This is a genomic window from Mesorhizobium sp. M00.F.Ca.ET.216.01.1.1, from assembly GCF_004010325.2.
Classification (GTDB): domain Bacteria; phylum Pseudomonadota; class Alphaproteobacteria; order Rhizobiales; family Rhizobiaceae; genus Mesorhizobium.
In genome coordinates this window covers 145,227-192,223 of record NZ_SADR02000014.1, presented here as the reverse complement: position 1 = coordinate 192,223, position 46,997 = coordinate 145,227, and the positions used below count along the sequence as shown (strand labels likewise).

41 protein-coding genes and 3 pseudogenes are annotated in these 46,997 nt (G+C 60.0%); 30 read left to right on the top strand and 14 right to left on the bottom strand.

Annotated elements, in window-relative coordinates:
- On the top strand, positions 1 to 233 hold a 233-nt coding region (locus EN859_RS19530; protein WP_145971997.1), incomplete at its 5' end, for a transposase.
- Positions 234 to 536: 303 nt separating this feature from the next.
- On the opposite strand, the gene EN859_RS19520 is transcribed toward EN859_RS19530, so the two are convergent.
- On the bottom strand, positions 537 to 1,145 hold the full coding sequence (locus EN859_RS19520; protein ID WP_127855681.1) for a cysteine hydrolase: 609 nt from the start codon (positions 1,143 to 1,145) through the stop codon (positions 537 to 539).
- A gap of 191 nt (positions 1,146 to 1,336) precedes the next feature.
- On the opposite strand from EN859_RS19520, the gene EN859_RS19515 reads away from it, so the two are divergent.
- Entirely contained in the window at positions 1,337 to 1,747 is a 411-nt protein-coding gene (locus EN859_RS19515) for an HD domain-containing protein (protein ID WP_127855686.1), read from the top strand.
- 40 nt (positions 1,748 to 1,787) lie between these two features.
- Here the strand turns inward: EN859_RS19515 and EN859_RS19510 are convergent, their stop codons facing one another.
- Positions 1,788 to 2,198: a DUF427 domain-containing protein gene (locus tag EN859_RS19510; protein WP_127855680.1), complete on the bottom strand. Its 411-nt coding sequence runs from the start codon at positions 2,196 to 2,198 to the stop codon at positions 1,788 to 1,790.
- 160 nt (positions 2,199 to 2,358) lie between these two features.
- On the opposite strand from EN859_RS19510, the gene EN859_RS40495 reads away from it, so the two are divergent.
- From EN859_RS40495 to EN859_RS19490, 6 genes and pseudogenes are all read left to right on the top strand, one after another.
- The gene (locus EN859_RS40495; RefSeq protein WP_348632931.1) at positions 2,359 to 2,565 is read left to right on the top strand and encodes a DUF6766 family protein; all 207 of its coding nucleotides are present in this window, start codon (positions 2,359 to 2,361) and stop codon (positions 2,563 to 2,565) included.
- A gap of 43 nt (positions 2,566 to 2,608) precedes the next feature.
- Positions 2,609 to 2,677, top strand: a pseudogene (locus tag EN859_RS40490) (hypothetical protein); the annotation flags it as partial.
- Positions 2,653 to 3,111: a DUF6766 family protein gene (locus tag EN859_RS19505; RefSeq protein WP_348632932.1), complete on the top strand. Its 459-nt coding sequence runs from the start codon at positions 2,653 to 2,655 to the stop codon at positions 3,109 to 3,111. The pseudogene EN859_RS40490 and the gene EN859_RS19505, both read left to right, overlap by 25 nt.
- A gap of 253 nt (positions 3,112 to 3,364) precedes the next feature.
- A complete protein-coding gene (locus tag EN859_RS19500; protein WP_127855679.1) occupies positions 3,365 to 4,336 on the top strand; it encodes an SDR family oxidoreductase in 972 nt (323 codons plus the stop codon).
- A gap of 125 nt (positions 4,337 to 4,461) precedes the next feature.
- Positions 4,462 to 6,174, top strand: coding sequence for an HAD family hydrolase (locus tag EN859_RS19495; RefSeq protein WP_127855678.1), 1,713 nt, complete (start codon positions 4,462 to 4,464; stop codon positions 6,172 to 6,174).
- Positions 6,171 to 6,614, top strand: a complete 444-nt coding sequence (locus tag EN859_RS19490; protein WP_127855677.1) for a PPC domain-containing DNA-binding protein — start codon at positions 6,171 to 6,173, stop codon at positions 6,612 to 6,614. Before EN859_RS19495 ends, EN859_RS19490 begins: the two co-directional genes overlap by 4 nt.
- A 136-nt stretch (positions 6,615 to 6,750) precedes the next feature.
- Here the strand turns inward: EN859_RS19490 and EN859_RS19485 are convergent, their stop codons facing one another.
- Entirely contained in the window at positions 6,751 to 7,362 is a 612-nt protein-coding gene (locus tag EN859_RS19485) for an alpha-ketoglutarate-dependent dioxygenase AlkB (RefSeq protein ID WP_127855685.1), read from the bottom strand.
- Between the two features lie 141 nt (positions 7,363 to 7,503).
- Here EN859_RS19485 and EN859_RS19480 point away from each other — a divergent pair, with 141 nt between their 5' ends.
- From EN859_RS19480 to ligD, 3 genes are all read left to right on the top strand, one after another.
- Complete coding sequence (locus EN859_RS19480) at positions 7,504 to 7,719, top strand: KTSC domain-containing protein (RefSeq protein WP_127855676.1); 216 nt, start codon at positions 7,504 to 7,506, stop codon at positions 7,717 to 7,719.
- A 518-nt stretch (positions 7,720 to 8,237) separates the two neighbouring features.
- Positions 8,238 to 9,107 carry a Ku protein gene (locus EN859_RS19470; protein WP_127855675.1) on the top strand — a complete coding sequence of 290 codons (870 nt, stop codon included), beginning with the start codon at positions 8,238 to 8,240 and terminating at the stop codon, positions 9,105 to 9,107.
- Between the two features lie 3 nt (positions 9,108 to 9,110).
- On the top strand, positions 9,111 to 11,660 hold the full coding sequence (gene ligD / locus EN859_RS19465; RefSeq protein ID WP_127855674.1) for a DNA ligase D: 2,550 nt from the start codon (positions 9,111 to 9,113) through the stop codon (positions 11,658 to 11,660).
- A 27-nt stretch (positions 11,661 to 11,687) separates the two neighbouring features.
- Here the strand turns inward: ligD and EN859_RS19460 are convergent.
- The 4 genes and pseudogenes from EN859_RS19460 to EN859_RS19450 all read right to left on the bottom strand — a co-directional run bounded on the left by EN859_RS19460 (position 11,688) and on the right by EN859_RS19450 (position 14,795).
- Positions 11,688 to 12,684 (bottom strand): annotated as a pseudogene (locus tag EN859_RS19460) (ATP-dependent DNA ligase).
- Positions 12,681 to 13,220 carry a cytochrome P450 gene (locus EN859_RS19455; protein WP_127855673.1) on the bottom strand — a complete coding sequence of 180 codons (540 nt, stop codon included), beginning with the start codon at positions 13,218 to 13,220 and terminating at the stop codon, positions 12,681 to 12,683. Before EN859_RS19455 ends, EN859_RS19460 begins: the two are co-directional and overlap by 4 nt.
- Positions 13,175 to 13,951, bottom strand: coding sequence for a hypothetical protein (locus EN859_RS38670; protein WP_127855672.1), 777 nt, complete (start codon positions 13,949 to 13,951; stop codon positions 13,175 to 13,177). Before EN859_RS38670 ends, EN859_RS19455 begins: the two co-directional genes overlap by 46 nt.
- A gap of 40 nt (positions 13,952 to 13,991) precedes the next feature.
- Complete coding sequence (locus EN859_RS19450; protein WP_127855671.1) at positions 13,992 to 14,795, bottom strand: Ku protein; 804 nt, start codon at positions 14,793 to 14,795, stop codon at positions 13,992 to 13,994.
- 463 nt (positions 14,796 to 15,258) lie between these two features.
- Between EN859_RS19450 and EN859_RS19445 the strand changes: the two genes are divergently transcribed.
- From EN859_RS19445 to EN859_RS19425, 5 genes are all read left to right on the top strand, one after another.
- On the top strand, positions 15,259 to 15,447 hold the full coding sequence (locus tag EN859_RS19445) for a DUF3008 family protein (protein WP_127855670.1): 189 nt from the start codon (positions 15,259 to 15,261) through the stop codon (positions 15,445 to 15,447).
- Positions 15,448 to 16,360: 913 nt separating this feature from the next.
- Positions 16,361 to 16,624 carry a hypothetical protein gene (locus tag EN859_RS19440; RefSeq protein WP_127855669.1) on the top strand — a complete coding sequence of 88 codons (264 nt, stop codon included), beginning with the start codon at positions 16,361 to 16,363 and terminating at the stop codon, positions 16,622 to 16,624.
- Between the two features lie 262 nt (positions 16,625 to 16,886).
- Positions 16,887 to 18,101 (top strand): glycosyltransferase family protein, encoded by a 1,215-nt coding sequence (locus EN859_RS19435; RefSeq protein WP_127855668.1) that lies wholly within the window; start codon positions 16,887 to 16,889, stop codon positions 18,099 to 18,101.
- 1 nt (position 18,102) lies between these two features.
- The gene (locus EN859_RS19430; protein WP_127855667.1) at positions 18,103 to 19,347 is read left to right on the top strand and encodes a glycosyltransferase; all 1,245 of its coding nucleotides are present in this window, start codon (positions 18,103 to 18,105) and stop codon (positions 19,345 to 19,347) included.
- Entirely contained in the window at positions 19,344 to 20,540 is a 1,197-nt protein-coding gene (locus tag EN859_RS19425) for a glycosyltransferase family protein (RefSeq protein ID WP_127855666.1), read from the top strand. The genes EN859_RS19430 and EN859_RS19425 overlap by 4 nt, the downstream gene beginning before the upstream one ends.
- Before the next feature lie 196 nt (positions 20,541 to 20,736).
- On the opposite strand, the gene EN859_RS19420 is transcribed toward EN859_RS19425, so the two are convergent.
- Both EN859_RS19420 and EN859_RS38165 read right to left on the bottom strand, forming a co-directional pair.
- A complete protein-coding gene (locus EN859_RS19420; protein WP_127855684.1) occupies positions 20,737 to 21,408 on the bottom strand; it encodes a class I SAM-dependent methyltransferase in 672 nt (223 codons plus the stop codon).
- A complete protein-coding gene (locus tag EN859_RS38165) occupies positions 21,408 to 21,845 on the bottom strand; it encodes a hypothetical protein (protein WP_189502091.1) in 438 nt (145 codons plus the stop codon). The genes EN859_RS19420 and EN859_RS38165 overlap by 1 nt, the downstream gene beginning before the upstream one ends.
- A gap of 29 nt (positions 21,846 to 21,874) precedes the next feature.
- On the opposite strand from EN859_RS38165, the gene EN859_RS19410 reads away from it, so the two are divergent.
- From EN859_RS19410 to EN859_RS19400, 3 genes are all read left to right on the top strand, one after another.
- Positions 21,875 to 24,589 carry an ABC transporter ATP-binding protein gene (locus tag EN859_RS19410; protein ID WP_127855664.1) on the top strand — a complete coding sequence of 905 codons (2,715 nt, stop codon included), beginning with the start codon at positions 21,875 to 21,877 and terminating at the stop codon, positions 24,587 to 24,589.
- A 40-nt stretch (positions 24,590 to 24,629) separates the two neighbouring features.
- Positions 24,630 to 25,079, top strand: a complete 450-nt coding sequence (locus tag EN859_RS19405; RefSeq protein ID WP_127855663.1) for a cyclic nucleotide-binding domain-containing protein — start codon at positions 24,630 to 24,632, stop codon at positions 25,077 to 25,079.
- 131 nt (positions 25,080 to 25,210) lie between these two features.
- Positions 25,211 to 26,065, top strand: coding sequence for an MBL fold metallo-hydrolase (locus EN859_RS19400; RefSeq protein WP_127855662.1), 855 nt, complete (start codon positions 25,211 to 25,213; stop codon positions 26,063 to 26,065).
- Between the two features lies 1 nt (position 26,066).
- Here the strand turns inward: EN859_RS19400 and EN859_RS19395 are convergent, their stop codons facing one another.
- Both EN859_RS19395 and EN859_RS19390 read right to left on the bottom strand, forming a co-directional pair.
- The gene (locus EN859_RS19395; RefSeq protein WP_127855661.1) at positions 26,067 to 26,831 is read right to left on the bottom strand and encodes a polysaccharide deacetylase family protein; all 765 of its coding nucleotides are present in this window, start codon (positions 26,829 to 26,831) and stop codon (positions 26,067 to 26,069) included.
- A complete protein-coding gene (locus EN859_RS19390; RefSeq protein WP_127855660.1) occupies positions 26,828 to 27,916 on the bottom strand; it encodes a glycosyltransferase family 4 protein in 1,089 nt (362 codons plus the stop codon). The genes EN859_RS19395 and EN859_RS19390 overlap by 4 nt, the downstream gene beginning before the upstream one ends.
- A 92-nt stretch (positions 27,917 to 28,008) precedes the next feature.
- On the opposite strand from EN859_RS19390, the gene EN859_RS19385 reads away from it, so the two are divergent.
- The 8 genes from EN859_RS19385 (at position 28,009) to EN859_RS19350 (ending at position 39,004) form a co-directional block, all read left to right on the top strand.
- Positions 28,009 to 29,169, top strand: coding sequence for a DUF3095 domain-containing protein (locus tag EN859_RS19385; protein ID WP_127855683.1), 1,161 nt, complete (start codon positions 28,009 to 28,011; stop codon positions 29,167 to 29,169).
- A 114-nt stretch (positions 29,170 to 29,283) separates the two neighbouring features.
- Positions 29,284 to 30,627: a nucleotide sugar dehydrogenase gene (locus EN859_RS19380; RefSeq protein WP_127855659.1), complete on the top strand. Its 1,344-nt coding sequence runs from the start codon at positions 29,284 to 29,286 to the stop codon at positions 30,625 to 30,627.
- 245 nt (positions 30,628 to 30,872) lie between these two features.
- Positions 30,873 to 32,213, top strand: coding sequence for an adenylate/guanylate cyclase domain-containing protein (locus EN859_RS19375; protein ID WP_127855658.1), 1,341 nt, complete (start codon positions 30,873 to 30,875; stop codon positions 32,211 to 32,213).
- A gap of 144 nt (positions 32,214 to 32,357) precedes the next feature.
- Complete coding sequence (locus EN859_RS19370; protein WP_127855657.1) at positions 32,358 to 34,253, top strand: ABC transporter ATP-binding protein; 1,896 nt, start codon at positions 32,358 to 32,360, stop codon at positions 34,251 to 34,253.
- Positions 34,250 to 36,148 carry an ABC transporter substrate-binding protein gene (locus EN859_RS19365; RefSeq protein WP_127855656.1) on the top strand — a complete coding sequence of 633 codons (1,899 nt, stop codon included), beginning with the start codon at positions 34,250 to 34,252 and terminating at the stop codon, positions 36,146 to 36,148. Before EN859_RS19370 ends, EN859_RS19365 begins: the two co-directional genes overlap by 4 nt.
- Before the next feature lie 2 nt (positions 36,149 to 36,150).
- Positions 36,151 to 37,149: an ABC transporter permease gene (locus EN859_RS19360; RefSeq protein ID WP_127855655.1), complete on the top strand. Its 999-nt coding sequence runs from the start codon at positions 36,151 to 36,153 to the stop codon at positions 37,147 to 37,149.
- Positions 37,146 to 38,327 carry an ABC transporter permease gene (locus EN859_RS19355; protein WP_127855654.1) on the top strand — a complete coding sequence of 394 codons (1,182 nt, stop codon included), beginning with the start codon at positions 37,146 to 37,148 and terminating at the stop codon, positions 38,325 to 38,327. The genes EN859_RS19360 and EN859_RS19355 overlap by 4 nt, the downstream gene beginning before the upstream one ends.
- A gap of 197 nt (positions 38,328 to 38,524) precedes the next feature.
- Entirely contained in the window at positions 38,525 to 39,004 is a 480-nt protein-coding gene (locus tag EN859_RS19350; protein ID WP_127855653.1) for a class I SAM-dependent methyltransferase, read from the top strand.
- Positions 39,005 to 39,041: 37 nt separating this feature from the next.
- Here the strand turns inward: EN859_RS19350 and EN859_RS19345 are convergent, their stop codons facing one another.
- Positions 39,042 to 40,457, bottom strand: a complete 1,416-nt coding sequence (locus EN859_RS19345) for an adenylate/guanylate cyclase domain-containing protein (RefSeq protein ID WP_127855652.1) — start codon at positions 40,455 to 40,457, stop codon at positions 39,042 to 39,044.
- Between the two features lie 206 nt (positions 40,458 to 40,663).
- Between EN859_RS19345 and EN859_RS19340 the strand changes: the two genes are divergently transcribed.
- The 3 genes from EN859_RS19340 (at position 40,664) to EN859_RS19330 (ending at position 43,673) form a co-directional block, all read left to right on the top strand.
- Positions 40,664 to 41,488 (top strand): hypothetical protein, encoded by an 825-nt coding sequence (locus EN859_RS19340; protein ID WP_127855651.1) that lies wholly within the window; start codon positions 40,664 to 40,666, stop codon positions 41,486 to 41,488.
- 74 nt (positions 41,489 to 41,562) lie between these two features.
- The gene (locus EN859_RS19335) at positions 41,563 to 42,087 is read left to right on the top strand and encodes a GNAT family N-acetyltransferase (RefSeq protein ID WP_127855650.1); all 525 of its coding nucleotides are present in this window, start codon (positions 41,563 to 41,565) and stop codon (positions 42,085 to 42,087) included.
- A 200-nt stretch (positions 42,088 to 42,287) separates the two neighbouring features.
- Positions 42,288 to 43,673, top strand: coding sequence for a hypothetical protein (locus EN859_RS19330; RefSeq protein ID WP_127855649.1), 1,386 nt, complete (start codon positions 42,288 to 42,290; stop codon positions 43,671 to 43,673).
- 648 nt (positions 43,674 to 44,321) lie between these two features.
- On the opposite strand, the gene EN859_RS19325 is transcribed toward EN859_RS19330, so the two are convergent.
- Positions 44,322 to 46,790, bottom strand: a complete 2,469-nt coding sequence (locus tag EN859_RS19325) for an adenylate/guanylate cyclase domain-containing protein (RefSeq protein WP_127855682.1) — start codon at positions 46,788 to 46,790, stop codon at positions 44,322 to 44,324.
- 81 nt (positions 46,791 to 46,871) lie between these two features.
- Positions 46,872 to 46,997, bottom strand: a pseudogene (locus EN859_RS40485) (branched-chain amino acid ABC transporter substrate-binding protein); the annotation flags it as partial.

Here is a 46,997-nt window from a genome sequence, read left to right as displayed (position 1 = left end):
AGCTCATGGACAAAGCCGCCTATCTCGACTTCGTGGTCGAGATCATCCGTCGATCCGACGACCAGAAGGGCTTCCAGATCCTGCCCCGCCGCTGGGTCGTCGAGCGGACCTTCGGCTGGATGACAAGGTGGCGCCGCCTCGTGCGCGACTACGAGCAGCGCATCGACGTCTCGCAAGCCATGATCCTTGTCGCAATGGGCGGCAATCTCATCCGCCGAAACGCTCACCCGTGAATTTCAAAACGGACTCTAACGGCTCCTGACGGCCGCACGAGGCGACCACGACATCAAACCCGGGGTGCTTTCCGACATGGGAAAGGCGATGACTGGCCGCACCTGCGCAAGAAGATCGTCGCATCCGACATCTTCGTACTTGGACCGCCTATCTGGATGGGTCAGCCCTACAGCGTCGCCAAGCCCGTAATGGAGCGGATAGACGCCCTTCTCTCCGAGACCGATGAAAAGGGGCGCATGCCCGCGGCCAGCAAGGTCGCGCTTGTGGCGATCACCGGCAATGAGGACGGAGCCTATCGTGAACTAGGTCCACTCCGACAGAACCGTCTCCATCTCCACCGTCTCGACCTGCTGTGCGAACCGTTGGCGATAAACCGTCAAAAGCGCATCATGCGTAGCGTCGGACGAACTGCACAGTGCATCGGTCACCAGCACGACGCGATAGCCGAAATCGATAGCGCCCAGCACCGTGGCCAGCACGCACACGTCGGTCTCGCCACCGGTGATCACCAAGGTGTCGACCCGACGCTCTGATAGAAGGTTCCTTAGCCCCCCTTCGAACCAGGGCGAATAGATGCGCTTGTCGATGACAATTGCGGGAGGACTATGCTGCGCCAGCGACGGCAAGAGGCCGACCATCCCTGGGTCGAGCCTACCCAGCGTCATTGATGCCCAGCGCTCATAATAGCGCTTCCAAGTGCCCGCGCCCTGCCCCGGTTTTTGTGCTGGCAGGAAGCGGGTGAAGACTGTCTCCGCAGCGCGCCTTTCAACCAGACTTTCGATCAGCGGCAGGACACGGGTTATCCAAGGCGTTGCCCAGGGCGACGGTTCCACAAACAAGCGCTGCATGTCGACGCAAAGATGTACGCACCTGTCGCCCAGTGGACCATAGGTCAATCCCTGCGCCGACATCAGGCCATCGCCGCTTCAGCGTCGCCTGGCAACCAAGGCCAGGAAAGAGAGAAGTGTCTTTGGCGCATTTTGTTCGCTCTCGCGAAAGCAAACGTTAGCCGCCATGCTTCGTTCCTCGACGCTCACAGATGCGATTGGAACATGGCGCCGAATACATCGTTTGGTTAGGAACAAAGACGCAGGATCAGCGGATGAGCGTGCTTTATCGTGCGGCAAAGATCGCCGAAGAGGCCCATGCCGGGCAGACTGACAAGACGGGGCAGCCTTACATCGAGCATTGCCGCCGCGTCGCCGACGGTGTCGAAACACTTGACCAGAAAGCTGTTGCCTACCTGCACGACGTTCTTGAGAAGGGCGAGGGCTGGAGCCGCGATCGCCTCGAAGCTGCCGGGTTCGGGTCGTCCATCGTATCGGCGGTCGATGCGCTCACGCGAAGACCGGACGAGGATGATCTGGCTTTCGTGCGTAGGGCAGCCTCCAACCCATTGGCACTGCCGGTGAAGCGCGCGGATCTTGCCGACAATCTCTGGCAGGCACGGCAGACCGGAACCCCAACATCAAAGTTTGAGGATAGCTTGCGCGTCCTCGACGATGAATTCTGAAGCCTCTGCCGGGATCGATCTCGCGGGTGATCGAGCGTTCCTAGTCGATGACGTGCGGGGTGTGCCGCTGGTCCTCGGTGGGATCCGCTTCGATGCGCGCCTTTTCGGGGTCGAATGCGCCATGACGGGCGATGGCCAAAGCGGCCGTTTCCGGCGTTTCATACGCCCACATGAAGTCGTCGGCTGATCCACCGACGGCATGCACGCGCCAGTAGCTCGCCGTACCCTTCGATGGCGAGATTGTCGTGGTGTTCGTTTTCTCGAAGAGCTCGAAATAGATATCTTCGAACGGGATGTAGAAGACCGGATCACATCCGTCTTCATAGAGTACTTTTGCCCGCTCGCTTGATGCAACGATCGCGTCTGAGAACTTGACTGCCACCGTTCCGTCAAAAGGCACGATGCTGAGCGTGCCGGGACGGCGGGCTGGCTTTGCGACTAAGGGTTGCATCCGACTTCTCCGTAACTGCACTTTCTCCGAAACGTCGCCCAGCCATCAGGGTTCCCGGCTGCACCGCATCATTTGCAGAACGAGGTTGGGGGTCGGATGTGACGACGAGATGGCTGCAACGCCTTCGCTGTATCGGGCTTGGAGGGTCGAAATAGGAACAATGTCGGATGAAGGTCGTTTCGAACTGCAGACACATGAACGATCATTGCCGGACACTTCCGGCATCAACCTTGGCGAGAGCATGCGATCATTCCTGAAGAACAATGGTCTCGTGCTCGTGACGTTGGCGATCTTTTTGATCTGTCTGATTGGCCAAGCGCTGACCGGCTGGACGGCACACAACCAAGACCGAATTCGCACATGGTGATCCACGCCAAAAGCCTTTTGATGTTCCTGGCTCAGGATCCTTTCTTTCGGCTGTTTTCGAAAATTGGGAGAGCGAATCTTTAGAAAAGTGGGCCTTTGTCATGCTGACCGCGTTTTTGATCCAGCGCGGCTCTGCGGAATCGAAGGATCCGGACAAGCCTTCTCCACAGGACCTGATCCCGTATTGGACCGAAACAAACCCGACGCACCATGGCCCGTGCGGAAGGGTGACTGGACGCGAGCGTTGTACTCACACTCGCAGGGGCTGGCGCTGTTGGCGCTTTTCAACGCGACCTTCATGCTGCATGTCTGGAATAGCATCCGTCGTGCTGCGCAAGAAGCGCTTTGGCACGGCCATCAACCTGAAACGATGTGGCACGATTTGGTTTCTGGCCAGTTCTGGTTCGAAAGTTTCCAGAACTGGCAAAGCGAGTTTCTATCGACGGCCCTGCTGATATTGCTGGCCGTCTTCCTACGCGAGCGGGGATCACCAGAAAGCAAGCCGGTTTCAGACCGCATGACAAGACAGGCCATTGATCGGGCTTAGTGGCAGGGAGGGCTCCCCCGGACGGGCCGAAGGAATGCAATTTCACCGGGTGTTGCGCGCGAGCTCGCAGCCCTTATGCGATCAGTGTCAACCCGAACAGGATCGCCAGCCATAGTCCGGCGGCGGCGACTGCCATCTACCGCTGCTGCAACGGCCGTTTCTCGAGCGCGTCGCCAGACTGAAGGAATGACGCCAACGCGTAAACTTTTTCATCCGACATGCGTTGTTCGTGTTCAAGGCCAAGGAGATCGCCATGCGGATGAAATCGGAAATCGCCAGCGAAGCCGCCAAGCAACGCCACATCCAGCGCGGCATCGACGCCAAGGACAAATCGAAGGGCAATGGCAAGCAAAAAGGTGCCATGCAGGCCGGAGCACGCAAGTATCCCGAGCCGCCTTTTCCGGAGCAGCACCAACCAAAGCCCGGGCACGAATGGGCGATCGAGCCGGCGCCTCTTTACGATGCGCCGTTCTATATCGGATCGAAGAAACTCGACGGCAAAGTGGCAATGATTACCGGAGGCGATTCAGGCATTGGCCGCGCAGTGGCCGTGCTCTATGCGCGGGAAGGCGCCGACGTCGCTGTCATCTATCTGGCCGAGGACAAGGATGCCGAAGAGACAAAGACGGCAGTCGAAGCCGAAGGCCGGCGCTGCATTCTAATCAAGGCCGATGTCAGCGAACGCGACCACTGCCACAATGCGGTTGCTGAGATCGTGAAGGAATTCGGGCGGATCGACGTCCTGGTCAACAACGCCGCTTTTCAAATTCATTCCAGTGAGTTCGGCGATCTGACCGAAGAGCACTTCGATACGACGCTGAAGACCAATCTCTATGGTTACTTCCACATGGCGCAGGAGGCGGTGCCGCATATGAAACCCGGCTCGGCGATCATCAACACCGGCTCAGTGACCGGCATCGAGGGCTCGAAGCAACTGGTCGATTATTCGATGACCAAGGGCGGCATTCATGCCTTTACGCGCGCGCTTTCAGGCAACCTCATCAGCAAGGGAATAAGGGTGAACGCAGTGGCGCCTGGTCCGGTGTGGACACCGCTCAATCCGTCGGACAAGGAGGCCGCTGACGTTTCGCAATTTGGCGCAGACACGCCGATGAAACGGCCGGCACAGCCGGAGGAGATCGCGCCCGCTTATGTGTTCCTCGGCTCGCCACACTGCTCAAGCTATATCACCGGCGAGATATTGCCGATTATCGGCGGCTACTGAAGTGGGACCTGCCCCATCGCCTGCAACACTTGTCGCTCGCTCAGCCCGGTGAACGGCGTATTTTGTCGGTCGAGCTCTCGCGCGCGAAGGTGAAGCGGCGATGCCAGATATGAAATGGTCGACAGATGTATTTCATCGCCTTGGCAACAGACTATGACGGCACGCTGGCGCACGATGGGATCGTCGCTGAAAAGACGCTTACAGCTCTCGAACGGTTCAAGAAAAGTGGCCGCAAGCTCATCCTCGTCACGGGGCGCGAACTTCCAGATCTCAAGCGCGTTTTTCCCGAGGTCGGCCTGTTCGACAAGGTCGTCGCCGAAAATGGGGCCGTGATCTACACGCCTGCCAGCGAGGAAGAACGTACGATTTCATCATCGCCGGCGCCCAAGCTTGTCGCCAAGCTGAAGAAACTTGGCGTCAAACCGCTGTCCGTCGGACGGTCCATCGTTGCGACCTGGGAACCGCACCAAGCCACGGTTCTTGAGGTCATCAAAAAACTGGGACTGGAGTTGGAAATCATCTTCAACAAGGGCGCAGTGATGATCCTGCCCAGCGGCGTCAACAAGGCAACCGGGCTGGCCGCAGCACTTGAGGACCTGCGGCTGTCGCCACACAATGTGGTCGCTGTTGGCGATGCTGAAAACGATCATGCGTTCCTGCAGGCCTGCGGCTGTAGCGTCGCCGTCGACAACGCGCTGCCGGCTGTCAAAGATACGGCAGACCTCGTGACGCGCGGGGCGCGTGGAAAAGGTGTCGAAGAACTGATCGACAAACTGATGGAGCGCGATGATGAACTTGTCCGGGGCCGCCATGACGGCATTCTGCTCGGTTCCGATAGTCACGACGAGGTATATCTGTGGCCAACCGACACAGTCCTGATCGCCGGAAGCTCGGGCATCGGCAAATCCACATTGGCCACGGCGCTGACGGAACATTTCGTCGAGAACGAGTTTCAGTTCTGCATTTTCGACCCGGAAGGCGACTATGACGGGCTCGAAGGTGCCGTCCGGCTGGGCGATGGCTCCAGTGCACCGACAAAGGCACAAGTGCTGGACCTGCTCGATAAGCCGGAAACCAATGTGGTCGTCAACGGGCTGGCAATGCGGGTCAATGAGCGACCTGACTTCTTTGCCGAGCTGTTGCCGGGTCTTGGCAACTTGCGCTTCCGTACAGCGAGGCCACATTGGCTGGTCATCGATGAAGCTCACCATCTCCTCCCCAAGAGGCGCGACGACACACGTGCCGTCCTATCGTTGGAGTTGCCGGGCACCATTCTGATCACCGTTCACCCGGAAGCGATCTCGACCGATGCCTTGCGTCTGGTCACGGCCGTCATTGCCCTCGGTCCCAAGGCGAAGAACGTCATCAAGGCCTTTTGTCATGAGACGGGTACCAAGCCGCCAACGGACATTCGGCCGCCAAAAGGAGAGCGCGTGTTGTTCTGGCGACCGCAAACCCGCAAGAAAATAGCCATGGTCAAGGCGACCGAACCACGGCAGTCACTGAAGCGTCACAGCCGCAAATATGCCGAAGGCCAACTCGACGAGGCCGGCAGCTTCTATTTCAAAGGCGCCGACAAGGCGATGAATCTCCGCGCCCACAATCTGATGATTTTCGTTCAGATCGCCGAAGGTATCGACGACAAAACCTGGGAACATCATCTGCGTGCCGGCGACTATTCTGAGTGGTTTCGCCATCAGATCAGGGACAAAGATTTGGCGCGCGAAACCATCGAGGCAGAAAAGGACGAAACGCTCTCAGCGCAAGAAAGCCGCAAGCGTGTTCTGGATGCGGTACGCCGCCGTTACACGGCTCCCGCCACTGGAGCAAAATCATGAAATCACAGCGTGTTGCCGAAAGTGCCGGACAAAGAACATTCGTGGTGGTGCTTGATCCTGGCGAGGAAGCGCTCGCGGCGCTTACTTCTTTTGCGATCGACCAGGAGATTGGCGGCGCCTCGCTGACCGCGATCGGCGCCTTCGAGACAGCAACTGTCGGCTGGTTTGATTTCAAGGAAAAAACCTACCGGAAAATCCCCGTCCTGGAACAGTGCGAAGTGCTCAGCGCCATAGGCGACGTTGCGATGGGCGACGGCGGCAAGCCCAGTCTTCACGTCCATGTCGTGCTCGGATTGAGCGACGGTACCACGAGGGGCGGACATCTGCTGGAAGGTCTTGTTCGGCCGACACTCGAAGTCGCGTTGGTCGAAGCGCCTGGCCACCTGCGCCGCAGGAAGCGCCCGGAACTCGGCATCGCCTTGATCGATCTGGAGACCTGAGGCGGACCAAGCCAAGTCCGCCCCGATCGCAATCAGCGCCCTATGGACGGGCGGACTTCAGGACGCCGATTGTCCCGTCACAGACCTTCAGTGGCATGAGAGCCGGTCCCGATCGTCATCGAACCACCGCTTGTGATCAAGGTGACGGTTGCGGCCGCAGGGTACGCAAGGTGATTGAATAGCGGTGCTCAGCAAGCGGCGGGATGCTGTGCTCCCATTCGGTGCGCGCGGGACCCGTCATGAGGTAAGCCGACCTCGGCTCGACGATGATTGTCTCGCGATCCCATCTCGTACCGTTCTTCCGGCGCAGCCGAAAACTGCACGGAGCAAGAAGAGAAACGCCGGCTACGGCATCGAAATGCGGCTTATCGCGATGCCAGCCGATACCTGCGCCTGGTCGGTACTCGTTGATCAAAACCTGCACGAAAGCATCGGCAGGTAGCTGTGCAAACGCCGCCACCTTCCCCTTCAGCGGCATCAGAAAATCGGGGATCACCGGCGCCTCGATGACCTTGCGCTGGTCGTAGTCGTAGCGCAGCCCAAAACCGACCACGCGCCGGTTTGCGAGATGGCCGTGAAAGTCGAAGGGCTGGAAGGTGAGACTTTCGAGCTGGTGGACCAGCTCAGCCTCCTCCTTTGCCGTAATCAGCTCTGGCTGATAGCGAAATCCTTCCGGCAGATCGTCGGGCGCGCGAAACAGATCACCTTGGCCAACGAGTTCCGGTTGCTTGTTTTTGAGCGATGGCATGAACGCTAGGTGGTGAAGCCGATCCTCGGCGGCAAGGCCTTCGGGGCACCGATCTGGCGGGATCATCGTTCCATATCTGACGCAAGACGGAACCTGGCTTGCAGGGGCGGGTTTGCCTGGACCGGGTGGAGTATTCGGAAAATGCCTTCAACTGCTGTCCGAAGCATGAATTACGATCCTGCGACGAGGATCCTTTCCGTATGGTTTGTCCCAAGCGGAAAACGTTACGATTACGACGACGTGCCGCCGCAAACCTACGCTGCATTCCGCAAAGCCTCGTCAAAAGGCCGGTTTTTCAACGAGTTCATTCGAGACCGGTACCAATACCATTTAGTCGAGCAGAGCCAGTCGGAGTGAGATTTAGGCGCTCTGGTTGCGCATACGGGAAATGGAAAGCTGCTTTGCACATGCCGGTCGGCCGGCCGAGCCTTCATTGCGCCGGCGGCGTGCCGGGCTGTTCCCCACCCGTTGTCGTGCTGGGCGTAGGGTTTCTATCCACCTTCGAATTTTGGTCGACGGTGTTGGTATTGCTCTGAGTCGGTTCAGAGGTGCTGGTATTATTGCCCTGTGTCGGCTCAGTGTTGTCGCTACGCCAAAGCCAGAGCCGCCACCAGCAAAAATGATAGTCTGTTCATTGCCAAGCGCTCCCTTCATGCTCGACAACGATGGGTCGTGAATTTGGTTGCGGCGGAATGGCTTGTCGGTGGGCCGGGAACCAGCGTCAGTTCTGAAGGTTGAATCCCGCCATTGGGTCGCTCGCCTGCGGGCGATCATCGTCGGCGCCTCCCTGCAGGCACGATAACGCCAAAGGAACAAATCCCGACGCCGCCACGTTGCATTTCCATTGCAAATGCTTGTGACAGTGAGGCTGTGTCTTGGCGCCGAGAGCAAATTGGAAGGGCTTCCTGAAAGTTGGAGAACTTAGCTGCCCGGTGGCGCTCTATACGGCCGCCTCAACCTCCGAGCGGATTGCATTCCACACGATAAACCGGACGACGGGCCATAGGGTTCATCGCGCGTTCGTCGACAGCGATACCGGCAAACCGGTGGAGAAAGACGATCAGGTCAAAGGATATGAGATCGGCTCGGGTGAGTATGTCATACTTGAGCCCGATGAGGTCGCCGCTGCTGTCCCCGAGAGCGATAAGACGCTGTCGGTCTCGGCCTTCATCGGCTGTTCGGACGTCGATGACGTGTATTTCGATAAGCCGTATTACCTCGCCCCGCCGGACAAACACGCAGAAGAAGCATTTGGGCTGATCCGCGAAGGCATGCGCAGGAAGAAAGTCGCCGCGATTGCCCAGACGGTCCTGTTTCGGCGCGTTCGGACCCTGCTCATCCGCGCTTATGATGAAGGGCTGGTCGCGACGACGTTGAACTTCGACTACGAAGTGCGCTCGGCGGAGGAGGCCTTCGACAACATGCCCGACATGAAGATCAAGGGCGAAATGCTCGAACTGGCCGAGCACATCATCAAGACCAAGAAGGGCAAGTTCGATCCCACCAAATTCGACGACCGTTATGAGGCGGCCCTCGGCGAACTTGTCAAGGCAAAGCTCGAAGGCAGGAAGATCGAGGTCCCGAAGCAGCCCAAACGGGAGAAGGTCGTCGACCTTATGGATGCGCTGCGCCAAAGTGCCGGCGCTGGCGGCAAGCAGCCCTCGACAAGAACAGCTGCGGCAAAATCAAAGCCGGCGCGCGCCGCGAAGGCAAAGGAGACAGCGCCGCGCCGGAAGGCCGGCTGATAAATGGCGCTCGAGACTTACCGCAAGAAGCGCAATTTCTCCCTTACCCCGGAGCCGCAGGGTCGCAGGGCACCCAGGACGGGGAACAGCTTCGTCATACAGAAGCATGACGCCACCCGGCTTCATTATGATTTTCGTCTCGAAATGGACGGCGTGCTGAAAAGTTGGGCCGTCACAAAAGGCCCCAGCCTCATCCCCGGCGAGAAGCGCCTTGCCGTCCATGTCGAGGACCATCCTCTGGAATATGGCGGTTTCGAAGGCACCATCCCGAAGGGGGAATATGGCGGCGGCACCGTAATCGTGTGGGACAGAGGCACCTGGACCCCGATCGGCGACGCGCATCGCGGCTACGCCAAAGGCCATCTCGATTTCGAGCTGCGCGGTGAAAAGCTTGGTGGCCGTTGGCATCTTGTGCGCATGGCCGAAAAGCCGCGGGAAAAACGCGAGAACTGGCTGCTGATCAAAGGCGATGATGCCGCCGCGCGCACGGAAGGCGATCCTGACATTCTGGACGAGAGGCCGGAATCGGTCGTGACCGGCCGTGAGATCAAGGACGTCGCCAGCGAAGAGCCCGGCTGGTCATCCAGGACAGGCCGCATTCGCAAGCGCAGCGGCCGCCGCACGAGCGCAGCTCCGCCGGAAGAGCAGACCGCCACCGTCAGGGTTCCGGAGCCGTCAAAGATCAAGGGCGCCAAAAAGGCAGCGCTCCCCGGCTTCGTCGAACCGACGCTGGCGACGTTGGTTTCTTCCGCGCCGTCCGGCCAACGCTGGCTGCACGAGATCAAGTTTGACGGCTATCGGCTGCAGGCCAGGATCGAAGCCGGTCGCGTCAAACTGCTGACGCGAAGCGGTCTCGACTGGACGAAGAAGTTCGGAAAGGCGGTAGTGTCGGCGCTGGCAGATATCCCTGTCGGTACGGCGCTGATCGACGGTGAACTCGTCGTCGAGACCTCCGCCGGCGTATCGGATTTCTCCGCGCTGCAAGCCGATCTCAGCGAAGGGCGGACGGATCGCTTTCATTTCTACGTTTTCGACCTGCTCCATCTCGACGGCTACGATCTGGGTGACGTTCCGTTGATCAAGCGCAAGGAGTTGCTGGAAGAGATCGTCGGCAGTGGCAGCGGTATCATCAGCTACAGCAGCCACTTTGAGGAGAACGGCGCCCTGGTCCTGCAACATGCCTGTCGGCTGAGCCTGGAAGGCGTGGTCTCCAAGCTTCGCGATGCGCCTTATCGCACTGGTCGCAGCAAAAACTGGGTGAAGTCGAAATGCTCCGCACGGCAGGAATTTGTCGTGGTCGGCTATGTTCCGTCGACGACATCGCGCAACGCGATCGGTTCGCTGGTCCTGGGCGTCTATGATGATGGCAAGCTTCATCATGTCGGGCGCGTTGGCACCGGCTACACGGCAGCGGTCGCGCAAAGTCTTTTCAAGCGGCTCGAGAGGATCCGCACCCCGTCAAGCCCGTTTGACGAGCGGCTGAGCGCAGAGGAAGCAAGGCAAGTGCGCTATGTCAGGCCGGAACTCGTTGCCGAAATCGAATTTCGCGCCTGGACCGCTGACGGCAATCTGCGTCACGCCTCGTTCCGCGGCTTACGTGAAGACAAGCCGGCGAAGGAAATCGTCCGCGAAACGCCGAGGACCAGCAAGGAGGCGGCCAAACCTCAGCAACGGACCGTCAAGCTTACCCATCCCGATCGCCTCTACTGGCCGGATGAGGGCGTCACCAAAGAGGGTCTCGCCGACTATTACGCCGAGGTCTGGCGCTATGCGTCGCCCTACATCGTCGGCCGGGCGCTGGCGTTGCTGCGATGTCCCAGCGGTATTTCGGGCGAGCGGTTCTTCCAGAAACACGCCTGGAAGGGTCTCAACCCCAACATTGTCCTGGTTCACGACCCCAGGGATCCGCCCGACGAGCAGCTGATCAGCATCAACGATCTGGATGGGCTGATAGGTCTTGTTCAGTCGGCGGCGCTGGAGATCCATCCTTGGGGCTCCATGGTGAGCGATTGGGAGCGTCCGGACACGATCATCATGGACCTCGATCCCGGCGAAGGCGTGAGCTGGGAGGTGATGATTGAAGCTGCCGTCGAGACCCGCGATCGACTGAAGCAGGCAGGGCTTGCCCCCTTCGTCAAGACGTCAGGCGGCAAGGGCCTTCACGTGGTGGCGCCATTGAAGCCGAAGGCCGAATGGCCTGCCGTGAAGGCCTTCACCAAGGCCGTGGCCGACTCAATGGCCTCCGACAGTCCCGGCCGTTACGTCTCGACCATCACGAAGTCTAAACGGCGCGGAAAAATTCTCGTCGACTATCTGCGCAACCAGCGTGGCGCGACGGCGGTAGCACCCTATTCGACAAGAGCACGGCCGGGTGCGGCGGTCTCGATGCCGCTTTCGTGGGACGAGCTCGGTCCCGGGATCGGGCCCGCCTATTTTACGGTCGAGAACACACCGATCAGGCTTGCCTCGCTATCATCGGATCCCTGGCAAGACTTCCGTGCAGCCGCAGCGCCAATCGAAGAACCGGCAAAACGGCGCAAGAAAGCGGCTTGAGCACCACGGAAGTATGCGCGCGAACCATCACGCAATCTGCTCAAACGTGCATTGCTCCGGCGCTTTGTCGGGCCGCCAGCGCAGGAACTTGGTGCCATGCCGGAAGCGATCGCCCGTGACGTGGTCGAATCGCACTTCCACCACCAATTCCGGCCGAACCGGCTGCCATTCGCCGCTGCGTTCGGTGCTCCAGCGGCTCGGTCCGCCCGGCGCTTTTCCGGTGAAGCCCGGCGGTTCGCGCATGGCTTCGAGCTTGCGGGTAAGTTCCGCCCTGTCGTTTGGCAATGGTCGACGTAAAACCGACGTGATCGAGCTTGCCGGCATCATTGTAGAGACCCAACAACAATGAACCGACTTGCGGGCTGTTGCTGAGATATCGAAAGCCGCCGACCACGCAATCGGCCGACCGCAGCCGCTTTATCTTCACCATCGCGCGCACGCCTGGCTGATACGGTTCGTCCAGCCGCTTGGCGACCACGCCATCGGTCGCGCCATGTCCGGCATCACTTAGCCAGAAGCGTGCTTCCTTCACATCGCGCGTACAGTGCGAGAGCACGATGTCTTTACGGCTTGCCGAAGCAACAAAGGCCTCAAGCATCGCTCGTCTTTCTTCCAGTGTCCGGGCCAATAAGATGGTTCCGTGCTCGTCGCACAGCATGTCGAAGACGACGATATGCGCCGGGGTTTCCAGCGAGAGCTTTCGGATCCTGCTCTCGGCGGGATGAAGCCGCATCTGGAGCGCGTCGAAGGATGGCTTGCCGTCGACCGAGATGACGATTTCACCGTCGACGACAAAGCGGGGCGATGGCAAATCCCTCAATGTCGCGACGAGTTCGGGAAAATACCGTCCGAGCGGTTTGCCCGACTTTGCGCGCAGCTCCACGGCATCTCCCTGTCGGAATGCCAGGAAGCGAAAGCCGTCCCATTTGCCCTCGTATTGCCAGTCATCTCCCTCGGGAATCACATCTGCCGCCTTGGCCTCCATCGGAGGCGTGTCGAGAGGCAAGGGAAAGCTGCCTTTCATCGGCTGGCCCAGGCATCGACATGACGGATGTTCCGCATTCGCAAACCCTGCTCAGGGAGTGCCGGCATGCGCGACAGGTTCAGAGTCAGCCTCTGGTCAGGAATTTCAAAAGTCATCGATCGGGTCAGCAGCCGGATCGCCTCTTTCATCAACGCGACCGTAACCGCCTCGCCGGGGCAACGATGGGTGACCGAAGCGTCGCCGCCGCCATGCGGCACGAAATCGAACTCTTGTGTCTTCCAGCCTATGTCGCGATCCAGCGAGAACGCGTTCGGTGCAGGAAATCGCCGCGGATCGTGATTGGTACCGTGGAGATCGAGAATCATCCAATCGCCCTTTTGAATTCGGTAGCCCTCCCACTCGAACGTGTCGCGGGCTACGCCGCCGATGAATGGAAAGAAGGGATAAAGCCGCATCACCTCTTCAGCGAATGCTTCAAGCTGGGTCTCATCTCCGGCCGCGAAACGATCCGTCCATTGCCGCTGTCCGTTCAGTGCCATCGCGGCGAAGACGATGTAACGGCCGGTCGCGACCACCGGCCGCAGGATGTTGATGATCTCGACCGCCGCGTCGGATATCTCAAGCAGATTTCCGTTCTGGTCCCGATGCTCGGAAACGATGCGGATCGGAGCGCTTTTCCCGAGCGCAAGGGCGCCTGAGCGGGTCCGCCGCACCAGAAACCTACAAAGCGCTCTGTTAGCCTGCGCCGCCAAAGCGCCAACCAGGTGCTCGGCCCGAAATCGCCGGCATTCTCGACCATGCCACTCAATTCGAGACAGAGATCGGCCGGGCTCTTTCCGTCGAGAGGCAGTCCCGACCCTCGCACAACGGATCTCGTCAGGACCAGGTACACCTCGTCGAACAGGCTGATCTCGTCACGCCGCTGCCAATCGTCCATCGCTGCAAGCCACTCGTCGCGGAAAGTCGTGCGCAGGTGCTCTATTTGTTCCGGCGCAAGTAGGATGGAGAGAAACATCGCCTTGCGGTGGCGATGTGCCCCGTTGTCGAGAGACTGGACGCTGCCCTTGTCCTGCAACAGCCGCATCGTCATTTGCGGCATCCCACCGTTGCGGGTGAAGTGATTGCCGCCATAAAACATTTCGGCTGCGCTTGCCCCGCGAACACAGATCGCCCGCTTCAGCATCAGGCGCGTGGCAAAGATGTCCGTGCTGAGCCGATCGCCTCGGCGGCCGATGAAATCGTAGCCTTCGCGAAGCAGCGCTATGGTGCTGTCGAAAGCAGGATCGTGGGGAATGGCCTTCGCCATGCTGCCTCATTCGCCCTACCCACCGCCTGTCCCCAGGAGCCTATTTTTTCTTTCCAGCCTCCGAGCTGATACTCTTGCGCAGGGCATCCATGATGTTGATCACGTTGCTGGGCGCTTGCTCTGCCTCGGCTTTGGCCTTTGCCGGCCGCTTCTTGCCCTTCTTCTTGGAGGCAATGATCTCCAGCAGCCGCGCCTGGACAGGATCCCTGGTCATGGCTGGATCCCACTGCCTGGTTCGCTCATCGATCAAGGTCGAGACCATGTCCATCAGCTTCGGGTCGGGCTTGGCTTCGCTGATCCTGCCGAAATAGTCTTCGGGATCGCGAACCTCGTCGCCATAACGCAGCGTCCACAGCACGATGCCCTTGCCTCGCGGCTCGAGCATGACGGCACGCTCGCGGCGATACATGACCAGCCGTGATATTCCGACTGTACCTGTCGACTGCATGGCGTCGCGAATGACCGAGAATGCCTCCTCCCCAACAGGATCGTCGGGGGTGAGATAGTGCGGCTTGTCGTACCAAATCCAGCCGATGCTGTCGGCATCGACGAACATATCGATGTCGATCGTGCGCGTGCTCTCCAGCGCGACAGCGTCGAGCTCGTCATCCTCTAGCAGGACGTATTCGTCCTCGCCGCGCTGATAACCCTTCACCTCGTCGTCTTCAGCAACGGGCTTGCCGCTGACGGCATCGACATATTGGCTGACGACCCGGTTGCCGCTCTTGCGATTGAGCGTATGGAACCGAACCTTTTCGCTCTCGGTGGTAGCAGGTGTCATTGCGACCGGACAGGTCACAAGCGAAAGCTTGAGATAGCCTTTCCAGAAGGGACGTGGCGCCATCAGGGACCCCCGGAGAGTGCAAAACAGTCGAACGCGTCAAGGCGATCGATTGTTCCCGCAGCGTTGGTAGCGCGCTTAACCCCGCCAGCGCGATCGCTCGTTTTCGACCACCCGCCAAACGCGGAGCGCAGGTCGATGCTATCGAATTCACCACTTTCCGCTTTGGGCAGGGATCTATGCCGCCCACGATCTTGCGATGATCACGCCGATCGCTTCCGACACGGCGCTCATGAGGCCCAGGATTTGCGATCGAACCAACTCCCGAGCCTCGCTGAACGAACGGCATCAGGAGCTCGACCCTTTCCCTGACATTCTCCGGGCGGTTCGACAGCCACGATCGTCGTATCGCAAGGCCACTGCAGCAATCTGCACATCATCCCACCGCCTCGCACATTTCAACGGACAATGAACTAAATAGGCCTTTGCGCGTTCGATCGAACTACATCCGTGAAAGGACCAAACGATGCCAGCCAAGTCCAAATCACAGCAGAAAGCCGCCGGAGCCGCACTCGCCGCCAAACGAGGCGAGATGAAGAAAAGTGAACTGAAAGGAGCTTCGAAAAGCATGGAGAAGTCGATGAGCGAAAAGGAATTGCACGACATGGCTTCGACCAAGCGAAAAGGTAAATCCGAACACAAGTCCTCGAAGTAATCCGCACAAGCCTAATTTGCCCGGATCGCGCCTGGACACAGGCGGCTATGCGGCCACGCGGGTGGAAGACGTGACTGCGCGCCTATGCGGCTCGGCCATCCGGATGACAAAGTCTAGCTAATGACCGTCGGCTAGCGCCACAGACAGGGTGCAGGTTTGAAGGGGCGGCGATTTCCTCCGCACCCTATCTGCAGGCAAAAATACCGTCAGGGAAAATAAGGCTCCTTTGACGGCAATTCCTCTCGCAATTTCAAAACTTAAGCCTCTGGAAAAATACCGTCAGCACGCTGATTCAGCTGACGGTATGTGACCCGCCCCTGTTGGATGCTCCAGAACATACCGTCAGAAATACTGTCAGATTTTCTCGCTGCTTTTAGTCGCTAGCCATCCAATCCAAACGCATCTCTTGAAAATCAACAGCTTGCCGAAATCCGAGGTTCAACTGACAATGTGCTGTGTATGGTCAACGAGACCGCAGATAACACTATGTTTTTTCACGCTAAAATGGCCGTTTCGCCGAATTTCGCAAGTCTTTCCGCTATTCCCACTCGATTGTTCAAACAACATATAACCCATTGAAATCACCGGCAAATATTTTTCGGCGTCGCGCAAACTCCGACATCAAGGCCGTCAAAAAATTACACTCTTGATTTTAAAGCTAAAATCGCCGCAAGAAATATTTTGAGGTTTCGCCAACTATCGGGACCATCGAGCGATTTTTGCACCTCGCGACGTTCGATGGCGCGCTCAGGTCGTCTCAAAAAGTACCGTCACCGCCCCAGCTAAGGCATTAGCCAGAGGCCATAGCGATCGACAAGCAACCGGTGTTGCACACACCCTGCTGCAGGCGGTGTGTTGTGAGCGCTGGCATCCACTCGATTCCTGCCGAAATTCCGGCTAGCTTGGGAGACAGATGGCTCAGTTCTGGTCGGTGAATCATAATCAGACCGCCCGTCAAGAGATTGATGGGCAGCACCTTTGGTCCCCCAAGACCGAGAGCAATGGCGCGCGAAATGAGTTCTACAACAATATGCGCCGTGCGACGCCCGGCGACCTTGTCCTTTCGTATGCCGATCAAGCAATTGGCTATATGGGCAGGATAGCGGAATTCGCCTTCACCGCTCCGAAACCAATGGAGTTCGGAGAGACCGGAGCTTATTGGAATCAAGAGGGATGACTTCTGCCGATCTTTTGGACACCGCTTTCCCCTTCGATCCATCCCAAAACAACAACAGGGAGTCTCGGCCCGCTCCCGCCGAGGCGATATTCGCCAATCCATCTAGTTTCGGACTCAGGCAATCAGAAACCCTATCTGACAGGCATTCCACAGAAGTAATACAAATTAAAAATTGCGGCCTCATGTTTCAAAACCAGGATGGTTTCGAAGCCGGCGGGTCGCTCGCGGTCCTCAAGGCGAGAATTCTAAGAGACGTTCAACAATGACCCAGCACGCAGAAAACGCTCGAATTCTCATGTACAGCCACGACACGTTCGGGCTAGGCCACTTGCAGCGCTGCCGGACGATCGCGCATTCGCTGGTCGAGGATTTCCGCGGACTTCAGGTGCTTATCATTTCGGGTGCGACTATCGCTGGCGCCTTCGACTACCGCGCCCGCGTCGACTTCGTGAAGATCCCCAGCGTCATCAAGTTGCGCAACGGCGAATACACCTCGCTGGAAAAGGATATCGATCTGCATGAGACGCTAAGGATGCGCCAGTCGATCATCCGCCACACAGCCGAGACCTTCCGGCCGGATATCTTCATCGTCGACAAGGAACCGCTCGGCCTGCGCGGTGAGATCGAGGACACGCTGTCCTACCTCAAGACGCGGGGCACCACGCTTGTGCTTGGCTTGCGCGAGGTGATGGACGCGCCGCATCTGCTCGAAGCAGAGTGGGCACGCAGGGATGTGATGCGCAAGATAGGCCTCTTCTACGACAAGGTCTGGGTCTATGGTCCGCCGGATTTCTACGATCCGTTGACCGGCCTGGATGTGCCGCCGGCTGTCAGGGCAAAGATGAAGTTCGTCGGTTTCCTGCAACGGAGCCTGCAGAAGAATGAGTTGCCCGGCCACCGGCCCGAGGGCGATTATATCCTAGTTACCACCGGTGGCGGCGGTGACGGCGCCGAACTGATCCACGACGTCATCGATGCCTATCAGCAGGATCCGCAATTGCAGCATAGGGCGCTGATCGTGCTTGGGCCTTACATGCCGGCGCGTAAGCGCAACAAGCTGCTCAAGAAGGGGTCTAAGATCCCCTATATCAAGATCATCGAGTTCGACAACCGCATGGAAGAGCTGATTGCCGGCGCAAAGGCGGTAGTGGCGATGGGCGGATACAACACCTATTGCGAGATACTGTCTTTCGACAAGCCGGCGCTGATCGTGCCGCGCGTCAAGCCCCGCGAGGAACAACTGATCCGAGCACGGCGCGCAGCCGAACTCGGGCTCATCGAGATGCTTTTGCCGGAGGAAGCCGAGGATTCCCGGCGGTTTGCCGGTGCACTGGAGGCGCTGCCGGACCGGCCCCGCCCATCGCAGAGCAATCCGCATCTGACGCTGGAAGGGCTGCCTCATATTTCCGAAATCGTCGCGGAACTGCTCGACCGGCGGGCCGGTCATCACCTTTCGGTCATTGAAGGAATCAACTGACTTGCAACATCGCAAGATCGTCGTGGTTCTGAAGGGCTATCCGCGGCTGTCGGAAACCTTTATCGCGCAGGAACTGCTCGGTCTGGAGCGTGCGGGGTTCGACCTGATACTCGTCGCGCTCAGGCGGCCGACCGACGCAAAACGCCACCCCGTGCATGACGAGATCAAAGCGTCCGTCCATTATCTGCCGGAATATCTGCATGAAGAGCCGCTGCGCGTGCTTCGCTCGCTGTTTGCTTATCTGCTGCGGCCGGGCTTCTGGCGCGCGCTCGGATCGCTGGCTACCGATATCACCCGCGACTTTACACGCAATCGCGCGCGCCGCTTCGGGCAAGCGCTCGTGCTGGCGGCCGAATGGCCGGAAGACGCGGGCTGGCTGCATGCACATTTCGCGCACACACCGGCATCGGTGACGCGCTATGTCAGCCAGCTTCGTGGCCTGCCCTGGAGCTGCTCGGCCCATGCCAAGGACATCTGGACTTCGGCGGACTGGGATCTGGCTGGCAAGCTCTCCTCGGCGCGCTGGACGGTCACTTGCACGAAAACCGGCTTCGACCGTCTGAAAAAACTCGCTAACGGCAACTCGTCTGTGCATCTGAGCTATCATGGGCTCGACCTTGATCGCTTCGGCAGTTTCGGCGAGGCGCGAAAACAGCATGACGGGTCGGCGCCGGACGAACCGGTTATCGTTCTGAGTGTCGGGCGCGCCGTTGAAAAGAAAGGTTACGATACGTTGCTGGAGGCCCTTGCCCTCTTGCCTGGTGATTTGGCGTGGCGTTTCGAGCATATCGGCGGCGGCGAGGAACTGGAACGGTTGAAGGCGTTGGCGCAAAAGCTCGGACTGGGTGATCGCGTCTCTTGGAAAGGCGCGCTTGCGCAGGAGGAGGTGCTTGAGCACTACCGCTGCGCCGACATTTTCGCCCTGGCCTGCAGGATCACCGCAAATGGCGACCGGGACGGTCTGCCGAATGTTCTGGTGGAGGCGGCTAGCCAGCGGCTTGCCTGCTTGTCGACCGATATCTCCGGCGTGCCGGAGCTTATATCGCCGGATGAAACCGGACTGCTGGTTCCGACGGAAAACCCAATTGCCCTGGCACAGGCGCTGGAGCGCCTGATCCGTGATCCCGTGCTGCGCGCCCGCCTCGGCGACGCCGCAGAGCGGCGCGTGCGCGGCAATTTCGATCATATGGCGAGCATTGGACAGCTCAAGGAACTGTTCGAGCGCGAGTGGCGGGCCGCCGATTGAAGCGGCTGCGCGCCTTCCTCTATGTCCAGCACCTGCTCGGTATCGGCCATCTCGCGCGCTCCAGCCGCGTCGCGGCGGCTCTGGTCGATGACGAGTTTGACGTAACCGTCGTGACCGGCGGAGCGCCGGTCGCGGGGTTTCCGGGACTGGGGGTAAAACCTGTAACCCTGCCACCTGTCACCTCCGGTGATGAAGGATTTTCCGGACTTGTCGACCTGCAGGGCAAACCCATCGACGATGATTTCAAGAAATGGCGTTCAGAGATGCTGCTCCAGGCATTCCGGGATTGCAGGCCTGATATCGTCATTGTCGAGGCGTTTCCATTTGGACGCCGGCAGATGCGTTTCGAACTCCTGCCGCTGATCGAGGCCATCGACGCGACGTCGCCCAGACCGCTGCTGGCGACGTCCGTCCGTGATATCCTTCAGGAGCGCGTCAAGCCGGGCCGAAACGAGGAAACGGTCGATCTTGTCAACAGGCATTTCGACCTTGTTATGGTCCACGGCGACCCGGCTTTCGCAACCATCGACAAGACATTTCCACTGGCTGGGGCGATCAGGGCCGAGGTCACCTACACAGGGCTCGTTGCCGCGCCGCCATCGCCCGCGGCCTTCGAGCGCTTCGACGTTCTGGTGTCGGTTGGCGGCGGAGCTGCCGGAAAGAGTCTTGTCAGCTCCACCATCGCAGCGGCGCGGAATGCCAACAACGGTTGGAAATGGTGTTTGATCACCGGCCCAAACCTGCCGAAAGACGAGTTTGACGCGATCGCACGCGATGCCACGCCGGGCCTGTCCATCTTCCGGTTTCGCGAGGATTTCGCCAGCCTGCTGACCGGCGCCCGCCTGTCAGTCTCGCAGGCGGGTTACAACACGGTCTGCGATGTCCTGCGCGCGGGTTGTCGCTCCCTGCTCGTTCCATTTGCAGCCGGCGGGGAAACCGAACAAACGGTTCGCGCCCTGATGCTCGAAGAACTCGGTCTTGCAACGGTGCTGATGGAAAAGGACCTAACGCCTGAAGGTTTGGCGCAAGCGATCGAACAGGCGCTTGTGGCACCGACGCCATCCGCGCATCGTCTCGATCTGGAAGGCGCGCGTCACTCGGCGCAAATCCTGCGCGAGCGGTATCGAACATGGTCCCTAAAAATGGGGCCCGGTTTCAGAAAAGCTCATGATCAAACAGACGATGGATCCTAGAGCGTTCATCGTTTCACGGAAACGCAGAACCGCTCTATCTCTTTGTTTTGACGCAAGTCCGGACGGAAAACCGTTTCACACTTTTCCTGGAATTGCTCTAACGCGCGTCGCGTCTGGTGAGATTCGTCCGACGCGCTTCAAGTCCTTGTTTTTATGCATGTCCCAAAACCGCTACGCAATTTTTGGGCGAAATGTATTAGACAGTTCCAATCAGCATGAAGCGCGCATAATTTTTTGTCGGCAGTTCGCCGGAGAACCGCACCTCCCGTAGCGCCGCCATTGCTTCGAAGGCTGCAAGTGAAGCCACGCAGTTGATGTGCGTCGGCTCGCTGAAATAATCGTTCGATTGCAGCAGAACATTCGTGCCCCGCGGAAGCAGAGCAAGCCAGGCGCGCAGATCGGCTATGTGTTCGCAACTCGTATTGACCGTCAGGTCGGGCCGCCCGGCCGCATAGTCGAGTGCGTACATATCTACCGTCAGCGCCCGGAACCGGTCCCCGGCTTCCCGGTTGAGGGTCCGGGCGACCGGTGCGACTTCGGGATCGATGTCGATGCTATCGACCGCCGCGATGTCGAAGCGGGCGTCGTTGAAAAGCATTGCCGGCAACACGCCGTACCATCCACCCAGAACCCATATGCATCCGAACCGGCCGCCGCAGCTTTCGAACAGCCTGTCGAGCGCCCACATCTTGCAGGCGACCTGCTTGTGGTTGAAGGCGTTGGCGATATCGGCCTTCGGATGCTTGGTGATGACGCGCGCCAGCCCTGCCACGAGAGGGCAGTTGACATAGGCAGCAATTCCCCGCGTTAGGTCCAAGGCTTGCTCGTGCCAGTCCATGCCGGCATTGCGTGGTTGCGTGACATCCATCATACTCGTCTTGTATGTTGGGATTTCGGGCGACACAACGCAATCTTGCCTCCCGCAAGGCTGTTTGATTCGCGGACATGATTATGCTGCAAGCCGCTTCGCCATTGCTCGGTGCCGGAGAGAGCTTGTTGCATCTGTCCGGACCATCGGCGTCCATCCGCCAGCACCAGTCGTGCAGTTGCGGCCTCGTGCTGCTCGGCTATTCGCCAAAACCCTACGGAAGCCGCGAACGGTTTGGCCAGCTGCTTTCTTCGCTGATCAACAATACCCATGTCGTTGTCATCGACCATGCGCCGGAACTGGATCGCGCCGCCTCGCAGGTTCCTTCCATCGTTGAGCGCAGGACAATCTGCGTGCACTGCAGCTTCGAGCTTGTCGTTGGCGACGAAGAAATTGCCGATACGCCATTCGCCAGCAGGTGCTTTTACATCCTGCATCCTTCCAACTGAAGGGTCCACAGTCGCATATGGAACCCAGCCTAGCCCGCTATATCTGGACGCACACCAAGAAGCAGCAGGTCTGGATATTGATGATCGTCGTGCTTTCGATGATCCCGTATTTCATGTCCTTCGACCTGCCGAAGCTGATCGTCAACGGCCCGATCCAAGGTAAGGGCTTCGAGCAGCCGGGCGCGACCCAGCCATTCATGAGGCTACACTATAACCTGCCGTTGATTGGAGAGGTCCAGTTCTTCTCCGGTTTTCAGCTCGACCGCAAGGAGACGCTGTTTGCCCTGAGCGTTGTGTTTCTCTTGCTAGTCATCATCAACGGCCTGTTCAAACTCTATATCAACACCTACAAGGGCCGCCTCGGCGAACGCATGCTGCGGCGTATCCGCTTCGATCTGGTCGATCGTGTGCTGCGGTTTCCGCCGATTTACTTCAAGCGGGTGAAATCCGCCGAAGTGGCGACCATGGTGAAGGACGAGGTGGAGCCGTTGGGCGGCTTCATCGGCGATGCCTTCCTGCAGCCGGTGCTGCTCGGCGGCCAGGCGCTGACGGCGATGCTGTTCATCGTGGTCCAGAACTTCTGGCTCGGAATGATAGCGGCCGTGATCGTGATAATCCAGATCGTGATCATCCCGCGAATGCGGCGGCGGCTTATCGTGCTCGGGCGCCAACGGCAATTGACGGCGCGCGCGCTTTCGGGCCGGGTTGGCGAAATCGTCGACGGCATCGGCGCGGTTCACGTCCACGATACATCAAACTACGAGCGCGCCGACATAGCTGCCCGGCTCGGGCTCATCTTTAGGATCCGCTTCGATCTTTACCAATGGAAATTCATGGTGAAGTTCCTCAACAACTTTCTCGCGCAGCTCACGCCCTTCCTGTTCTACATGATCGGCGGGTATCTGGTCATCCAGGGGCGACTGGACGTCGGCCAGCTCGTGGCCGTGATCGGCGCCTACAAGGACCTGCCCGGACCGATGAAGGAACTGATCGACTGGGATCAGGATCGGCAGGACGTCCAGGTCAAATATCAGCAGGTCGTTGAACAATTCACCGTCGAGGGTCTCATCGCGCCGAGAATCGGGGCGTTGACGATCGACGATCCCGATCCGATGACCAACCCGCTGTCGGCGATCAGTCTGTCCATAGCAGACGATGGCGGTGCAATGCTCCTCAACCGCATCTCCCTCCAGGTCAGGCCGGGTGAGACGGTGGCGCTGGTCAGCACGGCAACAGGTGGAGCGGAGGCGCTGGCAGAAGCCTTCGCGCGGCTGAACTGGCCGGACAGCGGAAGGATCGCTTCGGGCGGCATCGACCTGCTTGAACTCCCCGAAGCAGTGACCGGCCGGCGCATGTCCTATGCCTCGTCGGATGTTTTCCTGTTCCAGGCAAGCCTGCGCGATAACCTGCTCTACGGGTTGAAGCATGCGCCGCTGACATCGGTGCCTTATGACGGTGCCGCGGCAGACCAGCACCGTTGGAACATCCATGAGGCGCGCCGGTCGGGCAATCCGGATCTTGATATCCATAGTGACTGGATCAACTATGCTTCCGCCGGCGCTACCGGTCCGCACGACCTCTTTGAAGCCGTGCGCCGGGTGCTCGACGCGGTTGTTCTGTCGCGTGACATTCTGGACCTTGGCTTGCGCTCTTCGGCCGACCTCACGCGTCACACGGAGCTTGCCAGGCGGATCGTCGAACTGCGTGCGGCGCTGCGAACCCGGCTGGAACACGAAGGGCTGAGTGGACTGGTGGTTCCTTTCGAACCGGGCGCCTACAACAAGGAAGCAACGATCGGCCAAAACCTGCTCTTTGGCGCTGCCGCCGGCCCCGAACTGGCCGACAGGGCTCTAGCGGCCAATCCCTATTTTGCTTCTGTGCTGAGGCAAGCCGGCCTCGACCGCACGCTCTACGAAATGGGCATGGAGATCGCCGAACAGGCGATCGAGCTATTTGCCGACCTGCCGCCCGATCACCAGTTCTTCCAGCAGCTCGCCTTCATGAGCGCCGAGGAGATACCCGCCTACGAAACCTTGCTGCAACGGCTCAAGAACCGTTCCCACGAAGCGGTTTCGGAGAACGACCGCGCCATGATCGTCAGCTTGAGCTTTGCCTATATCGAACCCCGGCACCGCTTCGGCCTGCTGAGCGACGAACTGATGAGCAAGATCGTCGCTGCACGCAACCTGTTCCATGAAAATCTGCCGCCCGAGCTGCAAAATGCGATCGAACGGTATGATCCTGCTAAATACATTGCCGCGGCCACCGTCATGGATAATGTCCTGTTCGGGCGTGTGGGCAACAACCATCCCGACGCGCCCGACCGCATACGCTCCATCGTCTATGACATTCTTGACGAACTGGGACTTTATGCCGAACTTCTGGATGTCGGCTTGGATTTCAACGTCGGCTCCGGCGGCAGGCGGCTGACCGGTGGACAGCGACAGAAGCTCGATGTTGCCCGGGCCCTGCTCAAGCGTCCCGATTTTCTCATTCTCAACCGGCCGCTTTCGGCGCTCGACCAGCGCATGCAGGATAAGGTGCTGCGAAACGTGCTCGAGGAAGCCAGGCGCGACGGCCATTCGCCGGCAATTGTGTGGGTCGTGACGAATCCGGCAATGGCGATGATGTTCGATCGCGTTATCGTCTTCGACTCGGGTCAATTGGTGGAAGACGGAACACACGAGACACTTTTGGCAGGGAACGGTATCTTCAAGGAACTGCTGTCATAGACTAATCTGCCAAATGCGAATTTTGGGAAGGCTTGCGACAATGCTGCTCAAGGATGAAGTTGGAATGCTGCAGCGCGTTCCCTTGTTTTCTGGCATCGAGCCGACAAAGCTCAAGTTGCTTGCGTTCACATCCGATCGCGTGAGCTACAGCGCCGGCCAGATCCTTTTCCGGCAGGGCGACGAGGGTGACGCCGCCTATGTCATCCTTTCAGGCAGGGCGGATATTCTGGTCGATTCCGACAGCGGACCGATAAAAGTTGCTGAACTGGTGCCAAATTCGATTGTTGGCGAGATCGCCATATTGTGCAACAGCTCCCGCACGGCCACCGTCAGAGCGGCATGTCCGCTGGAAGCCTTGAGAATCCGCAAGGATCATTTCCTGAGGCTTATGAAGGAGTTCCCGGAAATGACCATCGAGATGGTGCGGGTTCTTGCCGATCGCCTAAACCATACGACCGCGGATCTGATCGACGCACGAAGCGCCAAATAAACGAATGACGTGCGCTCGATCCTCGCCGTCGGGATAGCACTAGCCTCTTACTGACAAGGTCACCAGGAGAAAAACCTGTCTCGCCTAGCAGCAGTGGCTACGATGGGCGACGGGGACTGCGAAGGGGTAGCATGGACGACGACGTTTTCCTGGTCAGGTTTTGGGGCGTGCGCGGCAGCATTTCGGTATCGGGGCCAGAATTCTCTCGCTATGGCGGCAACACAATCTGCCTTGAGATGCGATGCGGTAAGCATACGCTTTTGTTCGACGCGGGCTCTGGCCTGCGGCCTGCCGGCCGGGCGCTTCGGGCGTCGGGCGTGACCGATTTCGACCTGCTTTTCACCCATTGCCATTATGATCACATCATCGGGCTGCCGTTTTTTGCGCCGATCTATGACCGGAGCGTCAAGGTTACGCTTTGGTCCGGGCATCTTGCAGGACGCATGACGACCCGGCAGATGGCCGATGAGTTCATGCGGCCGCCGTGGTTTCCGGTGAAACTGGATATCTGCAAGGCAAGCCTCGACTGCCGCGATTTCGTATCCGGAGACGTGCTTCGGCCGCGCGAAGGGGTGGTGGTCCGAACCGGCAGTCTTGTCCATCCAGGCGGCTGCATAGGCTACCGGGTGGAATGGGGCGGCCGTGTCGTGGCAGTGATCACAGACACTGAGCACGAGCCGGATAAACTCGATCAGGCGGTGCTCGGCCTGATCGAAGATGCCGACCTCGTCATTTACGACTGCACTTACACCGAGGAGGAAATGGAACGCCACCGCGGTGACGGGCACTCGACATGGCAACACGGCGTCAAGCTCTGTGAGGCGGCCGGTGCGCGGGGGCTTGCGCTGTTTCACCACGATCCGACACGCACCGACGAGGAACTGGACGAGATCGAGAAACTGGCCAAGGACAGGTTTGCCGGCGCATTTGCCGCGCGGGATGGCCAGACGCTCAAATTTCCAGTCTCATTGCATAAAAAGCGCTGAGCTATTTTCCTTTGCCGGCGCTGCGCCCGATCAATGTCCTGATCGGAAGCCATGCGCAGGCTTCAGTCTGTGCGGTGACTGTGAACAGCCGTTCGAGGAAAAGCCAGGCCGATTCATCATGCACGAGATGGTGGGTGAGCAGGCCGACCGGTTCGCCGCCGTAGAATGCATGCTGCAATTGCGCGATGATAGCCTGAACCAATAGGCCATGATCGCGGCAACCGCGCGTGCCATGCCAACCCATGATGTCGACATTGCTGTTGATGACCGCCAGCGAAGCCGGCTTCGGCGGCCCATAGACCGACAATGCCGCAAATCCTATCGATCCAAGGTCGGATACCAAGCCGGCGTCGATCCTGTTCCAGGGTGGCACCAGCATCGGAACGGCACGTGCGCCGTGCAGCCCGGTTACGTGCGACAGCCCGCGAGCCAGATCATCGAGCACCGCCTCGCGTGGCCGATGCCGGCCGAGCTCCTGCTTTTTCTGGTCCTCGGGCGCATGATTTCGGTGCGCCCAGCCATGGATGGCGACCGTGGCATGCGGCGCCTCGTCAAGCCGGGCGACAAGCTTCTCATCCGTGAGGGCCGGAATGACGGCCAGAGTGACCGGAACCGCGAATTCACCGGTGAGGTCGAGCAGCCGATCAAGCGCAGGCGTCGGATCCACGGCGTCATCGTCGCGCAGCCAGAACTCTGCCTTACGGTCCGCCCGTTGCCGGCTCGCCAGTTCTTTCACCAAGGGTTGCCAGATCCGATCGGATGTCATGAAACTGGGATCATCGCAAGAAGTTCGGCCAGACGCGCCGCCGCAGCACCGAGGGAACGTTCTTCGAGGATGAAACGTCTGGCTTCTGCGGCCATGATGGTTCTTTCGTCGTTACGGGCCAAAAGCCTTTCAATGGCAGAAGCGAACGCCGCCACATTGCCCGGCGGGGTGAGAAACCCGGCCTGGCCATCCCGCACGACCTCCGGCACGCCGGCGATGTCCTGAGCCACCACCGGAAGGCCAGCGGCCTGTGCTTCAAGATAGGCAACGCCATAGGCCTCGCCGAAACCCGGCCAGACGTAAATTCCCCCCCTGTAGAGGACATCCGGCACGGCGGCTGGCTCAATCGCGCCAAGCCATTCGATACGGTCGGCGGGCAAGCCGGCGAATTGCGCTTTGACCTCTTCACGGGCAGGCCCGTCTCCGACGACCGACATGGTCCAGGGCAGGTGGCCGATCGAACCGAGCGCTTGCGCCAGCATGCGATAGCTTTCGACTTTGTCGCCCGGGCGCATCATGGCGACGGTAACGAGGCGCGTCGGACAACCCCGTGCCGGCGTTTCCCGGAATACCGATGTGTCGATGAAGGGCGAAAGCATGCCGAGAGCGGCGTCGGGTATCGCATCTGCCAGTCCCTGACGATCCCTTTGCGTGAAGCAGATGTTTAGCGTCGCCTGTTCGACGGCTCGCGCCACCAACGCTTGCGTATCGGCCCACAAACCGGTGTTGCGCCGCCTCGAATATGAGGCTTCCGCTGTCACCAAGGGGACACCAAAGGCCGACGCCAACTCGGGCCCGATCAGGTCGGGCGCCTTGTAATAGGGATGATAGGAGAACCAGAGATCGGGCTTGCCGTCACGATCCCAAAGCCTTGTCAGCCGCGCGGCTTCCTCTCGGGCCTCGATCTTGAGCGCATCGAAACTTTTCGACTCCGGCTCGCGTAGATAGAAGCGCAATTCGGATGCCAGTTCGACGCTATGCCCTCCATGCTCCAGCGCCTTAATCAGCGTCCGTGCCATCTGGCGGTCGCCGGAGGCAACGGGATGATTGGGTGACTTCAGCGGCGCGTAGAAGGCAATTCGCATCGCCGAACCCTATCATCGGAAAGCCTGCGCAAGTCAATTTCGAAGCACGATCGACTTCACCTTCAAGCGGTGGAATGTGCTATCTGATGCTCATGGAAACAGCTGCCGCGTCCGACCCGTTTGTCGCTTCTCTGCCGGTCTTCGCAAAGTTCGAAAGCGTTGCCGATATCGACAACTATCGGCCTCTCCCCGATGGTTGGGCGCTGGCCACCGCCGACATCGTCGGCTCGACCAAGGCGATCGAGGCTGGGCGCTATAAAACCGTCAATATGGCCGGCGCCAGCGTCATTTCGGCGCTACTCAATGCGCTGGGTCGGCAAGATCTTCCCTTTGTCTTCGGCGGCGACGGCGCGCTCGTGGCGTTTCCCGGCTCGGCGCTGGAGATCACCCGCAACGCGCTGGCGGCTGTCCAGAGATGGGTGGCGGACGAACTGGACCTGACCTTGCGTGCCGCAATCGTGCCGATAAAGGATATAAGAGCGCAAGGCCTCGACGTTCGCGTGGCGAGGTTCCAAGCCTCCGATGCGGTCTTCTATGCCATGTTCGCCGGTGGTGGCGGCAGTTGGGCGGAAACCGAGATGAAAGCGGGGCGCTACCGCATCGATCCTGCGCCGGCCGGCGCGCGGCCGGATCTGACCGGCCTCTCCTGCCGCTGGAACCCGATCGAAACCCGGCATGGCGAAATTGTCTCGATCATAGCCATACCGGGGGCGTCGCGCGACTTGCGCGGTTTTCAATTTCTGGCTTCCGACATCATCGCCCTTGCCGGCAGGCAGGAACGCGATGGCCACCCGGTGCCGGTGAACGGGCCGGGCTACAGTCTTCCGCCCGCCGGCCTCGATATCGAGGCGCGTGCCATGGTGCCGGCAGGATGGCGGTGGCTGTCGAAGCTGTGGATATTGTTCCTGATGACGCTTACGGCCGTCACCGATAGATATGGCTGGACGATCGGCAGTTTCGATCCGAAGATCTACAAACGCGACGTGGCCAGCAATTCGGATTTCCGGAAGTTCGACGACGGCTTGAAGATGACCATCGACGTTGACGCGGATGTGTTGCAACGGATCGAGAACCGGCTGAAACAGGCGGAAGAGGCGGGCATCTGCAACTATGGCCTGCACCGCCAGAAATCGGCCTTGATGACATGCCTCGTCGCCTCGCCGCTGCAGCGCGATCACGTTCATTTCATCGATGGCGCCGCCGGCGGCTATGCGATGGCTGCCACAAGCCTGAAGGCGAAGGTGCCGGTTTGATGACGGCTTGCGGAAATCGATCTTCCGCAATATGCCTCGGCCATGGTTCTTGGGACTAAGTGAGCCTCGCCATGGGAACGGACAGCCTGTCCGAATTGACGGGAAAGCAGATTTTTGGACGCCTCACCATCGATATATGACCGTCTTCTAAACCGGATTTCGACGCGTGCCGCGCAAGTCGGCGTGATCGGATTGGGCTATGTCGGGTTGCCGCTGGCGGTTGCGATCGCACGCGCCGGCTTCCCGGTTTCCGGCTTCGACATCGAAGCCCAGAAGGTCGAGAGCCTGAACAACGGCCAATCCTACATCGAGGCGGTGACGTCGACAGCCCTTGCCGGCCAGGTGGTGAGCGGACGGTTCCGCGCCACTGCGGATTTTGCCGAACTGGCCGTCTGCGATGTCGTCATCATCTGCGTTCCAACACCACTGACGAAACACCGTGAGCCGGATCTGTCCTTTGTCAGGAACACGGCAGGCACCATCGCGAAGTATCTGCGTCTCGGCCAGCTGATCGTGCTGGAATCGACCACCTATCCCGGCACCACCGACGACGTGATCAAGCCCATACTGGAAGAAACCGGCTTGCAGTCGAAGATAGACTTCTTCCTCGGCTTCTCGCCCGAACGCGAGGATCCCGGCAACCGCAGCTTTGAAGTCGCGACGATCCCCAAGGTCGTGGCAGGCGACGGCATTGAAGCGGCGACGCTCGTGCAGGCTTTCTACCAGGGCGTGGTCAAGACCGTCGTTCCGGTTTCCACCACGGCGACCGCCGAGGCGGTCAAGCTGACGGAAAACATCTTCCGCTCGGTCAACATAGCCCTCGTCAACGAGTTGAAGGTCGTGCTCGGCGCGATGGGCATCGACATCTGGGAGGTGATCGAGGCGGCAAAGAGCAAGCCCTTCGGCTACATGCCTTTCTATCCTGGCCCCGGACTTGGCGGGCACTGCGTTCCGATCGATCCCTTCTACCTGACGTGGAAGGCGCGCGAATACGAACTGCCGACCCGCTTCATCGAGCTGGCGGCAGAGATCAACACGGCCATGCCGCGTCATGTGGTCGATGAACTGGCGAAGGCGCTGGACCGGCGCTGCGGCAAGGCGCTCAGCCGCTCGCGCATTCTCATCATCGGGCTCGCCTATAAGAAGAATGTGCCCGACATCCGCGAAAGCCCCTCATTGCGGCTCATTGAACTCATCGAGGAATGGGGCGGCAAGGCGGAATTCCACGATCCGCATGTTACCGAGATCCCGACCACACGGGAGCATATGGCGATCAAGGGGCGCCGCTCGGTCGAATTGACCGAGGCGGCCTTGAAGGATTTCGATGCTGTCATCGTTGCAACAGACCACGACGCGATCGACTATCAGACGATCGTTGATCACGCCCTTCTGATTGTCGACACACGCAATGTTTTTGGCCGCCTCGGGTTGGCCCGAGAGACGGTGGTGAAGGCTTGACGGCGTCTGAGCCGGCGAATTTTTTGCCCGATGTCAGGATCGTGATTGCACTCCGCCGACAGCTTCGCCACATATGCCCCAGGAAATAGATGCAGTTACGCCTGCTCCTTGCCTGCAAGGACAGTCATCCGGGAAATTCTTCGCCGGCTTAATTGACGTCGAGGGTCTTATCTTTGGGTCGTTGGCAGACTGTGTTGTGGCGAATCAAAGGAGAATGGCTCGTCTTCGACGGGTTTCGAGATAGCATGAGCACAGCGCAAGCAGAAATTTCCACCATTCTCATGGATAAGGTTGCCGATTGGCTGGCCCAATCGGCGCTGGCGGGCAACGACCTGGAGACATTGGTAAAAGGCTTTTGTGAACGGCTGGCTGCCGCCGGCCTGCCGCTGAAGCGGGTGCATTTGAGCTTTTCGATGCTTCATCCGCTTTATGATGCGCTTGGCTTCACCTGGTTTCGCGGCCAGGGCATGGAAGTGGAAGGCTTCCGCAAAAAGGCCGGCGTGCCGTCTGACAGATTCCTGACCAGCCCATACTACCATCTGCTCAACAATAAGCTCGAGCATCTGCGACGCCGGCTCGACACGTCGGTGCCGTCGGAGTTTCCTGTTTTCGATGAACTCAGGCTTATGGGCGTCACCGATTACATGGCTTTCGTCCATCCCTTCAGCGGCAACACCAGTCAGGGCATGATGGGGTCTTGGTCCACCGACAGTGCTGAAGGCTTCAACGACAGCATGATTTCGGCGCTGCTGCGCATCCAGAGCCATCTCGCTATCGCAACCAAGATGGCGGTGCTCACCAAGCTCGCCGACAACATGATGACCACTTATCTCGGCGGCGACGCTGGCAGGCGCGTGCTTGACGGTCAGATCAAGCGCGGCGAGGGAGATACCATCCGGGCCGCACTGGTCATGGGCGATATGCGCGGGTCGTCAAGGCTTGCCGAAATCTCCGGCCGCGAAATCTATATCGATACGCTGAACCAGTTTTTCGACGCCGTTGCTGCGCCTTTCAATCGCAAAGGCGGGCAGATCATGAGTTTCATAGGGGATGGCTTCATTGCCGTCTACCCTTGCGAAAGGCACCGCTCGCAGTCCGAGATCGCCTGCCAGGCTGCTTTTGCGGCAGCGCACAAGGCCACTGCGCGCATGATGGATCTCAATCTGCGAAGAAAGGAAAAGGGGTTGTCCGACATAAAATTTGGCATCGGCCTGCATGTCGGCAACGTGATGTTCGGCAATGTCGGGCTTACCGACCGGCTCACATTCTCTGTCTTCGGCTCGGCTGTAAACGAGGTCCAGCGCCTCCAAACCCTGACCAAGAAATATCCGCACAGCGTTCTCGCCAGCAAGGACTTCGCCAGCTATTGCGGCGCCAACAGCTGGCTGACGCTCGGCAACGAGGAACTGGCGGGCATCAAGCAGAAGCTGACGGTGCTTTCACCCGATCTGTCGGGTGCTCTCGCACTCGATGAAGACGGTGCGCTGGAGCCTATTTACGACCGAAGATCGGACGCCGAGCAGGTCATGCTGCTTCATCGCGATGCCGCGCGGCTGTCGGCGGGCGACCCGAGGAAGCTCCAGTAACCGCCACGATCTGATCAGAACGCCTTTGGTAGGCAGTCCGTTCGCCGGTTCCGCCACTGGCGACCGTTTCGAATCCAAGTTGCTCTAGGCTGGCAATGCGCTAGTCTCGCTTTCTGGACCTGCCAGAGTGGGGCTGGTGTGAGAATGAATTCGGGCGTTGATCTGCTGCGGGTCGAAGATGTTGGCATCTCTTTTGCCATTATCGGGGGACCGTTGCATGCCGTCAGGCGTGCAAATCTTCGCGTCCTGCCCGGCAAGGTTACCGCGCTTGTGGGCGAGTCAGGTTCCGGAAAATCGGTTCTGAGCCAGGCAGTGATGGGCATTTTGCCGAACACAGCCCATGTTCGCGGCCGTATCCTGTTTTCCGATCCTGAAAAGCCCGGCACGACGCAGGATATCCTGCAGATGCCGCGTGATGGACCCGAAATCCGGGCGTTGAGAGGCAGCCGCATCGGCAAGATCTTTCAGGAGCCGATGACATCGCTGTCGCCGCTGCACACGATCGGCAACCAGGTCAGCGAATCCCTGCAGATTCATACGCCCATGGCTCGGGCGGAGCGCAAGGGGCGGACCGAGGAAATGCTCAGCCTTGTCGGCTTTCCCAATCCCAAGCGCGCCTATGACATGTATCCATTTGAACTTTCGGGAGGATTGCGTCAGCGCGCCATGATCGCCATGGCGCTTATCTGCCGGCCCGCCCTGTTGATCGCCGACGAGCCGACGACGGCGTTGGACGTCACCATCCAGGCGCAAATCCTGCAATTGCTGCGCGGGCTTCAGACCAAGCTGAACATGGCTATGCTGCTGATCACGCACGACCTCGGCGTGGTCGCCAATGTCGCCGACGAGGTGGTGGTCATCTACCATGGCGAGATCATGGAAGCGGGACCTGTCGAGGCGATATTCCGCCGGCCAGGTCACCCTTACCTTAGGGGCCTGATGGCAGCCGTTCCGCATTTCGACCTGAAGCCTGGCGAAAGGCTAAAGGCGCTCCGCGAGGTGCCGGTGAATGTCGGGAACCTGCTCGGCAAGCAGACGGCGCCGGTATCGAAGGGGCCGGACGACATCCTGCTGTCGGTCAGGGATCTGAAAAAGGTCTTCACCATCCGCAAGTCCGGATGGTTCGGCGGGGATCATCAAACCTCTATTCGCGCCGTGGACGGCGTGAGCTTCGATATCAGGCGGGGTGAGTGCCTGGGTCTGGTCGGCGAAAGCGGCTCCGGCAAAACCACTGTCAGCAAGATCCTCATGCGGGCTGTCACCCCGAACGGCGGCTCTGTGATCTTCAACGGCCGCGATGGACCGATCGACGTCTTGGAAGGCGAGAGAGACGCCCTGCGCCTGCTGCGCGCGAAAATCCAGATGGTCTTTCAGGATCCGGTTTCGTCGCTTTCACCTCGCATGACGGTGGAGAACATCTTGAGCGAGCCGCTGGAAATCCATCAACGCGGCAATGCCGCGTCCCGACTCGCCACGGTCAAGAGCCTGATGCAGGCAATCGGGCTCGATCCGCGCTTCATCAAGCGTTATCCGCACAGTTTCTCCGGCGGGCAGCGTCAACGTATCGGCATCGCGCGCGCGTTGGCGCTGGGGCCTGAACTTCTGATCTGCGACGAGCCGGTTTCGGCGCTCGATGTCTCTGTCCAGGCGCAGATCCTGAACCTTCTGAAGGACCTGCAGAAGGAACTGGGCCTGACCTACCTATTCATATCCCACAACCTGGCGGTAGTGGACTACATGGCAGACCGCATCGCGGTGATGTGCGGCGGGCGTATCGTCGAGCTTGCGCCGCGCGAAATTCTGCTTAGGAAACCGATCCACCCCTACACGCGCTCACTGGTCGCCGCAGTACCTTTTCCCGATCTCGACAGGCCGATGGATTTCAAGACGCTGAAGCTCAGCGGCGCTTCCGACACCAACGCATGGGGACCGCAATTCCGCGACGAGGGCGACGAGGATATGCTGTCGCCGCTCGATCTTGGCGGCGGCCACCTCGTGCTGGCCCGACGTTCGGCCGATGTCAGCGAGCTACGCCATTGATCGGCCGGCGCACCGTCCTTGGGCTCATGGCTTCGGCATTTCTGCCGGGCACGTTGCGCGCCGGCGATCTAGAGCCGGAATTTCTTCAGCCGCAGCTGAAGGCCAGGGCGCTGCCGGCACTCGCCGAACGCCTGCCCAAGAGCCCGCGCGCGTTGAATCTCGCTGCGATGGGCCGGCAGCCCGGCCAGTACGGCGGCACGCTGCGCACGATCATCGGCAGCCAGAAAGATATCCGGATGATGACGATCTACGGGTATGCTCGCCTGGTCGGCTATGACGAAAAGCTTAACTTGCAACCCGACATTCTCGAAAGTTTCGACGTAACGGATGATCGCGTCTTCACTTTCAAGATACGGGAAGGACATAAATGGTCTGACGGTAGCCTGCTGACGCCGGAGGATTTTCGCTATTGCTGGGAAGATGTCTGGCTGAACGATGAGCTTTCGCAAGGCGGGCTCGCCCCGGGCCTGCTGGCGGACGGCAAGCCGCCACGCTTCGAGATCGTCGATCCGTTGACGGTCCGCTATAGTTGGGATGCGCCCAATCCCGACTTCCTGCCCAAGCTCGCTGCTGCCTCGCCGCTATCGCTTGTTCTGCCGGCCGCCTATCTCAAGCAGTTCCACAAGAAATACCAGGATCCATTCCGGCTCGCCGGCCTAATGAAGGAGAACCGGGCCCAGAAATGGACGCTCCTGCATATCCGCATGTCGCGGCAGTATCGCCCGGAGAACCCGGAGCTGCCGACGCTCGATCCCTGGCAGAACCGGACCAAGCCGCCGGCTGAGCAGTTCGTCTTCGAGCGAAACCCGTTCTTTCATAGAATAGACGAGAATGGCCGGCAACTGCCCTATGTTGACCGGATTGTCATGAATGTCAGCTCGTCGGCGATCATTTCCGCCAAGACCGGTGCGGGCGAGAGCGACCTGCAAGGCATGGGAATTGACTTCGCCGATTACTCCTTCCTGAAGGATGCGGAGAAGCGCTACCCGGTGAAGATGCATCTCTGGAAACGCACACAGGGTTCGCGGCTGGCGCTGCTGCCCAATCTGAATTGTGCCGACCAGGTGTGGCGTGGCCTTTTTCGTGACGTGCGCGTGCGCCGCGCACTTTCGCTCGCTGTGGACAGGCGCGAGATCAATTTGGCTGTGTTCTATGGATTGGCGCAGGAAAGTGCCGATACGGTCCTGCCGGAGAGCCCGCTCTACCGGCCGGAATTCGCGAAAGCCTGGGTCGCCCATGATCCCGACCAGGCCAATGCCCTGCTCGACGAGGTCGGGCTTCAAACGCGCGACGATGATGGCCTGCGGATACTTCCCGATGGACGCCCGGCGCAGGTCATAGTGGAAACGGCCGGCGAAAGCACGCTGGAAACCGACGCGCTCGAACTCATCACCGATCACTGGCGCCAGATCGGCATCGCCCTGTTCGTCCGGACTTCGCAGCGCGACATCTTCCGCAGCCGCGCGCTTGGCGGCCAGATCATGATGTCGATGTGGTCGGGCATCGACAATGGCGTGCCGACCGCCGACATGAATCCGTACCAGTTGGCCCCCACCATCGACGACCAGCTGCAATGGCCGCTCTGGGGTGCTCACTACTTGTCTCGTGGCACGCTCGGTGAGGCGCCCGATCTTCCGCCTGTGGTCGAGTTGATGGCTTTACTCAAGCGCTGGAACGCATCGACCGAGGCCACGGAGCGCGCCGAAATCTGGAATTCAATGCTGTCGATCTACACCGATCAGGTGTTTTCGATCGGCACGGTGAACGGAACGCATCAGCCGGTTCTGGCGTCCTCACGGCTGCGCAATCTGCCTGACAAGGCGCTCTACGGCTACGACCCGACCGCCTATTTCGGTGTCTACATGCCGGATACATTCTGGCTTGGAGAGTCCTGAGCGTGCTTCGATATATTGTCTGGCGCATCGCCGTGATGGTTCCAACGCTGCTGATCATATCGGCGCTGGTGTTCACGATCATCGAACTTCCCCCAGGCGACTATTTCGACAGCTATGTTTCCGAGCTTCGGGCTCAGGGCGAAGCGGTGGATTCCGATCGCATCGAGATGATGCGGAAGGAATATGGTTTCGACAAGCCGCCGGTCATTCGCTACTTCTACTGGGTCGGCGGGATGCTGCACGGCGATTTCGGCTATTCCTTCGAGTATGAGCTGCCGGTTCGCGACGTCATCGGGGACCGAATGTGGCTGACCGTGCTGGTTTCCTTCGTCACGATCATCTTTACCTGGCTCATCGCCTTTCCGATTGGCATGTACTCCGCCACGCATCAATACAGCTGGGGCGACTACGGCCTGACTTTCTTCGGCCTTCTCGGCCTTGCCATTCCGAATTTCATGCTGGCGCTGATCCTGATGTATTTCGCCAACATCTGGTTCGGCACGTCCATCGGCCATCTCATGGACCAGCAATATCTCGGCGAGCCGATGAGCTGGGCCAAGGCGAAGTCGATCCTCGCCCATCTCTGGATCCCGGTCTTGATCATCGGCACCGGGGGCACGGCAAGCATGATCCGGCGGCTGCGCGCCAATCTGCTCGATGAGCTTCACAAGCAATATGTCGTGACCGCGCGCGCCAAAGGCCTTCATCCCTTCAAGGCGCTAGTCAAATATCCGCTGCGCATGGCGCTCAATTTCTTCATTTCCGACATCGGCTCTATCCTGCCGACCATCATCTCCGGCGCCGAAATCACCGCGATAGTGCTGTCTTTGGAAACGACCGGACCGATGCTGATCAGGGCGCTACAAAGCCAGGATATGTATCTGGCAGGGTCGTTCCTGATGTTCCTCGCCTTCCTGACGGTCATCGGTGTCCTGATTTCGGACCTGGCGCTGGCGCTGCTTGATCCGCGAATTCGTTTGCAGGGCGGCAGCACCAAATGAACACGCAATCGCCGCTGCCCGCTCCGGGTGCTCCATTGCAACACTACGTTTCCGTCGCGCCCTTTGACCTGCAGTCGGTCGAGGCGATGACGGCGGAGCAGTCGAAGGTGTTTCAGGCGTCGCAGTTGCGGCTGATGTGGTGGAAATTCCGACGGCACCGGCTTGCCGTTGTATCCGGCATATTCCTGGCAGCGCTCTATTTCGGGATACTGATCTGCGAGTTCCTGGCGCCCTACAATCTGCACACGCGCAACATGGACTACATTTATTCGCCGCCGCAGCGGGTGCACCTGTTCCACAACGGCCAGCTCGTCGGGCCGTTCGTCTATGGCCGCCAGATGAGGCTGGATATGGACACGCTCAAGCGGAACTACATCGAAAAACAGGATGATGTTCAGCGGATCCGTTTCTTCTGCAAGGGCGACAGTTACCGGTTCTGGGGCCTGGTCGAAGGTGACAGGCATTTTGTCTGCCCTGCCGAAAACGGCCAGCTCTTTCTGGCCGGCACCGACAGGCTGGGGCGCGATGTGCTTTCGCGCATCATCTATGGCGCACGCATTTCACTGACAATCGGCCTTGTCGGCATCAGTTTCAGCTTCCTGCTCGGCATCGTCATCGGCGGACTGGCTGGCTATCACGGCGGTATCTTCGACCTGATCGTTCAACGGATAATCGAAGTTCTGCAATCGATCCCCAGCATTCCGCTATGGCTGGCTCTGGCGGCGATCATGCCGATAACCTGGAGTCCGATCCTGATCTATTTCGGCATCACCGTCATCCTCGGGCTGCTCCACTGGACCGGACTGGCGCGGGCCGTGCGTTCAAAGCTTCTAGCCTTGCGCGAGGAGGATTACGTTCTGGCCGCGCAATTGATGGGCGCCAGCAGCAGCCGCATTATCCGGCGGCACCTCATTCCCGGCTTCATGTCGCATCTGATCGCGACGGCGACGATCTCCATACCCGGCATGATCCTGGGCGAGACGGCGCTGAGCTTCCTTGGGCTCGGCCTGAGGGCGCCGACAACCAGCTGGGGCATCCTGCTCACCGAGGCGCGCAGCGTCAGCGTGATCGCGTTCTATCCATGGCTGCTTTTGCCGATGCTCCCCGTCATTCTCGTCATCTTGGCGTTCAACTTCCTCGGCGATGGCTTGCGGGACGCCGCAGACCCCTACAAGTGAGATCGCTATTCCGCCGCTCGCCGGGCCGCCGACTCCTTGTCGGCAGCCTGTTCGGTTGTTGCAGTGTTCATCGTTCGCCTCTATATGTGCCGAGACGCGATCGGGGTTTAACACGTCGCCCTCGGGTTTCACCCGTGAACCGTTCTCGTCGCGGGCATTGCCGATCTCTTGAGCTGGTTCAGGACACACAAACGCATATGACTCGCCTCGAGAATTTCATCAGCAGGATGACCGCACAGCGCGACATTCTCGATCAAGTTTGCCCCGAGGTGGCGAAGATGGAAGGGCTGGTGCTCGAGCTCGGCCTCGGCAATGGCCGGACGTTCCACCATCTGCGCGAGCGCCTGCCCGGACGCCGGATCGTGGTGTTCGACCGCGAACTTGGCGCACACGCCAGCTCAATTCCCGAAGCTGAAAACCTCGTGCTCGGCGAAATACGCGAGACGGCGACCAGGTTCATTGGCATCGACGCGGCTCTTGTTCATGCCGACATCGGCACCGGCTATGAAGATCGCGATGCTGTGACCTCTACCTGGCTTCCCGATCTGATCGCGCGCCTGCTTCGCGTCGGTGGCATCGCGGTCAGCGGCACGCCGCTCGATCACCCGCTGTTGCAACGCCTGCCGCCACCGCCTTCGGTGCCCGCCGATCGTTATTTTGTCTGCAGGCGCGTGTGAGGGGCCGAGACGACCCAAATCTTCAGGGGCCAAGTCTTCAGGAGATCGTATACACCGCTATCTCTCGCTCAATGCCGCGCAGCGAGACCTCGTGGGGCACGGGCGTCAGCGCGTTCCTGTGCAACAGATCGGCGGTGAGATTGTCGTCGACCACGGCACGAGTGGCGAAGATCGCCTGTGCGTTGGCAAGGTTCTGGACCCGCGAAGCAATGTTGACCGTCTGGCCGAAATAGTCCTGTCGCTCGTTCATAGACACGGCGATGCAGGGGCCGGCATGAACGCCGATCTTGAGCAGCAGATCCTCGCGCCCGCTCTTTTCGTTGAGCGCATGCATGGCATCGCGCATCCTGAGGGCCGCAGCAATCGCACGATCGGGCGTCGCGAAGGTGGCCATCACCGCATCACCGATCGTCTTCACCACCGCACCTGCCTCCGCAGCGACGATCTCGTGCAGAACCTGGAAATGCGCGCGCACGAGATCGAAGGCCGAAAGGTCGCCCACCCGCTCGTAAAGCGCGGTCGATCCGCGCAGGTCGGTGAACAGGAAGGTCAGGCTGGTGATCTTCAGGCGCTGGTTGATGTCGAGCGTATCCGTGCGATAGAGATCGCGGAACGTCTGGTTGGTGAGCAGGCGCTTGGCGGTGAGGAAGGGCCGGCGTTTGCCCAGGAAATCATGCAATGCCTGGCCGGCGATGAAGACCGTCGGCAGCACGCGGGTGTCGGTCCTGTTTTCCAGCGAAATGCGCAACGGGCCGGGTTGCATCTCCAGCGTCTGGTTCTGGACATGGTCGCGGTCGAAGACCAAAGACAGGCTTCGGCGCTCCTTTGTTGGTTCGCCCTTCACGTCGATGAACTGCGCTGAATGGGTGACCGGCTCGAAGACGATGATGAATTCGGACGGAAGTTGTATGGGCAGAACCGCCTTTTCACCGGGCGCAAGCTCGATATCCTCCAGCGAGAACGCTTCCAACTTTTTCGCGAAATCCTCATCCGGCACATCGACGCCGGACGCCCAGTAGATCTGGCGGAAATATTCCACCACCGGCAGTTCGTGTGGATTGTGGGCGGCAATCCTGCGTATGCGGGGACTGACGGTGAATGTCACCTCGACCATCTCGTCGAGGGTCGGCGAATAGCCCTCGGAGCACAGCGCGCAGCTGTATTCGTCCTTCTGCAGGGTTTTCAGCGTGGCGTTGGTGTCGAGCACGCCACCACAGCCTGGGCACAGAACATTCCAGGAAATGTCGAAGATGCCCACCCGCGCCGCATGGAGAAAGGCGCTTATGGCGCGCTCCTCGTCGAGGCCATGCTTGCTGGCAAAGGCTGGCGCATTGATGCGGCAAAGTTCGCGGTCGTTGCCGTCCGCGATGGTTCGCTTGATCGCGTCGATTGCCAGTTGATCGACATCGGTCGATTGCCGCAGAAGCGAGAACAGATCCTGAGCTTCGTTCATCGTGCAGGCTCCGGAAAATGCGCCCCCGAAGGCGTGTTGACCGGACCGCTCTTTGGTCCGAGTGTTCCATTTTACTTCGAAACGGACCGTACGGCCATTCGAATAGATAGGCTCGGTGACAGTTCAATTTCCATTCGGCGGATTTTCACCAGCCGCCAGCGGCACTATGATGGTGCATGGGGCATTCATCTTTGGGACTCTCTCCCATGCCGACATCCAACAACCCGCCATTTCCCGCGGCCCTGCGGCTTTTCTCTGTTGCGGTCATCATCGTCCTGATCGTCGGCGCCGGCCTGTTTTTCGCGCCTGTGCTGGTCAAGCCGGGCTGGCCTTGGGCCGTCACGCCGTTCAACGCCCGCTTCCTCGGCGGCTTCTACACCGCCGAAATGGTCGTGATGGCGGCGCTGCTGTTCTGGAATCGCTGGTCGCCCGGCAGGCTCGTGCTCGTCATGGCCTTCATCTTCACCGTCATCGTGTCGGTGGCTTCGTTCGTCAATCTCGGCTATTTCAACTTCGGGCGCAAAGCGCCCTGGCTCTGGTTTTTGGTCTATCTTGCCTCGGCCGCGGTATCCGGGCTCTTCCTGTGGCGGGCCAGGGCCCGTCCTTCTGCAAAAGGCGTGACCTTAAACCCCGCATGGCGCGGCTACATGCCGGTGGAATCGGCGCTCCTTGGGCTCTATGGCGTCGGCCTGTTTTTGTTTCCCCTGACATTCAGCAGCATCTGGCCATGGCCGGTCGATGCCTTCCACGCTCAGGTCTACAGCGCTATCTTCCTCGCCGGTGCGGGCGGCATATATCTCGTCTGGAGAAGCGCGCCGCGCGAAGAACTGCTGGTGCTCGGCTTGGCCCAGTTTCTGGTTGGCCTGCTTGCCATCCTTGGCCTCGTCATCACCGATGCTGCGGTGCACCGGATCGACTGGACGGCGACCGGGACATTGTGCTGGCTCGCCCTTTTTGGCTGGATCGGCATCAGCGGCGTCTTCAAACTCTACGCCGCCTCCCGGTATTTTAGCTCGCAATCGGCATCATAGGTTGCAGAGACGGCTGGATTTTCAGGTGACGTCCGGTGCATCGTGCCAGGCCGATTGCCTTCGCCGGGAACGCCATGACCAGCAAGACCTCGCCATCCTCCGAGAAAATCCAGCCGCAGCTCCGGTCCGTCCGGCCAAGCGATGCTGAGGCGCTTTGCGCTATCTTCAACATGCCGGGCTTCCGCTGGGGCACGCTCAGGATGCCTTTCGAGATGGTGGAGCAGGTGGAGCGGCGCATCGCCAAGTCCGGCCAGGAAACCACCTGGATCGTTGCGGAGTTGGACGGCAAGGTCGTCGGCCATGGCAGCTTGGTCGTGCAGGGTTCGCCGCGCCGTTCGCATATCGGCGAGATCAATATCGGCCTTGACGATGCCTTTGTCGGCAAGGGCATCGGCTCTGCCATACTCGGCGCGCTGCTTGACGTGGCCGACAACTGGCGGGCCCTGAAGCGGGTCGAATTGACCGTCTATGCCGACAACGAACCGGCTGTCCGTCTCTACACAAGCCACGGCTTCGAGGTCGAAGGTCGGCATGTGAAGGCCGGTTTTACTGACGGGCAGTACCACGACCTCCTGAGCATGGCCCGGCTGCGGTTCTGAGATCCGCTGTTTGGCCTTAGCTGTTTAGCCAATCTGACAATTCGTGCCGAGTCGGCGAACAGGTGATTGCTCATGGAGAACTCCGTAGGATACGGTCGATTTCGTCTCACACCATTTGATCGAGGTGACGATCTGGCCGGCCGCATCCAGCAAGTCTGGTCTCCCTTGGCGTTTGCACCGCAAGCGGCTAGACGGGACCAATGACCGCCGTCTTTGATCCAGCCCCTACGCCTCCGGTGGAAATTCTCGCTGTGCTGTCGTTGCTCTGCCCGGAAGTCGTGCGTGATATCGAGCAGAACTGGAATTCACCGGTTTCCGATTACGCCCGCCATCTGTGGCGGCCGGTGGCAAGGCCTGCATCGGGCCCGGCGGTCGCTGCCCGCTCGATCCTGCGCGAAGTCCTGCATCAGCGCCTCGGTGTGATTATGCAGCCTGAGGAGATCGGCAAGGCCCTCGAAGAGTTCGAGCACAGACCGGTGATTCAGTCCGGCCTGCACTGCCTGCTTCTGATGGACCGGATCACCTTCGATGCCCTCCTGCTTGCGTGGCTCGGCGCGGTCGAAAACGGGCTGTCGGCCTTCTTCGGCTTCATGGGAACCACGATGACCATGGAGACAATTGGTCGGGAGGGGCCGGGCTGGCTCGATGTCGGCGACGACAAGGTCAACCTGTTTGGCATGGGGCGCCACAAACTGTGCCGCAAAAGCGCCTGCGTGGCCGGTCCCGTCTCGCTCAATAAGCGCGCGCTCGAAGCGGTGGGCGATGAAACGGATGCCAGCCGCTGGCTGGGCACACTGCTTGCCAGTCAGGACAAGGTGTTTGGAACCGCCGCCGATGCGCTGACAGCCCTTAACGAGGATCTGGTCGCCAATTGGGATCGTGCCGGCATGGCCCTGCCGGTTTTCATCGATGATCGACTCGCCGCGGCTGCCATGGCGCGGCATCTAGAATATGACGGCAGCCTTCTTTCCAGGCTGCTCATTGAACCCGCAAGACGCCAGCGTCTCGAACATGCCTTGCAAGAGGCCGCATCGAGCCCATTTGGCAGATTCCTGCCCAATGCCACGGACTATTTCTGGGGCATCCGCGAGGAGCGCGTGCGCAAGCTCGTCCTCGAGAACGGGCACCTGATCGAGCCTGACAGGCCGCATGGTCTTTCCATCCCGTTCGAGCGGTCGCATCTCAAGCAGGCGCTGCTAGACGGCGTGCTGCTGCCGAACTTGTTCCTGATGTTCCTCGTCCTTGCTATATTGCCGCGGGTCCGGGTTGTGGGCGGCCTGAGACAGATTGGCTATGTAGCGCTTTTCCACTCGATCCTGCTGGCTGTGCTAGACGAAAACGCGCCGGAAGAGCGCGATCTGGCTGCGGAGCTGCAGGTTCGGGAAAATGCCTGGGGCATGCGGGTCATCGATGAAAAGATCTCGGTCCGCGAGCAGCTTGCCGGCCTGCCGGAAGGGGCGCTCTTCCCGGACTTGCTCCGGCAATACCGATTGCGGACATTTGCCGAGACGACCGACGAGCTGAGATTGGTTCGCGAAAACGCCCGATGGCGCAAGATCGGCCAGGCAGAGATCAACGCGACCTGAGCCTCACGTCAGGCCTTATTTCAGGTTGATTTTCTAGTGCGGTTCACCGTTTCGCGGAAACGCAGAACCGCTCTATCTCTTTGTTTTGGCGCAATTTCTGACGGAAAACCGGTACGCCCGCAACATCGCCAAAGTACGATCTTCGTCCGCGCTCGCGAGCCGGCTGTATCCGACCACATTTGCAGCCAGGGTTGCGGCTAGCTTACGATTCTCGCTCATGGGTCCGTCTCCTCATCCCCACGATAGCAGGAAGACGGAGGGTAACAGGGAACTTTCGATTCTACTCTGAGCGACTTTGAGTGAAATCGATGCTAACCGCTTTCGGCAGTCAAATGCAGCCGACGTACGCACCTGGGCAGTGACTGCTCTATCACGCTTTCGGACGTTCGACACTGTCACGCCGAGCGCCCGCTCTGGGTCAAACTTTGCCGTTTAAGGCGGCGCCCGGAACGGGCAACTTGCGCCATATCCGGACCTTGCCAGTGATGCCGTGAATGTTAAGTCTCGGCTCCGATGCGGACGTTCCGCCCGAGTTCGAAGACTGACCGCAACCGTTCTGCGGCCTTCGCACCGATAGCGCCAATGAGCGGCGTCCCACATCCCACTCCTTGCGTCCATTTGGGAGGGGTCGTTGTGGGCCAAGCCTTACTACCCGGGCTTGTGACAAAGCCGATCCAGCGCGTCTCGAAGTGCAGTGGCGGCATCGCCACGCTCGTCAGGGGACATCAGCTCCGGTTCAAGTTCCAGCCTGAAGTGCGGCAGCTCGGTTCGAACGGCACGACGAGCGGCCGCCAGATTGGCCTTCAGATCGATGACGCGGTAGGTGGCGACGGGATAGGCGATCCCCTTGACCTGGACGTGTCCCAGCTCCTCACAGTCGATTGAGTCCTTCACTTGCGCAAACGTCTCGTAGGAAATGAGGATGGCCCCCGGCGGCGCCTCCTGCTCCAGGCGTGAGGCGAGATTCACGGCGCCGCCGATTATCGTGTAGTCCATCCGGTCCTCGCTGCCGAAGTTACCGACGGTGCAGTAGTCGGTATGGATGCCGATGCGACAGCGCAGCGGTGTTTCGATCCCCATGTCCCGCCAGACTTCGGCAAGCTCGCTAATCCGCTTTTGCATTGCAAGTGCCATCTGCGCGCAAGCCAGCGCGTCCTCCTTGACGCCGCGAGTCTCGGGATCGCCGAAAAACATCAGGATCGCGTCGCCGACATATTTGTCGATCGTCGCGCCGTGATCCGATGCAATTTTCGACATTTCCGTCAGATAGTGATTGAGGAGTTGGGTGAGATCCTCGGATTCCATTTTGTCAGTGGTCTCGGTAAAGCCGGCGATATCGGAGAAGCATATTGTCAGTTTCTTCCGCTGGCTGGCGATCCTGACCTCCTGGCGGCCGGTGAATATCGAGCGATACACTTGGGGCGCCAGATACTTCGCCAGCTTGCTGGAAAGCGCCTCCAGAACCACGGATTTCTCGGCGAGGTTCTCCTCCCTTTGCTTCAGCTCAGTGATGTCCGAATAGACGGCGACCGTGCCGCCGGCGCTGATCCGCCGCTCGCTGATCATGACCCATCGCCCGTCGCCTCGCCGCTGCACCCAAGGTTCGCCAGGGTTGCGGTGCCGCGAGAGGCGCTCGGCGACCCACTCCTCGACCCGCCCCTCGGCGTCCCTGATGTAGCCTCGCTCAGCGGATCGGCGAATGATTTGCTCGAATGTCGTGCCGGGCGTCAGTTCGGTCTCCAGACCGGTGTAGAGCAATTCGCGGTAGCGGCTGTTGCTGAGGACGAGCCGGTCCTCCCCGTCGTACAGAGCGAATCCTTCGGAGATGCTTTCGATGGCATCGATGAGCCGCTGACGAGCTTCCGCAACGTCGCGCAGGTTCTTTTCCTCGACCTCGACAGCAGTATCCCGGAAGAGTCTCAGCGCTTCGGCCATGCGCCCGATTTCGTCGCTGCCCGCGGCTGGCAGCGGCGCACGAAGGTTGCCCCCCGCAATCGCGAGCATGCCCTGGCTCACGGCCCCCAGTCGGGCGAGGAGGCTGCGGTCGACATAGAGCCAGACAACCAGAACCGAACTCAGGAGGCTGAGGAAGGCGGAGCCGAGCACAACCGCGGTGCCGTAGCGCTGGACGAGCGCGGCTTCGCGACCGGACGCAGCGATCTCCTGGTCTGCCGTGGCGACCAGGCGATCGACGCCAGCGGTGAGATTGCGCGACAGTCGATTGTTCTCGGCCAGAAGCCTTTCGCCCTGTGCCAGGACAGCAAACTCGTCCTCCCGCGCCTTGGGGATGCTGTCCTCGCCGTCGGTCAAACCCTTGAATTCGTCGACACGCTGCCGGAAGCGGGTCCGCAGCTTTTCGTCGATCTCCGTGGAAACCTTTTCAAGAGCAGTGAGCGAACGGCGTAGCGGAAAAAGGATCAACGCCAGGTCGCCCGGCGTCGGCGCGTTCGCGACCTTCACCAGCGCGTCGTTGACCGCCGAGATCTCCAGCTGCGCCTTCTGCTGGGGGATGTAGGCCGCAATCGCCTGGACCAGGTCGGCCATCGCCGCTGCGCGTCGATCGGGCGACAGCGACGTGTCGGCCGCGACCGCCCGCCATTGCGGGAGCCTGGAATCCATCACTAGGATGCCGGTGGCGACAAGGCGCTGGCTTCCGGTCGTCGTCGCGGCGAGGCGGTTCAGGAGCTCCTCCTTGCGGGCGACCACGTCGAGCCGGGCGACAACAAGAGAGTCGAGCTCCTTCAGGTTCCGCCTCAGAACAATCGCGGCTTCCTCGATCTCGGCCAAAGGCACTGTGCCCAACGTGGCATCCCGGATGTCCGTGCGCAGGGCCTCGAGGCGGGACATCTCGAGCGCGACGGCAGCCGAGACCTCGCTGTGCTGAGCCCTGCTTGTCGCTGCCAGCACCGATGGCGCGGCAGCAGCGACCCGTTCGGCCTGGCGCGACAGCTGGAGGGAGGCGAGCGCCGACGGCACTCGATCCGTGGTAATTCGGTCGACGACGTCGCCAACCTGGAGGAAGGCATAAAGCGCCGCAGCGGTTGCCAGCACCGCAAGGGCGCTGATCCCGAAAAAGGCGAGCAACAGCCGGCCGCGTATGCCGAGGCGTTCAAGCATCTCGGCGAGTCGGAACAGTTCGGCCACACTGGTCTGCATCAGACTAGACGTCTCAGCCGGCACGCCGGCGATCAGCGAACCCTATTCAACCGGCACGTACTCTCCGCCGCGCCAGACGTACCAAACCCAGCTCTGCTTCGTGAGGTCGCCCTTGTCGTCGAAATCGACCCGGCCGATGACGGTTTCGAATTCCTGTTCGTGCAGTGC

Bases quoted from the DNA above. Each gene is read 5' to 3' on its own strand.
- EN859_RS19520 (WP_127855681.1), bottom strand. From the start codon at position 1,145: ATGTCGGCGCAGGGATTGACCTATGGTCCACTGGGCGACAGGTGCGTA.
- EN859_RS19515 (WP_127855686.1), top strand. From the start codon at position 1,337: ATGAGCGTGCTTTATCGTGCGGCAAAGATCGCCGAAGAGGCCCATGCC.
- EN859_RS19510 (WP_127855680.1), bottom strand. From the start codon at position 2,198: ATGCAACCCTTAGTCGCAAAGCCAGCCCGCCGTCCCGGCACGCTCAGC.
- EN859_RS40495 (WP_348632931.1), top strand. From the start codon at position 2,359: ATGTCGGATGAAGGTCGTTTCGAACTGCAGACACATGAACGATCATTG.
- EN859_RS19500 (WP_127855679.1), top strand. From the start codon at position 3,365: ATGCGGATGAAATCGGAAATCGCCAGCGAAGCCGCCAAGCAACGCCAC.
- EN859_RS19495 (WP_127855678.1), top strand. From the start codon at position 4,462: ATGTATTTCATCGCCTTGGCAACAGACTATGACGGCACGCTGGCGCAC.
- EN859_RS19490 (WP_127855677.1), top strand. From the start codon at position 6,171: ATGAAATCACAGCGTGTTGCCGAAAGTGCCGGACAAAGAACATTCGTG.
- EN859_RS19485 (WP_127855685.1), bottom strand. From the start codon at position 7,362: ATGCCATCGCTCAAAAACAAGCAACCGGAACTCGTTGGCCAAGGTGAT.
- EN859_RS19480 (WP_127855676.1), top strand. From the start codon at position 7,504: ATGCCTTCAACTGCTGTCCGAAGCATGAATTACGATCCTGCGACGAGG.
- ligD (WP_127855674.1), top strand. From the start codon at position 9,111: ATGGCGCTCGAGACTTACCGCAAGAAGCGCAATTTCTCCCTTACCCCG.
- EN859_RS38670 (WP_127855672.1), bottom strand. From the start codon at position 13,951: ATGGCGAAGGCCATTCCCCACGATCCTGCTTTCGACAGCACCATAGCG.
- EN859_RS19450 (WP_127855671.1), bottom strand. From the start codon at position 14,795: ATGGCGCCACGTCCCTTCTGGAAAGGCTATCTCAAGCTTTCGCTTGTG.
- EN859_RS19445 (WP_127855670.1), top strand. From the start codon at position 15,259: ATGCCAGCCAAGTCCAAATCACAGCAGAAAGCCGCCGGAGCCGCACTC.
- EN859_RS19440 (WP_127855669.1), top strand. From the start codon at position 16,361: ATGGCTCAGTTCTGGTCGGTGAATCATAATCAGACCGCCCGTCAAGAG.
- EN859_RS19435 (WP_127855668.1), top strand. From the start codon at position 16,887: ATGACCCAGCACGCAGAAAACGCTCGAATTCTCATGTACAGCCACGAC.
- EN859_RS19420 (WP_127855684.1), bottom strand. From the start codon at position 21,408: ATGGATGTCACGCAACCACGCAATGCCGGCATGGACTGGCACGAGCAA.
- EN859_RS38165 (WP_189502091.1), bottom strand. From the start codon at position 21,845: ATGCAGGATGTAAAAGCACCTGCTGGCGAATGGCGTATCGGCAATTTC.
- EN859_RS19410 (WP_127855664.1), top strand. From the start codon at position 21,875: ATGGAACCCAGCCTAGCCCGCTATATCTGGACGCACACCAAGAAGCAG.
- EN859_RS19405 (WP_127855663.1), top strand. From the start codon at position 24,630: ATGCTGCTCAAGGATGAAGTTGGAATGCTGCAGCGCGTTCCCTTGTTT.
- EN859_RS19400 (WP_127855662.1), top strand. From the start codon at position 25,211: ATGGACGACGACGTTTTCCTGGTCAGGTTTTGGGGCGTGCGCGGCAGC.
- EN859_RS19395 (WP_127855661.1), bottom strand. From the start codon at position 26,831: ATGACATCCGATCGGATCTGGCAACCCTTGGTGAAAGAACTGGCGAGC.
- EN859_RS19390 (WP_127855660.1), bottom strand. From the start codon at position 27,916: ATGCGAATTGCCTTCTACGCGCCGCTGAAGTCACCCAATCATCCCGTT.
- EN859_RS19385 (WP_127855683.1), top strand. From the start codon at position 28,009: ATGGAAACAGCTGCCGCGTCCGACCCGTTTGTCGCTTCTCTGCCGGTC.
- EN859_RS19375 (WP_127855658.1), top strand. From the start codon at position 30,873: ATGAGCACAGCGCAAGCAGAAATTTCCACCATTCTCATGGATAAGGTT.
- EN859_RS19370 (WP_127855657.1), top strand. From the start codon at position 32,358: ATGAATTCGGGCGTTGATCTGCTGCGGGTCGAAGATGTTGGCATCTCT.
- EN859_RS19355 (WP_127855654.1), top strand. From the start codon at position 37,146: ATGAACACGCAATCGCCGCTGCCCGCTCCGGGTGCTCCATTGCAACAC.
- EN859_RS19350 (WP_127855653.1), top strand. From the start codon at position 38,525: ATGACTCGCCTCGAGAATTTCATCAGCAGGATGACCGCACAGCGCGAC.
- EN859_RS19345 (WP_127855652.1), bottom strand. From the start codon at position 40,457: ATGAACGAAGCTCAGGATCTGTTCTCGCTTCTGCGGCAATCGACCGAT.
- EN859_RS19340 (WP_127855651.1), top strand. From the start codon at position 40,664: ATGCCGACATCCAACAACCCGCCATTTCCCGCGGCCCTGCGGCTTTTC.
- EN859_RS19335 (WP_127855650.1), top strand. From the start codon at position 41,563: ATGACCAGCAAGACCTCGCCATCCTCCGAGAAAATCCAGCCGCAGCTC.
- EN859_RS19330 (WP_127855649.1), top strand. From the start codon at position 42,288: ATGACCGCCGTCTTTGATCCAGCCCCTACGCCTCCGGTGGAAATTCTC.
- EN859_RS19325 (WP_127855682.1), bottom strand. From the start codon at position 46,790: ATGCTTGAACGCCTCGGCATACGCGGCCGGCTGTTGCTCGCCTTTTTC.